The sequence below is a fragment of the Cupriavidus sp. 05N39 genome, assembly GCF_056397325.1.
The window spans coordinates 1-56,309 of sequence record NZ_JBFTNE010000049.1 but is presented as its reverse complement, the minus strand read 5'-3'; the positions used below and the strand labels follow the sequence as shown (position 1 = coordinate 56,309).

Sequence of the window (56,309 nt, the reverse complement as noted above, 5' to 3'; positions counted from 1 at the left end):
GCACTGGACCTTGGCGAAGATCACCTCGGCATCGCATGCGATTTCACGGACCGCGCGGCCTGCCAACTGGCCGCGCGCGCCGCCCTGGAAAAATACGGGCGCATCGATGGCCTGATCAATAACGCCGGCATTACGCAGCCCCTGCGGACGCTGGACATCCAGCCAGCCAACTTCGATGCCGTCGTCGATGTGAACCTGCGCGGCACGCTCTACATGTCGCAGGCAGTCATCCCTCAAATGAAGGCGCAGAGGCACGGCAGCATCGTTTGCATGTCGTCGGTTTCCGCCCAACGTGGCGGTGGCATTTTTGGCGGTCCGCACTACAGCGCGGCGAAAGCGGGCGTGCTTGGCCTCGCACGCGCCATGGCCCGGGAATTTGGCGGCGACCACATTCGCGTCAACTCCATTACGCCAGGCCTGATCCAGACGGACATCACCGGCGACAAGCTTACGCCGGAAATGCGGGCTGACATCATCAAAGGCATTCCGCTGGGGCGTCTCGGCGATGCCGCCGATGTGGCCAACGCCTGCCTCTTCCTGATCAGCGATCTGTCCGCCTACCTGACGGGCATCACACTCGACGTCAATGGCGGGATGCTGATTCACTGACCGTCCCTCGACTGCCGCCTTCACCTGGCGGAACAATCGGCGCACTCGGGCTAACCCGGGGCGCCTGGCAGGAGACAACATGAAGACCAAGTACGCTTCGCCCGTCGCGGGCGATGTGATGGCGCACACGGATGCCGCCACCTTTGAATCCAAGACCTACGCGAAAGTGGTACGGCGCCTGATACCGTTCCTGATGCTCTGCTACCTTGGCGCCTATCTGGACCGGGTCAATGTGGGATTTGCCAAGCTGCAGATGCTCAATGACCTGCGCTTCAGTGAAACGATCTATGGCCTTGGCGCCGGCATCTTCTTTCTTGGATATTTCCTCTTCGAAGTCCCGAGCAACATGATTCTGCACAAGGTGGGTGCGCGCAACTGGCTCGCGCGCATCATGCTGACGTGGGCCGTCATCTCGGCGAGCTTTGCGTTTGTCAGCACGCCCACCTCCTTCTACGTGTTGCGCTTCTTGCTAGGCGTCGCGGAGGCCGGATTTGCGCCCGGGGTCATTCTTTACATGACCTATTGGTTTCCGTCGGAAAGGCGGGCCAAGGCGCTATCGATGTTCTTCATGGCGATACCGCTGGCGGGCATCGTGGGCGGACCACTGTCCGGCTACATCATGCACGCATTCCACGGCGTGCTGGATCTGGCCGGCTGGAAGTGGCTGTTCATGCTGGAGGCRCTGCCATCGCTGGTTCTCGGCATCGCCATCCTGCTCTACCTGGACAACGGCATCCAGAATGCGAAGTGGCTCACCGAAGCGGAGAAAGCGCTGCTTGCGCGCAACGTCGCTGGCGACAATGCACAGAAGGTCTCGCACGTGTCGATCCGCGCATTCATCGCCGATCGCCGGCTCTGGCTGATGGCCTCCATCTACTTCTGCGTCGTGCTCGGACAGTACGGCTTGACGTTCTGGTTGCCGACCATCGTCAGGAAGGCCGGCGTCGCCGACCCCTTGTGGGTGGGCATCCTTACCGCTTTGCCGTACCTGTGCGCCATTATTGCGCTGCCATTGGTCGGCTTGAGCGCGGACCGGCGCCGCGAGCGGCGCCTGCACCTGGCGATCCCGATGCTGGTAGCGGCGGCTGGCTTTGCGACGCTTCCCCTGCTTGGCAGCGTCGGTGCTTCGATCGTCTGCCTGAGCATCGCGGCGGCGGGAATCCTGACGTCCTCGTCGCAGTTCTGGGCCTTGCCCACCGCTTTGCTGGGTGGCATGTCGGCAGCGGCCGGGATCGCCGCCGTCAACTGCTTCGCGAACCTTGCCGGCTTCTTTTCCCCGGCCATCGTAGGCTGGCTCAACGACCTGACCGGAAAATCGACCGCCGGCCTGATCTTTATCTCAGGCGTCATCGTGCTCGGCGCACTGCTTGTCTTCCTTGTCCCGGCGAAGACCGTCAACCGTTGAGCTTCTCCATCCCCTTGACCATCAGATCTACGCAGGAGACGAATATGAATTCATCCTCATCCGAAGCGCCCGTGGCACTGCCAGAGCGCGCCTATCGAATCCGCAGGAATGCCCTGTTGATGGGTGAAGTGCAAGGCCAGGGCTACATCGGGCAGGCACTCGACATCGCGGACGTCCTTGCCGTTGCGTACTTCGGTGCCATGCGGTACCGGCCGGAAGACCCGGAGTGGGAGGGGCGAGACCGCTTCCTCCTGTCCAACGGGCACTACGCGATCGCGCTGTATGCCGCCTTGTTCGAAGCAGGCATTCTCCCGGCAGAAGAGCTGGAGACGTATGGCAGCGACGATAGCCGCCTGCCGATGTCAGGCATGGCAAGTTACACGCCAGGCATGGAGATGTCTGGCGGGTCTCTGGGGCAGGGCCTGACGATAGCCGTTGGCCGTTGCCTTGGCCTCAAGCGCAAGGGCTCCGATGCTTTTGTCTATACGCTGTTCTCCGATGGCGAACTGGACGAAGGCGCGATCTGGGAAGGCATCATGTCGGCGAGCCACTGGAAACTGGACAACCTCATCGCAATGGTCGATGTCAACAACCAGCAGGCCGACGGGCCATCGACGCAAATCATGGCATTCGAGCCGCTGGTGGAGAAGCTGGAGGCCTTTGGCTGGTTTACGCAGCGCGTCGATGGCAACGATATCGAGGCGGTAGCGGCGGCATTCGATGCGGCGCGATCGCATCCGGGCGCGCAGCCTCGCATGATCGTTTGCGATACGCGCATGGGCTGCGGTGTTCCTTTCCTGGAGCAGCGCGAGAAGAATCACTTTATCCGCGTCGACGCCCACGAGTGGCAGCTCGCGCTGGAAGCACTGGAAGCCGGGAGACAAGCATGAGCAACGCAACCTTGAACAAGCCGCGTCTGAAGACGTCCGCAATGATCGCGTCGATTGCCGGAGAGGGCCAGGCGACCCGCCCTGCCCCGTTCGGACATGCACTGGTGGAACTGGCCCGCAACAAGCCCGACGTGATCGGCATGACGGCCGACCTCGGCAAATACACCGACCTGCATCTCTTTGCGAAGGCGTTCCCCGAACGCTACTACCAGATGGGCATGGCCGAGCAGTTGCTGATGGGCGCTGCCGCCGGCCTGGCGCACGAGGGGGCACAGCCCTTTGTCACCACGTACGCGGTCTTTGCCACGCGCCGCGCCTATGACTTCATGCACCAGGCCATCGCCGAAGACAACCTGGACGTGAAGATCGTCTGTGCGCTTCCCGGCCTCACGACAGGCTATGGACCAAGCCATCAGGCCGCCGAGGACCTGGCCTTGATGYGCGCGATGCCGAACATGACCGTCATCGATCCGTGCGACGCGCTGGACACCGAGCAAATGGTGCCCGCCATCGCGGCACATCGCGGTCCTGTCTATGCGCGGCTGCTGCGCGGCAACGTCCCCATGGTGCTCGATGAATATGACTATCGCTTTGAACTTGGCAAGGCAAAATTGCTGCGCGACGGCGCTGAGGTGCTCGTTATCTCGTCGGGCATCATGACAATGCGCGCGCTCGAAGTCGCCAAGGCGCTGGAAGCAGATCACGTGGGCGTTGGCGTGCTGCACGTGCCGACGATCAAACCCCTTGACACCGAAACCATCGTGCAAGAGGCAAAGCGCGCTGGCCGGCTCGTCGTCGTCGCCGAGAACCATACGGTAATCGGCGGTCTCGGCGAAGGGGTGGCGACTGCGCTGATGCGCGCTGGCGTTAGCGCGCCATTCCGGCAGATTGGCCTTCCGGACGCGTTCCTCGACGCTGGCGCACTGCCTACGTTGCACGATCGCTACGGCATCTCCGCCAACGTCATGGCGGCGACCATCAAGGGCTGGCTAGGCTGACAAGTGACGAAAGGCCGCAGGCAGGCAAGCGCGGCTCGGCGGCGGTGGGATAACCACCCACCGCTCCCTCCGAATCCACCGCACGATCTCCGCAAACGCCGACATATCCGGCGGTAAAGAGCGATGTGCTCGCCATGTACGTGGTGGCGACCGGCAGCGACGGCTACAAGACGCCGATCTCGCTGGGCGAGATCGAGCCCGGCTTCGGCAACCAGCCGGTCATGATCGCCTATGCGATGGATGGCGCGCCGCTCACCGCCAGCGGTTTTGCCCGGCTGGCAGTCCCGAACGACGGCAAGGCCGGGCGCTACGTCTCCAGGCTGATCAGCCTGGAAGTGTTCGCGGCGCCGGCGGCACGGTAGGCAGGGTCAGGCGCGAGTGGCCAGCAAGACGCTGGAGGCCTTGAAGATGGCGACGGCCGCGCCGCCTTGCACCAGCCCCAGGCTGCTTACGCTGTCATTGGTGATGATGGCCACGATCTCGCCCCCCTGCTTCAGGCCAATGACAACTTCGGCATTGACGGCGCCGGTCTTGACCCCCGAAACCGTGCCCACAAGCTGATTGCGGGCGGAGAGCAGCATGTCCGGTTCAGGCACGCCAACGATGACGGATGACGCCTTGATCAGCGCGATGGCTTCCTTGCCTACCGCGAGCCCGAGCCGCTTGGTGCTGTCGCTGGTGATGGTGGCGACGATCTTCGCGCCGCCGGCAACCTCGAGTTCGATCTCGTCGTTCACCGCGCCCTGGTGGACTGCTGTCACCTTGCCGGTCAGCTTGTTTCTTGCGCTGGTTTTCATCTGTCCCTCACCTCGTCATGTCGGCGGCCACCGCCTGGCCGCAAGTGCGCCGTCCCGGAGCGCCGCTGGCGTCCGGGCCGTGGATCGCCAGATCATACCGCGTTCGCAAGCGGCGGCAATGCCTCCCGTCCTGATAACCAACCTTGCCCCATCGTGATGCCAAAAGCCTCGCTAGACCTCCAGTTGCTCCGCATCCTGCATACCCTGCTGACCGCGTGCAGCGTCTCCCGTACAGCGGTCCTGCTGGGCCAGTCCCGGCCGGCGATCCGTGTTGCACTGCGGCGGATGCGCGAGATGACCGGCGACCCGCTGCTGGTGCGCAGCGGCAGCCGCATGGTGCCCACCACGCAGGCGCTGGCCATGATCGAGCCGGTAGCATCCGCAGGATGTGCGCAACAGCATCCGCGCCATCTGCTCCGATCCGGCGACAGGACGCACGTTTGGCTTTGCGCTGATTGGCTCGGCAGTGAACGACAAGGCACCGCTATTGCAGGAGATGTCAGCGCCGCTGCCTTGAACGCGCGCGGAGGGCTGGCGGCCCGAACGCGGTCGGTCCCGCATAGGTAGCCAGTTCTCCCAACTCGGCTTCGATCAGCAGTATCCGGTTGTACTTGGCCACACGATCCGAGCGGCAGAGCGATCCGGTCTTGATTTGGGTGGCCGAAGTCCCTACCGCGATATCGGCAATCGTCGTGTCTTCCGTCTCGCCGGAGCGATGGGACACGACCGCGGTGTATCCCGCCGCGGTGGCCATCGATATGGCGGCCAGAGTCTCTGTCAGGGTACCGATCTGATTCGGCTTGATCAGGATGGAATTGGCGATTCCTTCTTCGATGCCTCTCTCCAGTATGGCCGTGTTGGTGACAAACAGATCATCGCCCACAAGCTGAATGCGTTCTCCGAGCGTCTCCGTCAGCAGCTTCCATCCTGTCCAGTCGTCCTCTGCCATTCCATCCTCGATGGTGACGATGGGGTAGTTCTTCGCCAGCGCGGCGAGATAGTCGCAGAAGCCGCCGGCGTCGAAGTGCTTGCCTTCGGAGGCCAGGCTATACACCCCGTTCTCGTAGAGTTCCGAGCTGGCGACGTCCAGACCCAGCGCGATATCGGGGCCGATCCGATAGCCGGCGAGCTCGATTGCACTGATGATCGCTTCCAGCGCAGCCTCATTGGAGGGAAGATCGGGAGCAAACCCGCCCTCGTCACCCACAGCGGTGGAGAGGCCCCGCTTTCGCAGCACGCTCTTGAGCGAGTGAAATACCTCGGCACCCCAACGGATCGCCTCGGCAAATGAAGCGGCGCCTGCCGGCAGAATCATGAACTCTTGTATGTCGACGTTGTTGTCGGCGTGAGCGCCGCCGTTGATCACATTCATCATCGGTACCGGCAGCACGAAGCGGTCGGCCGTCGAGAAGCGCCTGTACAAAGGCACCCGTTGGGATGCAGCCGCCGCCCTGGCGGCGGCGAGGGACACCGCCAGAAGCGCATTCGCGCCCATGCGGGACTTCGTCTCCGTACCGTCCGCTTGCAGGAGCAGGCCATCCACGGCCGCCTGGTCCGCAGCGTCGCAACCGACCAGCGTTGCGCTCAGGTCTTCGTTGACGTGTCTGACGGCCTTCCGGACCCCTTTGCCGCCGTAGCGGGCCGGGTCATTGTCCCGGAGTTCCAGTGCTTCCCGGCTGCCGGTGGAGGCGCCCGAGGGTGCGGCCGCATATCCACAGGCGCCATCGGCCAGCGTCACCTCCGCGGCTACGGTGGGATTGCCGCGGGAGTCCAATACCTCGAAGCCTCGGATGGATCGGATGACGGTCATGATGAATGCCTCAAATAGGGATGTCGTGGGTGCCGAGGGTCTTCAGGCGGCCGGCTGGCCAACCGTTGCAATGCGAAGCAGGTTGGTCGTGCCAGGCGTGCCGAATGGCATGCCCGCGGAGATCACGATGACTTGCCCCGAAGTGGCAAAGCCCTCGTTCTCGGCTGTGTCGCAGGCATAGTTCGTCATCTCGGTGACGCTCTCCACTTCATGGATGATGACCGCATGCACACCCCAGACGAGTGCCATGGCACGCGCAGCATGCAGGTTTGGGGTCATGCCGATAATGGGGGCATCGGGACGCTCGCGAGACATGCGCATGGCGGAATAGCCGGAGCTTGTGTACGCCACGGTGGTGGCTACGTGGAGAAGCCCGGCCACGCGGCGCATTGCACTGCCGATTGCGTTGGCGATGTCCGGCTCCGGTGGTGTCTGCGACGCCTCCATGACCTCCCTGTAGTACGGGTCTGCCTCCGTCTGCACAATGATGCTGTTCATCATCTGCACGGCTTCGACGGGGAATTTCCCCGAGGCCGATTCTGCGGAGAGCATGACGGCGTCGGCGCCATCGTAGATGGCGGTGGCAACGTCGGATGCTTCGGCGCGCGTCGGTACCGGCGAGCTCACCATGGATTCCAGCATCTGCGTGGCGACGATAACGGGCTTGCCCGCTTTGCGGCAAGCCTGCACGATGCGTTTCTGGATGGACGGCACCTGCTCGGCGGGCATTTCGACGCCAAGATCGCCGCGGGCGACCATCACCGCGTCGGTTTCGGCGACGATGGCATGCAGCTCCGCGATGGCCGCAGGCTTCTCCAGCTTGGCGACGATGCTGGCCCGGTTTCCGACAATCTGCTTGATCTCGCGAATGTCCTCCGCGCGCTGGACGAAAGACAATGCGATCCAGTCGACCCCGAGCGACAAGCCGTAGTCCAGGTCTTCTCGGTCCTTCGCGGTCAAGGCCGACAGCGGCAGCACGACGCCTGGCACGTTGACGCCCTTGCGGTCGGACAGCACCCCACCGTCGATCACTTCGGTCTCGGCATAGTCCGGCCCGAATGCCTTTACCCGGAGGCGAAGCTTCCCATCGTCGAGCAACAGGTCGGTCTGCGCTTCCAGTGCCGCAAAGATCTCGGGATGGGGCAGTGCAACCCGGGTCGCGTCGCCCGGGCGGTCCTTGTCCATGTCAAGCCGGAACGTCTGGCCTTGCACGAGCGTAACGGGACCGTTCGCGAACTGGCCCACGCGCAGCTTTGGCCCTTGCAGGTCCAGCAGGACGCCGATAGGCCGTCCCAGCTCCGTCTCCAGATCCCTGATGAGGTTGAGGCGTGCCTTGTGGTCGGCATGCGTGCCGTGGCTGAAGTTCAGCCGAAAGACGTCGGCGCCGGCCATGAACAGGCGGCGAAGGGTTGCAGCATCGCTGCTGGCCGGTCCGACGGTGGCGACAATCTTGGCATTTCGAGTGCGGCGCATGATCTAGCATCCTTTCCCGGCCGGGCTGGTAATCAGCAAGGCGCGGAAGTCGTTGACGTTGGTAAGAGTCGGGCCCGTGACGATGGAGTCGCCAAGCGCCTCGAAGAAGGTGTGTCCGTCGTTGTTGGCGAGAAGGGCGTGCGGCGCCATCTCCCTTTGCCAGCCTCGCGAGAGTGTCGTGGGGTCGGCGTATGCCCCTGCGATCTCTTCGATGCCGTCCACGCCGTCCGTATCGGCGGCCAGCGCAAAGACACCCGGGTGGCCGTCCAGCGCAATGGCCAGGGAAAGCAGGAATTGCACGTTGCGCCCACCGCGGCCATTGCCTCTGACCGTGACGGTGGTCTCGCCCCCTGACAGAAGCACGCACGGAAGCTGGAATGGCGCCGTTGCCCGCGCGGCCTGGAAGGCGATGCCGGCCATCACCTTGCCGACGTCGGTGGCCTCGCCTTCGATGCGATCCCCCAGTACATAGGGCTGGATGCCCGCGGCCGCCGCTGCCTGCGCCGCGGCGGCAAGGGAGATGGCAGGCGTCGCGATCATGCGCACCTCGCTGTGCGCGAGCCGTTCGTCGCCTGGCTTGACGGACTCCCCGCTGCCGGACGCCAGCAGACGCTCCGCGCTGGCCGGGAGCGGGATCCCGTAGCGCCGGACGATATCCAGCGCGTCCTGGCACGTGGTCGCGTCGCATACCGTCGGCCCGGAAGCGATATTGACCGGGTCGTCGCCGGGTACGTCCGAGATCAGCAGCGTAACAACGCGAGCCGGATGGCACGCAGCGGCAAGCCTTCCACCTTTAATGCCGGAAAGATGCCGCCGCACACAGTTCATCTCCGAGATGGTCGCGCCGCTGGCCAGCAGCGCCTGGTTGACGGCGCGTTTTTCCTCCAGGCTTATGCCGGCCAGCGGAAGGCTGAGCAGCGAGGATCCGCCGCCGGATATCAGGCAGATGACCAGATCGTCCGGGCACAACCCCGAGACCATGTCCAGCATGCGAACCGCGGCACGCTGGCCAGCCGCGTCGGGTACCGGATGCGCGGCTTCGACGACTTCGATGCGCGAGGTCGGCGTGGCGTGGCCGTACCGCGTCACAACCAGTCCGGTGAGTGGGCCCGGCCACGCCTGTTCCAGCGCCCGGGCCATGCTGGCGGCGGCCTTGCCGGCCCCGACGACGATGGTGCGACCGGCAGGCGGCTCGGGTAATGCGGTCGCCAGGCAGTCCCGCGGGTCCGCCGCGGATACGGCAGTCCGGAAGAGCGACTCCAGGAATGCACGGGGGTTTTCAATGCTGAGGTGTTTCACGATGCGCTACCTGTTTCCGTTCCGGTTTCAAGCACTCTTGCGGGCGTCGGCGGCATAGTTCGGCTGCAACGGCACCAGCGGGATCGGTTCCGGCGCGACACCTTCGTAGAGTTGCTCCAGGTCCTCGGGGTCGACTTCGCCATTGAGGACGCGTTGGACGCGGTCCTCGTCGAGCGCGCCGACCCACTTGGCAATCGCCATGGTCGCAACCGCGTTGCCGATGGTGTTGGTGATGGCGCGCGCCTCCGACATGAAGCGGTCCACCCCAAGCAGGAGAACCATGCCAGCCACCGGAATCTTCCCCAGCGACGCGAGCGTTGCCGCCAGCGTGATGAAACCCGAGCCGGTGATGCCCGCGGAACCCTTCGAAGTCAGCAGCAGCACACCGAGCACGACGAACTGGTCGGTGAGGGTCAATGGCGTGTTGGTTGCCTGTGCGATAAAGATCGCGGCCATGGTGTAGTAGATGCACTGGCCATCGGGGTTGAAGGTAAGCCCCGCCGGCACCACCAGCCCGACGACGGGCTTCGACACGCCGACGTTCTCCAGCTTGCGCATCAACTGCGGAATGACGGATTCCGACGAGCTCGTGCCCAGCACGGTCAGGATTTCGTCCTTGATGTACTTCAGGAATTTGAACAGGCTGAATCCGCAGATGCGGCAAATGGCACCCAACACAATCAGCACGAACAGCGCGCAGGTCCCGTACATGGTGGCGACCAGCTTGCCAAGCGATGCAATGGAGCCAAAGCCATACTTGCCCACCGTGAATGACATGGCGCCGAACGCGGCAACCGGCGCGAAGCGCATGATCATGCCGACGATCGCGAACATGGCGTTGGCGAACGAGTCCAGGGCGGCGACGAACGGCTTGCCGCGCTCGCCCAGATGGGCCAGGGCCACGCCCATGAATACCGAAAACACGAGGATCTGCAGGATGTCGTTCTTGGCCAGTGCATCGACAATGCTCATCGGCACGAGGTTGAGCAGGAAGTCCATGACGCCTTCGTGCTTCACCTGTGCCGTATAAGCGGCAATGCTCTTCGTGTCGAGCGTCGCCGGGTCGACGTTCATGCCATGACCGGGCTGTACCAAGTTGACCACGATGACGCCGAGCAGCAGCGCGAACGTCGACAGCACTTCGAAGTACAGCAAGGCACGCCAGCCTACCCTGCCAAGGTCTTTCATGCTTTCCATCTTGGCGATGCCGAGCACTACCGTCGCGAAGATGATGGGTGCAAACACCATCTTGATGAGGCGGATGAAGATATCGCCAAGTGGTTTGAGCTCGCTGCCGATATGGGGCATGAAGATACCCAGCAGGATGCCCGCCRCCACGGCAATGAGCACCTGGACATACAGTGAGCTGATGAGTCGCCTTTTCATGATGTCTCCTGTGGCGACGCACTTGCAGCGCAGCCTGTCTGTCTTGCCTTCATCGAACGGATGCGGCCGACGTCTTCGCGACGGCCGTGCCTCCCGGTCAGTCCATGCTTACGCGCGCCTCTTTGACGAGCTTGCCGAAGCGGGTGACTTCTTCCTTGATCTGGGCCGTCATCTGAGCCGGGGTGTTGCCGACCGGTTCTGCGCCGATGGCCGCAAACTGCTTCTTCACATCGGGGAGTGCCAGGGCCCTGGTGATTTCCGTGCTTAGCCGGTTCACGATCTCAGGCGGCGTTCCCGTAGGGGCAAGGATGCCGAACCAGGAGGCGATATCGAAGCCTGGCAAGCCCGACTCGGCAAGGGTAGGCACATCCGGCAGCGCGGAAGAGCGCCTGGCCGTGGCGACCGCCAGCGGCTTCAGCTTGCCCGCCTTGATGTAAGGCAGCGCGGACGACGCGGTGTCAAACATCATCGAGACCTGTCCGCCCATCAGGTCGGTGATAGCCGGGGCGCTCCCCTTGTAGGGAACGTGGACGATGTTGGTGCCGGTCTGTGCCTTGAATTGCTCGCCGATCAGGTGATGGGCCGTGCCGTTGCCATTGGACGCGTAGGTCAGCTTTCCCGGGTTGGCCCTGGCGTAGGCAACCAGCTCCTGCACGTTCCTGGCCGGGAAGCTCGGGCTGACAACGAGCACGTTCGGCACGATGGCAACGACGGAGACCGGTGTCAGGTCCTTTTGGAAGTCGTAGGAGAGCTTTTTGTAGACGTTCGGCGCGATGGTGTGATGAACCGCGCCCATGAGCAGCGTGTAGCCATCTGGCGCAGACTTCGCGGCGGCGTCCGCGCCAATGGTTGCGCCAGCGCCCGGCCGGTTTTCGATAATGACGGGCTGGCCCAGCGCCTGCGTGAGCTTTTGTCCCACCGTACGGGCAAGGACATCGGTGGTGCCCCCCGGGGGAAACGGGACGATAAGGCGAATGGGCTTGGCGGGATATACCTGGGCGAAAGCGGTGCCGGCGCCGAGAGCGAGGGCGAACGCAGCCACCGCAGTCCGGATAACGGATTGCATGCCTGTCTCCTGATGGAATTCTTTGTTGGCCGGCCCATTCAGGGCCGGCACGGTGCGGGGCACCTGTGCCGGTGCTAACCCGCCAGCGGTTTGCTGCGGCGCGGCAAGCCGCGCTGCTTTTCCAGCTTCAGGCCGCCTTCTTGACCTGATCGGCCAACACCTTGCAGATGGCTTCGGTGACAGATGCGGTGGTCGCATTGCCGCCCAGATCCGGGGTGAAGACGCCGTTGGCGGTGATCTGCTCGATGGCTGCCATCAGGCGGTCCGCCGCGGGCTTCTCGCCCAGATGCTCGAGCATCATGGCCGCGGTCCAGAAGGTGGCGATGGGATTCGCCACGCCCTTGCCCGTGATATCGAAGGCAGAACCGTGGATCGGTTCGAACATCGACGGAAACACGCGTTCCGGGTTCAGGTTGGCGGTCGGCGCGATGCCGAGGCTGCCGGACAGCGCTGCCGCCAGGTCGGACAGGATGTCGGCGTGCAGGTTGGTCGCGACCACCACGTCCAGCGTATGGGGCTTCAACACCATGCGCGTGGTCACGGCATCGACCAGTTCGCGGTCAACCTTGACGTCCGGATAGTCCTTGGCGACTTCATAGAAGATCTCGTCCCACATCACCATGCCGAAGCGTTGCGCGTTCGACTTGGTCACCAGGGTGAGGTGTTTGCGGGGGCGCTTCCGCGCGATCTCGAATGCGAAGCGGTGGATCCGTTCGACCCCGGCGCGCGTGAAGACTGCTGTTTCAGTGCCGGTCTCGATGGGCAGGCCACGGTGAGTACGACCGCCATTGCCGGCATACTCGCCTTCCGAGTTTTCGCGGATGATGACCCAGTCGATGTCCTTGCCATTCGCCAGCGGGCTCTTCACCCCTGGCAGGACGCGCGCCGGACGCACATTGGCGTATTGGTCGAAGCCCTGGGCGATAGGCAGACGCAGGCCCCACAGCGACACGTGATCGGGTACGTTCAGGGCGCCCACTGCGCCAAAGAAGATGGCGTCGAACTGCTTCAGGCGCTCCAGCCCGCCTTCGGGGATGTAGTAGCCTTTCTCCAGATAGTAGTCGGAGCTCCAGGGAAAATGCTCGACGCTCAGCCTGAAGCCGCCGTCTTGTCCCGCCAGGGTCTCCAGCACTTGCAAACCGGCAGAGATGACTTCCGGGCCGATGCCATCGCCAGGGATGGCTGCAATCTTGTATTCACGCATAGCGTTGCTCCTCGCATTGTTTTCCACACACCGAAGGCCGCTTTCAACCGCCAGGCTTGCCGGCGCCTTCTGTGACCTAACTATCGTTGAAAACTGAGGGAGTAAGATAAACTTAATTTCAAACTAATATTAACTTGAGGTTGAAGATGGGACAGCCTTCCGAACTTGCCTTCTTCGCTGGCCTGGCCAAGGCGGGCAGCCTGTCAGCGGCAGCGCGTGAACAAGACGTCACCCCCGCCGCCATCAGCAAACGGCTGGCTCAAATGGAAAAGCGGCTTGGCGTGCGGTTGCTGAACCGGACGACGCGGCGCATCGGCCTGACTGCCGAGGGAGAGGTCTACCTCGAGCACGCCCGGCGCCTGCTTGCTGAGATCGAGGATCTCGACCAACTGATCTCCAGCAGCCATGTGGCGCCGCGTGGGACGTTGCGCGTCAATGCCCCGCTGGGATTCGGGCGAACCTACATCGCGCCCGCGATATCCGATTTCGCGAAACGGTATCCACAAATGGAGGTGCAGCTCCACCTGACGGACAGGCCGATGAACCTGGGCGATGAGGGATTCGACATAGGAATCCGGTTCGGCGAGATTCCTGACACACGCCTTATAGCGCGGAAGATTGCCGACAACCGGCGCCTGGTCTGCGCCGCGCCCTCCTATCTAAATGCACACGGCACGCCGATCACGCCACATGATCTGACCCAGCATCAATGCATCGTGCTGCGCCAGAACGACTCCGCCTATGGCATCTGGCGCTTCGTCAAAGGCAAGAAGACGGAAACGGTAAAGGTGCGCGGCGCCCTGAGCAGCAATGATGGCGAAGTGACGCTGACGTGGGGCCTGGCCGGGCAAGGGATCTTGCAGCGCGCGGAGTGGGACCTTGCCAAGTACCTCCGAAGCGGCCGCCTGGTCTTGCTGCTCGAAGACTATGCCTTGCCACCAGCCGACATCTTTGCCGTCTTCCCTGAGCGGTTGAACATGTCGGCCAAGGTCCGGGCGTTCCTCGACTTCCTGGTTGCGCACTTTGAAGGGAAACTGCTCAGGGCGCGCGGGGGAACCTCGTCTTGGTAGACGGACGTTGCGATGCATCGGGCGCCACGGCTTCCGTACTGATGGCGCGCAAAGGGGACCGCACGTAGAGTCGGACCGGCGGCCCCGCCCCTTCACCGGCCGTTCGGCGGGCAGAAGATGGACGGCATCGCCTCGCGCGCGTGCCAGCCGGCGCCTTATGCCGTTTGGATAATCACCTTGCCGCGCACATGCCTGGCCATGCTCTTCGCCATTGCCTCTCCGGCTCGATCCAGTGGATAAGTGGACTCAATTTCGACGCGCAGTCTGCCTGATTCGTAAAGCATGGCCAGCGCGGAGAGCTGGGCACCATCAGGGCGCGTCGCAAAGTGCTTTCCGTCGGCGCCGACTTCATGGGCGCGCCTGGCATCCGGCGGGCTGACGCTGGATACCAGCGTGCCACCGCGCTTGAGCACTGACCAGGAACGCACTTGCGTGTCGCTGCCGACCAGGTCGAGTACAAGATCGACATCCGAAACCTTGGCGGCAAAATCGTCCTCGGTGTAGTCGATCACGTCCGTCGCCCCCAGGCCTTGGAGGTAGCTCCGGTTGGCGGCCGAAGCGGTGCCGATCACTTGTGCGCCGGCCAGGTTCGCCAACTGCACGGCCACGCTACCGACACCGCCAGCTGCGGCATGGATCAGGACTTTCTGTCCCGCCTGAAGCTTGCCGTGGTCGTGCAGCGCTTGCCAGGCAGTCAAAGCCGCCGCGGGAATGCCAGCGGCCTCCAGGAACCCGAGGCCCTTCGGCTTGCGGGCAAGGCGCCCCGCATCCACCACGGCACGCGTTGCATAGCCGCCGACGATGCCGATGAAGCCCAGCACTTCGTCTCCCGGCACCAGTGTGGTGACATTGCGTCCAACCGCAATGACAGTCCCCGCGGCATCCACCCCGGGCGTGAAGGGAAAGGTTAGCGGAATGAAGGCTTGCATGGCCCCACTGACGATCTTCCAGTCAATCGGGTTGACCGAGGTGGCGGCGACATCAATCAGCACCTCGCCATCACCGGGGCGAGGATCATCGAGTTCCTGCAGCGACAGGGAATCGGGGCCGCCGTAGGCGGCTACACGAATGGCTTTCATCAAAGGCTCCTTGCGGTAATGCCGACGATCGGGGTATCAAGTGCCAGCGCGGCCTGCACCGGGTCGAAGTATTCGCGCAGATGCGCGATCCTGCCGTCGCGGGCCGTCAAGAACACGACGTACTCCTGCCGGTAGATGCGGCCGGTCGACTGGATCAGCCCTTCGGCGTGCACCCGCGCAACGGCTTGACGAGGGTCTGCCGCGGGTAGGATCTCGGCGTCGAAGAAGCGGAAATTCGATACCGCACCGATGAACCAGGAGACATGGCGGATCACCGCGTCCCGGCCGCTCAATTTCGACGGATGCCCGATGCCCGGCGCGTAGGGCAGTTCCCATACGATGTCCGCGGCAATCAGTTCCTGCCATTGCTGGTGGTCATCAACCAGCCACTGGAGGTGTTGCTGCAACAACTCTGCTGCGACGCTCATGATATTTCCTTGCGTGTCGGGCGCGGTGGTAGCGGAGATTCTTGCCGCGAACCTGCAACTACGTGCTCCCGGATTGTTGGGTACGTGGCATTCAATGCGCCGCGACGGCGCGCGTGCCGGTCGTGCTGCGGCGACCGTCGATGCTAAGCGCGCCGGCGCCATGGGCCACCACCTGCAGCAGACCGCCGGCCATCGCCAGGTTCTTCAGGAAGTGGAACATCTGGTTCTGATCGCCGAGCGCGTGATGGAAGATCAGCGCCGTGACCACGGCGTAGGCGGCAAGCAGCGCAGCAGTCAATCGCGTGCGATAGCCGGCAATCAACAGCACGCTGCCCGCCAGTTCCAGCACCAGCGCACCGAGATAGCCCAGCAGCGGCACAGGCAGGCCGAGCGAGCCGATGTAAGCGATGGTCGCGCCGGGCGCCATCAGCTTGCCAAGGCCGCTGACGAGAAAGATGGTGGCGATGAGGGTACGGCCGATCAGGGGAAGGGCCAGGTGCGAAGTTGCGGTCGTCGAGTTCATGGTTTGCATCCTTGGGTGAAGAAATGGAAAGTACGTAATGAAGAATGGAACGTGGAGATAAAGCGGTAAATGCCTTGCCTGGGAGTCACTCGCATCACCGCAGACGACCATCGGCGCGCAACTGCGTCCCGATCCTGGCGATCTCGGCTTCGCCCCTGCGGAGCGCGTCGTTCGATGTATGGACTGAGTAGTAGCCAAGTGCCAGGTCGTGCGGATGGGGGACCGCCGACGCGACGATGAAATCCGCATCTGTTTTGGCGGTGAAATCGAGCGCGTCCTCGGATTGTGAGAAGACCGCGAGTTCGTCCTGCAGCAACTCGCCACCCGTCGCGAGCGTGCCACGGTTGACGTGTGCCCAGGCCACGGTGTGGCTTGCGGGCGGCTGATAGCGCCAGCTTTGGCCCGCCGCCAGGCACACGTGCAGCAGTGCCACGCCGGACGGCGCGGCAACCGGGCTGTCTTTTCCAGCCAGTGAGCCCAGTACCAGGCGCACCGGTCCTGATTGCGGTATCGAGGATGCCGGAAGGTATTGGCTGTGCGGCGTGCCGTTCTCCAGGCTGCGCGGCAGGGCGATCCACAGTTGATAGCCCTGGAAGCGGCTCCCCTTCGCGGGACTGGCTGCGTGCCAGATGCCGTTGCCCGCCCGCATCCATTCGACGCTGCCCGCCGCCAACACGCCGGCCGCGCCGGTCGTATCTTCGTAGTGCAGTTCGCCCTCGAGCAGCACGGTGAGGGTAGCGATGCCCGAGTGCGGGTGCATGGGGAACAACGCGTCGCCTGAGGGTGCGAAATCGAAGTAGTCGAGAAAGACGAAGGGCTTGATCAGCTTGCCAACGTCGCCGGGACTGACGATCCGTGAAACGGGACCATGCCGGCGGCCACCAGTACGCAGCACGATGGCACGATGGCTCGCCGCATCCGGCTGCGCGGCGTGGTGCTGGGTCTGGCCCGCGTCTCCGGCGTGACGGGTCTGCGTTGCGTACTCCATGAAAATCTCCTTCGGCGATGACATGACCGAAGGTTAGGTGCTTGACATATATATTGGTAGCCTATATTTCTAGATGAAATCCATCTAAGGAATAGATACATGCTTGATGGCGTATCCCTGGACCAGCTACGCACCTTCATCGCGGCCGCCGACGAGGGCAGCTTCTCCGCGGCGGGGCGGAAGCTGCGGCGCGCGCAGTCGGTGGTGAGCCAGACGCTCGCCAACCTGGAGGGACAAATCGATGTCCAGTTGTTCGATCGCAGCGGCCGCTACCCGCGCCTGACCGAGCAGGGCGCCGCGCTTCTGGCGCAGGCGCGGCTGGTGGTGAGCGGCATGGACGGCTTCAAATCCAAGGCGCGCGCGATTGCCGAAGGACTTGAACCCGAGCTGTCTGTGGTGGTGGATGTCATGTACCCGATGGCGTCACTGACGGTGACAGTGGGCGAGTTCCGCGATGCTTTTCCACACACCCCGCTGCGCTTGTATGTAGAGGCGCTTGGCGCGGTCATGCGCCCGGTAATCGAGCGCGTTTGCCGGCTTGGCATCAGCGGATCGATGCCCGCGGTTCCCGAGACGCTGGATGCGGAAAAGCTGCTCGACGTGCCAATGGTCACCGTGGCCGCGCCATCGCATCCTCTGGCATCGCGCAAGGGGGCTATCCGGGTACGCGAACTGGAGGGCCACGTGCAATTGGTCCTGACCGACCGCACCACGCTGACCGAGGGGGAGACCTTCGGCGTCTTCTCGCCGCTGACCTGGCGCCTGGCCGATCTGGGCGCGAAGCATGCCTTCTTGCGCGCCGGCTTCGGCTGGGGGCACATGCCAGCGGCAATGGTGCAGGGGGATATCGATGCGGGCGACCTGGTGGCGTTGCGGCTGGAAAGCTTCCAGCCGCGTACCCCGCCGATCGCCATGTTCGCGGTCTACCGCAAGGACACGCCGCCCGGCCCCGCCGGCCGCTGGTTCCTTAACCGGCTGAAGCAGACTTCGCAGCGACCTTTCCTGCGCCGATACTGAGCGCGCTTACCGCAGGCTGGAAGCGCAAGCATGTGATGCTCGCGGCGACGTCACTCGGTCTACAAGGCGCCCGCGGAACCCGAGCAGCGCGGGCGCCTGATGCAGGCAGCGCGCAAGCGTTTGAGCGCCCGGTCCAGACCGCGCCTGCCGAAAGCTCAGCCCGCAGCGGTCTCCAGCGCCGCTTCATATTGCCCCAGGCAGGCCATGCCATTCAGCCGGGAGCGCTGCAGCAGCGCCCGTTGCGCTTGCGCCGCGTTAGCGGCCTCGCCGCGCCAGGCCAGCAGGGGCGGCTCCTGCAAGGCGCGTCCGTAGGAAAAGGCCAGCCGCCAGGGCAGCGGGCCGAGCCGGTTCATGGCATCGAGATTGGCGGTGGCCTCAGTAGGCGTTTGGCCGCCGGACAGGAAGAAGATGCCCGGCACCGCCGCCGGCACCGTGCGCTTGAGCACCTGCAGGGTCTGCATGGCAACCTCGGCCGGCGTCGCGTGGCCGGCCTCCTTGCCGGGGAGCACCATGCTGGGTTTCAGCAGCATGTGTTCGAGCACCACCGCATGCCGGTGCAAAGCGTGAAAGACTTCGTGCAGCACGGTCTCGGTGACCTCGGCGCAACGCGCCATGGAGTGCGCGCCATCCATCAGCACCTCGGGCTCGACGATGGGCACCACGCCCGTCTCCTGGCAGATCGCGGCATAGCGTGCCAGCGCCTCCGCATTGGCCTGGATGGCAAGCCGGCCGGGCAGTTTGTCGGACACGTTGTACACCGCGCGCCACTTGGCAAAGCGCGCGCCCTGCTGGCGATAGCCGGCAAGCCGCTTGGCCAGCCCGTCGAGGCCCTCGGTGATCTCGTCGCCGGGAGCGTGGGCTAGCGCGAGCTTGCCCTTGTCCACCTTGATGCCGGGCACGATGCCATGGCGCGCCGCCAGCTCCGGCAGCGGCGTGCCATCGTCGGCGCGCTGGCCCAGTGTTTCCTCGTACAGGATCACGCCGCTGATGAATTCACCAAGACCTGGTGTCGACAGAAGCAGGTCGCGCCACGCCCGGCGGCTCTCCTCGCTCGATGCCACACCGATGCGCTCGAACCGCTTGGCGATCGTTGGCCCGCTCTCGTCGGCGGCCAGCAGGCCTTTGCCCGCTTGAACCAGGGCGTCCACGGTGGCTTGCAGCTCACTTCGAGTGTCCATGATGTGGCTCCGTGAAGGTGACATGGAAACAAGCATTTACTCATTAGCGCAATCGCGCAAGCGAGCCGGGGCGCGCAGCCAGTGCTCATGGTGGCCGGCCGAACACTTCGCGCAGCTTGCCCTTGGCCTGCCCGAGCGAGGCGGCGATCTCCCCGGGGCTGCCGTAGGCGTGCGCCGTGCCGAATGGCGTCGATATGCGTAGAAGTGCGCTACCAATAACGACATCACGTCGACACGGCGGGTGACGCTGCTGGCGCGCCACCCCGTGCTAGGATAAAAGCCCCCCAGCAGCCGCCCCAGGCCCATGACCACCCTCTACGCGACCCTCGGCGTGCAATCGGACGCTACCCTGGACGAGATCAAGCGCGCCTACCGCCGCGCCGCGATGAAGTGGCACCCCGACCGCAACCTTGGCCGCGAGGCGCAGGCGCACGAGGCATTCCAGGAGATCCGGGATGCCTACACCATTCTTTCCGATGCCGGGCAGCGCCAGATCTACGACGAGGTATTCGAGCGGGAGATGCGGCGCTGCCAGGCCGAGCGCGAGGCGCAGGAAGCGCAGGAGCGCGAGGCGCAAGGCGAAGCCCAGCGCGTCGCGCAGGAACACTACGAAAAGATGGTCGCCATCGCGATGCGCTTTGCCGACGACGGCCACAACCGCGACGTCATCTTCGGCGTGCTGCTCGGCCGGGACTGCGACGCGGAACTGGCGGCACGCATCGCGGACAGCACATGGGCCTTGCAGGAGTCGCGGCGGGCAACCGTGCCGGCCGCGGACGCGCCTGACACCGAGGCCGCCCCGCCGCCCGCCGGTGCGGCGGCGTCAAACCCCGACGAGGTGACGCGGCCCGGGCGTCACCCCGGCGCCTTCGATTCGTTCTGGCACGGCTTGTTCGGCCTCCGCTCATAGGAGCGGAGCGGGCTGCGCCAACGGCATCAGGACGATGCCGCCCTACCACGCCGATCCGCGCGATCGGAGCGCCGCCGTATCGTATCGGCTCGCGGCCATCATTTCGTCTTCGCACAGCGCGTCCTGGAGCACATAGTCGAAACGCACATGCGTGAACGGGCCCGTTACGCCAAGCGACGCAAACGCCGTCGAGCTTTCCAAGGGACCTCCTGCCGCCAGCACGCGGCGATTGCGTGACATCTCGACGAAAGCGTCGAGGCGGATCCCATGATGCAGCGCACATACCGCGTGGAGACTATGGCGTTTAACGCACGTGTCAAGCCGCGAACCCGTCGGGCGGTTTCGCTTTCGTCCCGGCAAGCTTCTGCGGCGAGCGTAGTTCGCACTACACTGAAGAACGCAGAACTGCCATCCGGATGCTCCGAACAATGCGCAAGCTCGAAGGCGTGGTCGGCTTCGTCGCCGTAGTGGAGGCTGGCGCGATCAGCGAGGCCGCGCGCCGCCTCCATCTGTCCGAATCCGTCGTCAGCGAGCGCTTGGCCGATCTGGAAAAAATTCCTTGGGAGCAACCCTGCTGAGACGCACGACACGACGGCTGGCGCCTACCCGGCATGGCGCATCGCCTCCGGCTCCGGAGTCCATTGACATCGCCCACGCTGAAGTCCGATGCGTGCCTGCGCGATTACGCATGTTTGTCGAGTGCGTCCGCACCGCCATCGGCAGTCCAGCGTACCAGGACGTGGGCCGGCCTCCACGACGCCGCCGAAGTCGCCTAGATCTCCGGTGACCAGCATGGCGCCTGAAGCTCGCTACTCTGTCCGACTGTTCGGCGAGTTCCATCTCGACGGCGCCGACGCGCCGATGCCTGACGCGAATTCTCCCCGCTTGCAGGCGCTGCTTGCCTATCTGATTTTGCATCGAGACGTGCCGCAGTCGCGCCAGCAACTCGCCTTCCTGTTCTGGCCCGATTCCACGCAAGCGCAGGCACGCAACGCATTGCGTCAGCTCCTGTTTCATCTACGCAAGTCATGGCCGCACGCAGCCAGTTTCGTCCACGCCGACGCGCAAATGGTGCGATGGTTGCCCGATTCCGCGTTCGATCTCGATGTCGCGCAGTTTCAGTCGGCCCTGGCCACCGCGGCGCGGGCCGCAAGCAACAACGACGCGGCCACCGAGGAAGAGCGCCTGACGCATGCAGCGGAGCTGTATCGGGGCGACCTGCTAGCCAGTTGTTACGATGAATGGATCGCCCCGCAGCGCGATCAGTTACGCGAAGCGTGCATCGCGGCGCTCGTGCGGCTCAGCCTGTTGAGCGAGGACAGGCGCGACTACGCAAAGGCGTTGAAACACTCGCAGCAGTTGCAGCGGCTCGACCCATTACGCGAGCCCACCTATATGGCGCTGATGCGCCTGCATGCCCTGAATCACGATCATGCATCCGCGCTGCGCGCCTATCGCAACTGCGTTGAAACGTTCACGCGCGAGCTGGGCATCGTGCCCAGTGAAGCCTTGCGCGAGGCCTATGCGCGCCTTGCTGCCCAGGCTGCGCCAACACAGCGTCGACGCCCACGGGACCCCATGCTGTCAATGATCGGACGCCACGACGAATGGCGGCGGCTTCTCGAAGTGTGGCAGCGTAGTCAGCTTGGCGACAAGCAGTTCGCCCTGATCTCGGGCGAAGCAGGCATCGGCAAGTCGCGCCTGGCGGAGGAATTGCTCGTGCACCTTTCCGGGCAAGGCTTCACCACGACGCACTCGCGCGCGTACGCGGCCGAGGGGCGGGTCGCGTTTGCGCCGGTCACCGGCTGGCTGCGCAGCCCCGCCTTGCACGAAGCGATGAGCGGACTCGACAGACTGTGGCTGACCGAAGTCGCGCGCCTGTTGCCAGAGCTGCTGACGCAACAACCCGGCCTGCCTCCGCCCTCCCCACTCACCGAATACTGGCAGCGCCAGCGGTTCTTCGAAGCGCTGGCGCGCGCCGTGCTGGCGACAGACGGGCCGCTGCTGCTGTTGCTCGACGATCTGCAATGGTGCGACGCGGAGACGCTTGAATGGCTACGTTTCCTGATGCGCTTCGACGTGAGCGCGAAGCTCCTCGTGGTCGCCACGGCGCGGCATGAAGACCTCACGCCCTTGCACGCCGTGAGCCAGCTGCTTGACGCCTTGCGGCGCGACGACCAGCTCACGGAGATGTTGCTGGGCGCGCTGGATGCCGCCGAAACTGCGAAGATCGCGGCGCAGATCATCAATCGGCCGCTGGCCGATGCGGAGGCAACCCGGCTATTCGAGGAAAGCGAAGGCAATCCCCTGTTCACGGTCGAGATGATGCGCGCCCGGTCCGGCACCGCGACGGCCGGCGGCACGCCGCACGGCACGGTCCCGAAGTTGCCACCCAAGGTGTACACGGTGATCTCGAACCGTCTTGCGCAACTGTCGCCTGCCGCGCGCGATATCGTCGGCGTCGCGGCGATCATCGGGCGAGCATTCACCGCCGATGTGCTGGCCCAGGCGAGCGACGTGCGCGAGGACGCCCTCACGAATGCGCTGGATGAACTCTGGCAACGAGGCATCGTGCGCCAGCCGGACAGCGGGGGCATTGCCTTTGACTTCAGYCACGACAAGATCCGGGACGTGGCGTACGCCGAGGTCAGTCCGCTGCAACGCCGCCGCCTGCATCAACGCGTGGCACGCGCACTTGAACAGGCGCCGGACGATGATCTCGACGCTGCCAGCGCGCAGATTGCCGCGCACTACGAACAGGCGGGCCTGCCAACCGATTCAGCCGCGTTCTATCGGCGCGCGGCCGGCGTTGCGCAGAGTGTGTACGCCTATGACGATGCCATCGCCCTGCTGCGGCGCGGGCTGGCGCAAGCCGATCAGATCGTCGATCCGCAAGAGCGCGCTCAGCAGTCGCTGGCATTGCAACTCGACCTTGCGCCGCCGATTCGCATTTCCCGTGGGTGGGCGGCACCGGAGCTCGACACGCCACTGCGGCGCGCCGTGGAGCTCAGCAGACAGGCGGGCGACTTCGGTCAGCAGGCGCGCGCCCAGGTCAGCCTTGCCTTCTTTCTCGTCGTCAGTGCGGAGCTTGCCCAGGCACGGAGCCTGAGCGAGGAACTCATCGCGGGATTGGGCACTTCCGGGTCGGGTACCTACGCGTCGATGGCATGGACCAACATCATGGGGAGCCTGGTCCAGCAGGGTGACTGGGTGGCGGCGGAGCCAGCGTATCAACGCGCGATCGGCGCTTATGACGAAACCCAGCACGCCGAGCATGTGTCGTTGATGGGCGGAAACTTCGGCGTGCTGGCCTCGGCGTGGTCGGCCCATGCATTCTGGTTCACCGGGCTTGCCGATCAGGCCCTCCGGCGTGGACGCGAAGCGCTGGAGGTGGCAAACCGGCTGGCACACCCGTTCTCCCAGGCGCTGGCGCTGTCTTATCTTGCAACGCAGCATGCCCTGCGCCGGCAGCACGGTCTCACGCTTCACTACGCCCGACAGGCACGTTCGATCGCCGATCAGTACCACGTCGGCTACTACCTTGCCTGGGCTGACGTGCTGCTCGCCTGGGCCAATGCAAAGCAGTCGCCCGGCGCCGACGCCGTGGCGGCAATGCGGGCGGCGATCGAGGGCTTTCATGGCACCGGCGCGCGCCTGCGGCTGCCGCTGTATCTCGGCATGCTGGCGGAATGCCTGGGTGACGTGGGCGAGACCGAGGCCGCGCTTGCGGCGCTGGATCAGGCGCTCCATCATGCGGAGCACACTGGCGAGCACTGGCTGGACGCGGAGCTCTATCGCCTGCGCGGCGAGCTTCTGCTGCAACGCAGCGCCAACCTGGCCGAAGCCGAATCGTCGCTGATCAAGGCGATCGAGATCGCCGCCGCTCAACGGGCTCGCCCTCTCGAGCTACGCGCCGCGCTGTCGCTGGCGGCATTGCGCGAGCCACGGGAGGGTATCGGCGCGCGCCGAGTGGTCGAGCCGCCGCTCGCCCGATTCGCCGAGGGCTTCGACCAGCCCGACATCGTCCGGGCGCGCGCGTTACTGGCGCGTTAGTGATGGTTTGGCCGCTCCGGGCCAGCCGCGTCGGAGATTGGCGCATATAACGGTGCGCCTAACGCCTTTCAAACGCCGAGGTTGATAAAACTCCTGCATACCTACCGGACAGGAGGCAACCATGGAAGGTGCTCTGAGTGAAACCGTCGTCACGGCGCTGAAGCCGCATTTTCGGGGGCAATTGATTCAGCCTGGCGATGCGGCCTATGACCAGGCACGCGCGGTGTACAACGGCATGATTGACAAGCGCCCGGCACTGATCGCGCGCTGCACGGATGTCGCGGACGTCATTGCGGGGGTGAACGCCGCGCGAGACAGCGGAATGCTGCTGGCCGTACGTGGCGGTGCGCACAATGGCGCGGGGCTCGGCACATGCGATGGCGGACTGGTGGTCGACCTGTCGCCGATGAAAGGCGTGTTTGTCGATCCGAAGCGCAGCACCATTCGGGTTGGTGGCGGCTGCACCTGGGGCGATGTGGACCACGCCGCCAGCGCTTATGGACTGGCGACGCCGAGCGGCTTCATCTCGACCACGGGCGTGGGTGGGCTGACGCTTGGCGGGGGCATTGGCTACCTTAGCCGCGCCTACGGCCTGACGATCGATAACCTGCTTAGCGCCGAGGTCGTTCTGGCCGACGGGCGACTGGTCAATGCCAGCAGCGACGAGAACGCGGACCTGTTCTGGGCGCTGCGCGGCGGTGGCGGCAACTTCGGCGTGGTCACCTCATTCGAGTTCAAGGCCCATCCCGTCGGCACGGTCTACGGCGGCCCGATGCTGTGGCCGATGGACCAGGCGCGCGAGTTGATGAAGTGGTGGCGCGATTTCATCCTGACTGCGCCGCAGGACATCAATGGCTGGTTCGGCTTTGTGACGGTGCCGCCCGGGCCGCCGTTCCCCGAGTCTGTCCACCTGCAGAAGATGTGCGCCGTGGTGTGGTGCTACACGGGTCCACTCGATCAGGCCGAGGCGCGGTTCAAGCCGATTCGCGACGCCATGCCGCCAGCGGTGGACTTTGCCGGCTCCATTCCTTGGCCGGTCTTGCAGAGCCTGTTCGACGCGCTGTATCCGCCTGGCCTTCAGTGGTACTGGAAAGCCGACTTCGTGAGCGACCTGAGCGACAAGGCCATCGATCTGCACATCAAGTATGGGCATCAGTTGCCGTCCATGCACTCGACCATGCACCTGTATCCCATCAACGGCGCGGCGCATCGCGCGGGCCCGAATGACACCGCGTTCAGCTACCGCGATGCGAGCTTCGCCAGCGTGATTGTCGGCGTCGATCCCGACCCGGCCAACAACGACCGCATCGTGCAGTGGGCCAAGGACTACTGGCTGGCGCTGCATCCGCACTCGGCCGGCGGCGGCTACATCAACATGATGATGGACGAAGGCAACGACAACGTGAAGGCTGCCTATCGCGACAACTATGCGCGACTGGCGGAGATCAAGCGCAAGTACGACCCTGCAAACCTGTTCCGCGTGAACCAGAACATCAGGCCCGCCTGAGCGTGGACCGAAGGTTGCGACTGCTGAAATCATCGTGGGACTCGCCGCCCCGATTCCCGGCGACTCCCACTCCCCTTGCCTGCCGGAATCGCGAGGAGAAGTTCATGAGCAAGCTGGTTTGGGCCGGGCTCGCAGCCCTGGTGCTTTTCACTGCCTGCACTGACGCCGGGAGGAGCGTGGACTGTGCCGGCGGCATATCGATGGGTGGGTTGGGTGCAATGGAAGCGCTCGGTGAAGTGGCTGGCGCAGCTTTCCCGATGAACGGTGGGCAGTTTCCGCTCTATCTGTTGCGATAAGCCTGGCCCTGCGGGAGACCGAAAAAGAAGGCGTGCCGACCACCGGTTACGCCTCGATGAATCCCGATTGTCCCGCCATCCTCAGAACTGGATCGAGGCGCGGCCAATGCCTTCGAATTCCGCTGTCACAAGGTCGCCAGCCGACGCCGCCAGAATTCCGACCCAGGTGCCCGTGGTGACGACGGTGCCGGCTTCCACGCTTCGGCCCGCGCGCGTGGCGTGGCGCAGCCAGGCCACCAGTCCGTAGGCCGGATCGCCCAGGGCATGGGTGCCACGGCGTTCGATCGATTCCATGCCAATCTGCACCCGGCAACGCTGTGCCGCCCAGTCTCGCGCTTCATAGTCACGCCACTCGCCAAGCACAAGCGCCCCGTGGGCCTGCAGGTCAGCCAGCTTCAGTAGCGCAGGTGCGGCGACGTACTGCTGCCAGCGCGAGTCGACGACCTCAATCGAGACCGCCATCGCGTCGATCAGCGCGGCCGCGCCCGGACCATCGAGGGCGGCCGCCTGCGCGGCGTCCACCCCGCGCCCGAGCCGCAGCGCGATCTCGGCCTCAATGCCGCGCCACGTGAAGGGCCAGTCCCCGGCATGCGCGGGGCTGGTCCACACCCCGGCGGACGGAAGTTCGGCGTGTGTCAGTTGCGCCTCGCGTGAAGGCCCGCCGGATTTCCAGTACCCGGCGCCTGTCTTTTGCCAGCCAAGCGAGCGAGCCACGACCGACTGCACGGCGTAGGCCTGCTCCGGATTGTCAAGCGCCGTGGCGAAGCGCTCCGCGTCGGCGCAACGGTGCTCGCGCCGTGCGCAAAGCAGGGCCTGCGCGACCGTATCGATGTTGGTTGATGTCATGCTTAGGGCAATTCCTTGAATGAAGGATTTGAATGACTCCGCGACTCGCTCGCGGCAAGCGCGCGCAGCAGGCTGCGGCACGCTGCTGGCACCGGACCGATCACGGGAATGGAAAAACGCGCGCTCAAGGCCTGGGCCGCCTGGCCCAACGGGCCACCTCCTATCACCACCGCTTGTGCTCCGTCAGCTTCCACGCAGGCCCGGACCGCTTCTGCCAGTGCGGCTTCCAGCGCCGCCGGGTCAAGGCCAAGCATGCGAGGATCGCCGCGGGTGAAACGCACACCCGTGAAGCTGGCATCGAGTCCGTAGCGCCGTACATTGGCTTCAATCGAGGACGCCAGGAACGGCGTCGTCGTGGCGATACCGAATCGACGCCCATGCTGCGCCGCTTCTCGCATGGCGGCTTCGCCGATCCCCACCACCGGCACGGCTAGCCTGCGCCGAAGCGCGTCCGCGCCGGGATCGCCGAATGCGGCGACGATGACAGCGCGCACGCCTGCGCGATCCGGACCGGCGCCGGGCAGATCCATGGCGCCGACCGCGTCCGCGGCGGCGCGCAGATCTGCCTCGTCGACGATCATCGGCACACCGCGCGCCATCGTCAGGCCGCGGATCTCCAGGTCGCCGGCAAGTGTGGCACGCGCGATGTCAACCATCATCTGCGTGGTCGACTGCGACGTATTCGGATTGATCAGCAGGATGTGGTTCATCGCGATGCGCCGATCAGGAGCCGCTTGCGCTGGCCGCACTACCACCTACCGCGAGATCGGCTTCGTCGTCGGCGGCTGTCTCGCCCATGGCGCGGCCGAAGGTTTCCGGCGCAAACTGGACACTCAGTGCGAAAACAGCGTACATCGCTGCCAGCATGCTGAACATGCCGCCGACGCCGTAGGTTTCGAACACCCGGCCGCTGATCAGCGGTGTCAGTGCCCCGGCCAGCGTGCCGAGCGCCAGGATCAGGGAAGTGCCGAACGCGCGAACGTGCGTGGGATATTGCTCCGGCGCGAAGATCCAGATCGAGGTGTTGAGCAACACGACACAGAACGTAAAGGCCGCGCCGAACAGCAGTACCAGGGCGACGTTATACGTCAGGAAGCCGAAGCATAGTCCGGCCGTGCACGCCAGCCCGGCGCCTACCGTCAGCACGCGCTTGCGCGGGATGTGATAGCCGCAGTACGAAGCCGCGAGCGCGCCGAACAGGCTGCCGCTCTGCATCACCATGGTGAAGAGCAAGCTCTTGGAAATGGTGTAGCCCTGTGACATCAGAATCGTCGGCATCAGCGTCAGTACGGAAATCTGCGCCCCGTATGTCATGGACACCGCAATCCCGAGCGCGATCGTGCGTCGGCCCAGACGGCCTTTGAATACGTCGCTCAGCCGCACCTTGGCGCGCGGCGCCTCATCCTGCACCGATGCCTTGATGTACGGCGTCGGCTCACCTGCGAGCTTGCCCAGCCGGCCCGACGCCAGGATCGACAGCACGCGGTTAGCCTCGTCTACCCGTCCCTTGGACAACAGGAACCGCGGTGTCTCCGGAATAAAACGTCGATAGAACACGACAAAGAACGCGGGGACCACCAGGCAGGCGAACAGCCAGCGCCAGTTGTCCGGTCCCGGGAACATGGCGAACACGGCCAGGCCAAAGGCGGGCGCCAGCATATTGCCAAGACCACCGCTGCCCACGCTAACCATGCCTACCGCCGTACCCCGGAAGCGGGTCGAGCACAACTCGGCCAGCATCGTCACAGCAATGGATATCTCCCCGCCCAGGCCGATGCCGACGATAAAGCGGCCCGCAGCCAGCACCGCATAGTTCGGCGCCAGCGCGCAGATGATGGCGCCCAGCGTGAACAGCAGCAGGTTTGCACTCAGCATGGTGCGCCGGCCATAGCGATCCGCGATATAGCCCGATCCGATGCGTCCGAGCGCGGCGGCACTGAAGGTCAGTGTGTTCAGAAAGCCGATCTGCGCCACTGAGATACCCCATTGCTCCCGCAGCATGGGGCCAACCAGGCCGACCGCATTCTGCTCGAAGACGTCGAACATCACACCCAGCATGATCATGAAGATGATCTTCTTGTGCGAAGCCGTCACGCCGATGCCATCCATTGCCCGGTCGAGCTCGTGCTGCTGTGGGGAACTCGACGATTGAACTACCACTTCTGCGCCCATCTTTGTCTCCTCCTCGTTTGAGGTCGTCACGGTATATCCGCAAACTTCTCGCCGCCTGGATCGGCTGGCGTTTGTAGAGCAGCAATGAAGATTCGTTCCGATACGCCCCTATTCGAGCGCCGGTGCCGCGTACGGCGCCCGGCGCGCGCGCAGAGCCTGCTCGGCCGCATAGGCCAGCCTTATCAGCACGGGTTCCGAAAACGGACGGCCGAAGAGCTCCAATCCAACCGGCACGCCCTGCGGCGCATTGCGGTCCGCGGCGGAAAACCCCGCTGGAATCACGATCGCCGGAAAGCCGGTGGCAGATGCGAGTACGCCGTTGCGATCGGCTTGGGCCTCGCCGATTGGCGCCACCAGGCGGCGCTGATGCGGAAAGGCCAGCACGTCGATCCGCTGCGCTTCCATCAGATTCAGTAGCCGCTGGCGCAATGCCTGCTGACGTTGCAAGCGCTCGCGGTATTCCGCGTCCTTGCCCGCGAGCGCCACTGCCGTGGTCAGCGTTCCCGCGACGCTTGCGTGCACTTGCCCCGATGCGATGATGTCTTTCAGCGACCGCACCCCCACGCCCGGTGCGAGCCGGGCCAGGTAGGCATCGAGATCGTGCTCCATCTCGTAGTGATGCACGAGCGTGGACGCCAGGAGTTCATCAGGGCTGATGGCGTCATCCACCGCGACCAGTTCCGCGCCCTGTGTTTCGATGACGGCCAGTGCTTGCTGCATGACGGCGTTGACGGGCCGATGCTCGGGCCCATCGCCGAAGAAATGGCGCAGTACGCCGATGCGCGCGCCCTTGAGCCCGTCGGGATCGAGAAAGGCCGTATAACTCGCGGGGATGTGGGAGGCGCCCTGGCTCGAGACAGGATCGGCCGGGTCGTGCCCGGCTATTGCGTCGAGTAGTACAGCGGTATCCGCAACGGTCCGTGTGATCGGCCCGATGGTGTCCTGCGTCAGACCGCAGGGAACGAGCCCCGTTCGGCTGACAAGGCCCATGGTWGGGCGCAGGCCGACGAGATTGTTAGCCGAGGCCGGCGACCTGATCGAGTTGACCCCATCGGTTCCGATCCCGAGCAGGCCGAAGTTGGCTGCGATGCCGGCGCCGGTGCCCCCGCTTGAGCCGCCGGGCGTTCGCGTCAGGTCGTATGGGTTCAAGGTCTGGCCAAGCTCCGTACTGACGGTCTCCCCCCCGGAGGCAAGCTCGTGCAGGTTGGTCTTTGCCAGGACGATGGCGCCTGCCCGGCGCAGCCGCTGGACAATAAACGCATCCTGCGCGGCCATATTGCCCCTAAGGCAAGGCGAGCCTGCGGTGGTTTCGATGCCACCGCATTCGATATTGTCCTTGATCAGCACCGGGATGCCGTGGAGAGGAGCCAGGGCCTGCGCCGGCTTCCCGGCGGCCCGGGCGTCCATGCGTTCCGCCTCTGCCAGCGCCTCCGGGTTGAGCCGGAGGATGCTGTTGATGCGGGGGCCGCTTTGATCGTAGGCTGAGATCCGGTCCAGGTAGCCGCGCACCAGTTGCCGTGCCGTCAGCCGGCCGTCACGCATCGCGGCATGCACGGTGGCAACGGTGGCCTCCAACAGGTTGAACGGCGCTTGCGTATCTGGTCCGTCCGTTTTCGATTCGAATGCACTGTTCATGAGAGTCTTCCATGCGCCCGCTACGGGCGCCCGAGTCGTTGGGGGTGCGGGGAAGCGGTGCGGCGCCGGCGCACCGCTTCCCGTTGTTATCGGTTGACCAGCTTGGCAGGCAAGGTCCAGATGGCAAAGGCGCCAATGATCAGCATTGCCGCGATCATGTAATAGGCGCTGGTGCCACTCTGCGTCACGTCCCTGAGATAGCCGATCATGTAGCCGCTGGTGAAGCCCGCGAGATTGCCGATCGAGTTGCTCATGGCGATTGCCGTGGCCGCCGCGGCACCGCTCAGGAAAGCAGTCGGCAGCGACCAGAACAGCGGCGTGCAGGTCAGGATGCCGGCCGCGGCAATTGACAGGAACACCAGCGACAGCGCGGTACTGTGCATGACCCAGGGCAGCGCCAGGAAGCCGATCGCTCCCATCATGCAGGGCACGATCAGGTGCCAGCGCCGTTCGCGATGCTTGTCGGCGCTCTTTGCGAAGAAGTACATCGTGACAATCGCCGCCACATAGGGGATCGCGCTCAGCAAGCCGATATGGATGGGGTCGGTGACGCCTGTGGACTTGATGAAGGTCGGCAGCCACAGGGTAATGCCGTACTGGCCGGTGACATAGCAGAAACAAATCAGGCTGATGAGCCAGACGCGTGGGTCGGTGAAGACGTTGCCGACGCGCGCCTGCGGGTCCGCCGACCTGACGTCCTCCGCCTTGGCCAACTCCAGCACGCGCTTCTCCTCGCTGGAGAGCCATTTGGCCTTGGCAATCGAGTTGTCCAGATAGTAGAAGCAGAAGAGGCCTAGCAGGACTGCGGGAACGGCCTCGATGAAGAACATCCATTGCCATCCGGCCCAGCCTGCGATGCCGCCCATGCTGCCCATCAGGAAGCCGGACAACGGGTTACCAATGATGCCGGACAGTGGCGAGCCCATGCAGTAGATCGCCATGATCTTGGCGCGCCGGTGTGCCGGATACCAGCAGGACAAGTAGTACACGATGCCTGGCGTAAAGCCGGCTTCGGCCAGGCCGAGCAGAAAGCGCAGCGTGTAGAAGGCGGTTGGCGTCTCCACGAACACGAAACACGCGGAGAGCACACCCCATGTGACCATGATGCGCCCGATCCACACCTTGGCGCCGAACCGGTGCAAGGCCAGGTTGCTTGGCACTTCGAACAGGAAGTAGCCAATGAAGAAGATGCCGGCGCCCAGGCCGTAAACAGTTTCGCTGAAGCCCAACTGCTGCGACATCTGAAGCTTGGCGAAACCAACGTTGACACGATCGAGATAAGCGATCAGGAAGCACAGCATCAGGAACGGTATCAGCCGCCAGCTTACCTTGCGATAAACGGCGTCCTCGAAGGTCCTCACTTTTGTCCCGGCCTGCAGGGTAGTATCCACAGCGTCTCCTCAGCTTTTTTCAGGTATGTCTGTGCTGCTGCACCGATCCTCACGCGATCGGTACGGTGCGGGGAATTGGCGCCACCGCGTACCGGTGACGGACTGGCTCCCGCCGCGATGCCCTCCCCGGCATCGCAAGGCTGGAGGCCAGTCCAGGCGCTGGCCGCCGCGGCGCAGCCGCGCGGAATTCCTCGCTTCGGAACTACAGTTGCGTCGGACGGCGTCAGGCCGCGGCTTTGAGCGGCAAGGGCGTGGCATGGGCGGCCAGGTAGTCCATCGCCGCGGATGTCCCGCTTGCCGCGACCGGCACGCCCGAGATCTTCAAGCCCATTTCGCAGCCGGCGAGCGTCGCCATCAGCGTCAGGTCGTTGCAGTCGCCGAGATGGCCGATGCGGAACATGCGGCCTTTCATCTTGCCGAGCGCCGCGCCCAGCGACATATTGAAGCGGTCATAGATGTTCCTGCGCACAACGTCCGCATCGATCCCCTCGGGCATCATCACGCCGGTGAGAACCGGGCTGTACGCGGAAGGGTCGGCGCACTGGATCTCCAGCCCCCAGGCGCGCACTGCCCGGCGGCATGCCTCCGCCAGCCGCTGGTGGCGCGCGAACACATTGTCCAGCCCCTCGCCGAGGATCATGTCGAGCGCTTCGGACAGGCCATAGAGCAGATTTGTGCTGGGGGTATAGGGCCAGTAGCCGGTGCGGTTCATCTCGATGATCTCGTCCCAGCTCCAGAAGCTGCGCGGCAGTCCTGCCGTCCTGGCGGCTTCGATGGCCTTGGGAGACACCGCGTTGAAACTGATGCCCGGCGGCAGCATGAGCCCTTTCTGCGAGCCGGAAACGGTCACATCCACGCCCCATTCGTCGTGCCGGTAATCAGCAGACGCCAGGCCGGAGATCGTGTCGACCAGCAGGAGCGCGGGGTGCCGCGCGGCGTCGATCGCCTTGCGCACGGCCGCGATGTCCGAGGTAACGCCGGTCGAAGTTTCGTTATGCACCACGCACACCGCCTTGATGGCATGCTGGGAGTCCGTGCGCAAGCGTGCCTCGATCATGTCGGCCTGCACGCCGCGGCGCCAGCCTTCGATGCCGGGCAAGCCGAGAAACTCTGGCCGGATGCCAAGATTCTCGGCCATCTTCTTCCAGAGCGTGGCGAAGTGACCCGTCTCGAACATCAGAACCGTGTCGCCGGGACTCAGCGTGTTGGTCAGCGCGGCTTCCCATGCGCCTGTCCCGGAAGCGGGATAGATCACGACCGGGTGCTCAGTCTTGAATATCTGCCGGATCCCGGCCAGCACCTTGAGGCCAAGCACCCCGAATTCGGGGCCGCGATGGTCGATGGTCGGATAGCTGATGGCTCGCAGGATGCGATCGGGAACGGGGCTCGGCCCGGGGATTTGAAGGAAGTGGCGGCCGGCGGGGTGGAAGTTGAGTTTCTGCATGGTCTCCTCCAGTTGAGTTTTGAATACAAAATACTCTAGCAGAAGAGCTACATGGAGACGGGGCGGATGTTGCTAAAATTTCGCAGTGTTTACCCCATAGGAGAGGGATTCTGCGGCTTTTTGGAGCAATGTTAAGTGTCTGCTAAAATGTATGCAGCAACGTTTTCTGGAATTTGAATGCAAAATTCTATTTTGACCGACACGGATTCTTCCGTATCCGTGCTACCCAAGGTTGAGCGACGGCGCTTGCATGACACGGTGGTGGATCATCTGCGGACGTTCATCGTCGAGGGGGTCTTGAAGGCGGGTACGAAACTCAACGAACGTGAGTTGTGCGAGACGCTGGGCATCTCCCGCACGCCCCTGCGCGAGGCCATGAAGGTGCTGGCGGCGGAGGGGCTGATCGAAAGCACGCCCAACCGGGGCGCGACGGTATCGCGCCTGTCGCCGACGGAGATTCAGGACACGTTCGAATTGATGAGCGGTCTGGAAGCGCTATCCGGGGAACTGGCCTGCGAGCGCATCACGGCCATCGAGTTGGCGGAGATCAAGGCATTACACTACGCGATGCTGGCATGCCGGGCCAAGGACGATTTGTCCGGTTACTACAGCTTCAACCATCAGATTCATGACCGTATCAACGAAGCGGCCCGGAATGTCGCGCTGCGTCAGACCTATCTATCGGTGAATCGGAGGTTGCAGGCGCTGCGCTACCGGTCGAACTATCAGAAGCCGAAATGGGACAGCGCCATCCATGACCACGAGGAAATGCTGACGGCGCTCGAGGCACGCGATGGCAAGCGGCTTGCCGCGATCCTGCGCCAGCATCTGCTGGACAAGCGCGACGCCGTGCTACTCATCCAGTTGAGCGAGGCCGGCGACACGTCAGGCACATAGCGCAGCGGGCCGAAGCGCCCACATCCCACTGCGGCTTGACCAGGGCGAGGCTGTTCAGTCTGGCCAGAGCCAGCCCCCTTGGATGAGCGCTCATGGGCTTACCGGACCTTCCGCAGGCAGAGCCTGGATGCCCGCTCAGGCTGAAGCCGCCATTCGCTCCCTCCCCCGCTGGGCGGCAACCCGACGGCAAGTCGGTCAGCGAGAACGAAAGTAAGTGACCGCCTGGAAGAAGCAGAAAGACGGGACCTGGAAGGCCATCCACGACATGTGGAACTCGGATGCAAGGCGGGGATGCGGCGTCATCTCCCAGCTTGCCGGCTCAGTTACGCACACGCACGTGCGGCACGACTGGCTGCGTTTGAGGACGGCGCGCTGCGACCGGCGTTGGCCGAAGACAGTCGTGCTATCCGCTGCCTGTCAACAGCCTCCCCTCGGCCTGATCAGCCATCCAATGCGCTGGCACGCCGCCGCCCGCCGGTCATTTGCCTCGTCTGCGGCGGCACCGCTCGACCTAGGCGTCGCCATTAGTCTCGAAAAACCAGCTTCATTTACCCAGTCCTCGATCTCCGAGGGTGCGCCAGATCGAACGATCGGTGGCCTCCGCCGCCGCCGTCTTGTCATGGTGCATCTCCATCACCGAAGCCCTCGCGCCTGGCCGTCCAGCGCCTGATATCGTCGTCCATCAACATGCGCAATGCAGTTCCTTTCAAGGGTCCCCCCCAAGCACATTTTCACTGGGTCATTACACCGTTCATCACAGATTCGAGGCTATGCTTTTCACATTCCAAGGAGGAGCGTATGCGCAGCAATAAGCACCCAGAAGCCAAGAACGCGGCGGCGCAAAGCTTGATCCAACGGTTGCTTTCCGGGTTTTGTTTCGCTGTGCTTATGTTTCCCGGTGTGGCGCCAGGAATGGAATTCAGGATCTACTACCAACCACAGATTAAGATGAAAATGGTTATCGGGGAGGGGAGGATTCAGGAAGGCGATGCAAAGAAATTCCTGGCGTCCGCAAAAATGGCTGACCGTGATGAAGAAGGACTCGTTACCCTTGTTTTAAACAGTCCGGGAGGAAATGTTGAGGCCGCTTTCCGAGTCGTCGATGCCATGGATAGAGTACGCGTCTATACAACAGTTCCAAATAATGCCAGGTGCGCGTCCGCTTGCGCTTCGGTCTTGTTCGCTTCAGGGGAACGCCGAAGTGTTGTTGGTACGGGGCTGCTCGGTTTTCACAGTTGCTACAGGCGCGATGGGCGAACTTACACCGGGGACTCGCTTTGCAACGAAATAATCGCGGCAAACGCAATGCAAAGGGGCGTCAGCCACGCAGGCATCAATCGTTTCGTTAAGCAATATGGTGCGCGAGACATGGCGTGGGTCGGGCACGACGTCGCTTGCAAGTCGCTGCAAGGGCTATGCAAGCCTGGGCAACTGGAAACTAAATACGAGACGAACGATGCGTTGATGCGTAGTTTTGATTGCAGCAAGCTCATATCTGTTCAAGCGCAGCTTATTTGCGGGGATGCGGAACTTACCCGCATCGATAAAACACTGGCAGAAATCTATGATCAAAAGATAAAAACATCGGTTAACAAGGCGCGGTTACGAGCGGATCAACGAGCATGGCTTCGCAATTCTCGCAACGCGTGTGGCGATAAAGTTTGTCTACTGCGAAGTTATCATCTCCGCATCGATGAACTAAAGCGGGTGCGGTCGTAATGACGTGTTGATTGACGTTGGCCACGCTCAATCGCCAAAGCGTGAGCGTCACCCGGCGCCGCAGCAAAACCGTATTCCTCGGGCGCGCGCGACACGAAGTGATTCTGACTGCCCGCCGCGCCTTCGCACGACGGGAGTTCACACATGGAGGTCCGCTATCTGCGCGTTGTCGTCGTCTTCCAATGTTATCTTGACGGTGGCGAATGTCGGTGCTCAACGCCTCAGGAGACACGAAATGACAAGCAAGAACACGATCTGTTTGTGGTACGAAGGCGGCGCCGTTGACGCCGCGAACTTCTATGCCGAAACATTCCCCGACAGCTCTGTCGGCGCCGTCCTCCGCGCACCAGGCGACTATCCCGACGGCAGGCAGGGCGATGTCCTGACGGTTGAGTTCACCGTCGTTGGCATTCCCTGCCTCGGGCTGAACGGCGGCCCGCATTTCAAGCACAACGAGGCCTTCTCTTTTCAGATCGCGACGGACGACCAGGCCGAAACCGACCGTTTGTGGAACGCGATCGTCGGCAATGGCGGCCAGGAAAGCGCATGCGGCTGGTGCAAGGACCGATGGGGATTGTCATGGCAGATCACCCCGCGCGCCCTCATCGCGGCGATATCCGACCCCGATCGCGCGGCGGCCAAGCGCGCATTCGACGCGATGATGACCATGAAAAAGATCGACATCGCCGCGATAGAGGCGGCACGGCTGGGCCGAAACCTATCCTCAAGTTGATGGATCGGGTCCCGGACGTTCTCTCCTGATCCGATCCGAGGGGATGGCTGACTGAACGGTTCGGGTTGGGAGTGGACGTTCGTCGTTGCCCCGCGAGCGTCCGCAAATCAATGCCATTTCCGCCGTTCGTCGCTGGCGAGGCGGATGGGCTTGCGCCGTTTGCCTCGCCGCTTGCAACCAATGCTTGATGCAGGGTTCTAGTGCTTATCGCTCTCCGGAAACCAGTAGATGCGTTTGCGCTTGCCCACGCCCGCGATCTTGATCTTCTGAGCACCCAGTGCCGAGGTAGCGTCGCCTCCTCCGGCACCGGTCTGGTTGCCACCACCGAGCAAAACCGGCACAACGGTAGCGGTCGCGCCGCTGCCAATCGATACCATGCCGAATACCGGCGAAGGCGGAAAGCCGCCGCCATCCAGGATGATCGAACGTTGCGGGTTTTGGCCTGATGCCGTAAGGAAGCTGAAGGAATAGCTCCGGGCGATGCCAAGATTGGGGTAGCACATGCCCGCCTGGGGCACTGCCGGCGTATTTGTGCCGATGATGGTATTTCCGGCGACGGTGAGCGGCGCATTCACTGCTTTCTCGCCGGGATTGGTGAGCGTAATGTAGAAGCCCGAACCAGTGCCGTCGTACTTGGCCGTGGTGCTGGTGTTGTTGACGAGAAGCGCCTCTGTGATGGGTGTCCAGGTGGCCGGCATGCCGAGTATGTTGGTGTCCTTCAACATGTAGAGGCGATTGACCACGTTGTAAGCGGTCCCCTGCGTGGTCGAGGCCGAGTACAGAGGATGCTCGCGGTCACCCGTACCGGCCGTAATGGCATCGAAGGTAGCAGTGGAAATGACGTCGGGTGCATAGAAGAACTTGCGCGCGTCATTTGTATTAGCTCCGCCGCCGAGTGCGGCGAGCTTGTTTAGCGTCCAGTTGGCAGGCGCATTGCCCGCGGTGGTTTCAAAGTCGGCTCTCCAGAGATTGCCGCCGACGTCGCCAACGTACAGGCGTTCGATATAACCGTCGCCATTGCGGTCAAGCCCCGTGACATCCGACGGGATGGCCCGGGTCAGGCCGGCAACCGCCAGGCATGTGCCGCTCATACCGCTACAGTTGGGCAGAGCGCTCCACACAACGGCGCCGCTGACGGCATCGAATGCCACGATGCCGCGCCCCATGCTATCGACTCCCGGCGACGGATCGCTGTCTTCGGCCGAGTCATAGCCCGCGCCCATCACCACCAACGGGTTGGCGTAGCCGCGCACGCGCATGACGCGCGGCTGGGACCAGGTCTGGCCGAGCTCAGGGATATCAGCATTGGAGCGTTTCCACAGGAAGCGTGGATTGACGGGATCCGTCACATCGATTGCATAGATCAGCCGCCCGCCGCGGCGTGCCGTCAGGTAGATGACCACGCGAGGATTCGCCGCGTCGCGCAAGTCCTGCATCACGGTGGTACTTCCGTCGAAGAAGTAATCCCGCGGCGCCGGAGTGGGAGTGATACCGCCAGGCGTGGTCGAGAGCTTCACCTCCGGAGAGTTGGTGTAGAGGCGGCTGAGCTTGCCAAGGAACTCCGGTGCGATGAAGCCCCATAGCTCGCCGCCCGGCCTCACACTGCCGATGCCCTGCGTCTGGTTGCCGTTGATCGCGTGGTACACGCCATCGTTGGTGCCATAGAACACCACGACTCCCTTGCTGCCGCCATAGTTGACGACAGCCGGCCGGGAATGCAGTACGTCTGCGTGGATCGAACTGCGCACGGTCACCGGCGTACCGGGACCTGGCTCCGCTTCGGTGCCGGCCAGGCTGCTGGTATCCGAAGCGGCGACGTCCTGGCCGCGTACCCAGGCGATAAGCTTGGGCAATTCGGCTGCGGTGATGGTGGCCGCGCCGCTGGTCCCCGAGTTGATGACGGCAAGGCCGCCGGTCGAACTCGTGTCCTTCAGCCATGTGTTGGAACTATCGAATGACGGCATCGCCGCGCTAGTTGGGCAACTACCCGCACCGTTGCAGGTTATCAGTTGCCGGCCGGTCTGGCTGGTCAGCAACTGTGCGCGCAGCATCTCGCCCGCACCACCCTTTTCCACAACCTCCCCGTCAGGGGAATCAAGGCCCCACCCGACACTCGACGGGCTGTTCTTCCAGTATCCCGTGGCCGGCCAACTACTGACCGCGCTGGCCCCATAGCCGGTCGCGCCGAAGGAAAGCGGCGGCTCCGTCGTCCAGAAACTGACAGCGTTCGGAGAGATAAAGCCCGTCGCCGCGTTGCTGATGGCAGCGTTGCCCTTGGCATCCTGCAGCACGATGTTGCCGCTGGCGTCATAGCCGATCTGATACTGCTTGAGATTGCCTTGCCACCGCGGTGCCGCGGTGGCATCCGGGCGGAACATACCCACATAGACCTGGTTGAGGAACTGACCCTGGGCATTGACGGAGGCCGGAAGGCTGACCGAGGCAAAGACGCTGTTGATGGCCTGCACCTCGTTGAAGATTTGCAGCAAGGCCGACGTCAGCCCATTGACGTCACCGAGCTGTACCACATAGGTCTTGCCGCCGCCATTGGTCGCCATGCTGCTCGCGAACTGGACATAGTCAGGATTTTTGCTATCGGTCACCGCGATCGTGTAGGTCACGATGTTCTGACGGTTGGCCATGTTGCCCTGGACGTCGGTCTGGTACATGAAGCGAGCCCATTCGTCGCCCCAGTTGCTCTGGTATTTGTTGTCGGGTGCGGGAATGACAATCTGCTGTTGCTGAGTTGCAGTCGCGCCTGCGGCGGCCAGGGCATTGATGACATTCTGGCCTGTGTCTTGCGGCTTGCCGTTGTTCACGGCGTTGGCGATATAGATGACAAAATTGCGCTGACAGGGGTTGTCGATCGGTGAGGTGTACTTGGTGCCGGACAAGCCAGTCTGGCCGGCATAGTAGGCCCACGATTCCTGCATACCGCCACCGACCTGCGAGTTGTTCGAGTTGTCGGCCTGACGGTCGATTGTTTTCACATAGCTAAGGAAGCTGTCGACCCCGCTGTTGTCCATCAGCGGCAACTTGTAGGGCGCCGCCGACGGGAACTTGAACCGGCCGCCGACGTTGTCCCCGGCGCCGAACATCATCACGCCGAGATTGAGGTTGCCCAGCAGTGTGGGGCTGGTCTTGATCGACGACACCGCGTTGTAGAGCGCGCACTGCTCGGCGCCAACGTCCTTGCCTGCGTTATTGCTGGAGACGACCCCCGATGTGGAGCAGGTGAAGCTGGCCGACGCATCCCAGGTCGATGCATTGTCGAACAGGATCAGCACATTGGGCTTGCCGGACTGGGGCTGCAAGCCAGTGTACAGATCGATGTCCTCCGCCATTGCCGGATGCAAGGCGGAAAGCGCGAGTAACGTGGCGATGGCAATGCGCGAGGCAGCGCGTTCAGCGAATTGACGCATTGTGAGTCCTGAGGTGCGGAGGTGAAGCAATCGGAAACTGAATCGTGACCGCAAACTTACGGGCATGCCGTGCCGACCGGCACGCGTACTGAGATACCCTGGTGCAAGGTGGTGTTGGTGGCTGTGGCGGCGCTATCGCTGACGCTGGCCTTTACGTCCCATTGCGTGGCGTTGCACAGTGAATTTCCGCCGCCGCCTCCGGATGCCGTCAATATCCCGGTGTCCTGGTTACCATTGCCAACGAAACAGGAGACGTCGTCGGTATTGGACGTATCCAGGTCCGTATTCCTTACCGGCTTGCTGGTCTGGCACACCGGCGCCGCGACCTGCGCCGTATAGTCAGCGCTACCGTCGCCGTTCACATCGACCGGGACGCTGGCCGCGGCTGCCGCCGGGTTGGCGGTGAAGTCCTTGCTAATGACTTGCTCGATGCCTTGCTGCGCGGCATTCTGCGCCTCCACTCCGTGCTGCTGATTAGCGGCGACCTTCACATTGACGACACTGGAGCCAACCAGCGATATCGTCATCAGCAGGAAGATCACCAGGAAAATTAGCGTAACGATCAGGGTGGCGCCGGACTGCCGGCGCTGTGCGATTAGCATGACTTACTCCCGGCGGCCCGCCACATTGGCCAGCCTTGCCACGCGGGCGTAGACATGACGTTTGTAGCCGTCGTTGAACGGGCCACTGACAGTGGCCCGTCCGAGATCATAGGTGCGGCTGTCTGTCCAGCCAAGCGAGGTCCGCTGCGTGCGGGCAAGGACGCTAATGCTGACAGACGTGACGTTCTGCCAGTTGGTGAGGGCAGTCGTCCAGTCGTATGCGGGTACCGAGGTGCAAATGGCGCTGTTGTTCACACCGGGGTCGCTGACATAGCAGTCTGCGGAGCCGTTGTTGTCGAGATCCACACCGTAGGACAAGTGCATATCCTGAATGCCTTGCGCCACCGAGTTGACCTGGAAGGCACCGCCGGACAACTCCGCCATCTTCAGCGTCGGCACGCCGTCGCCAGCGCCGGAACACACATCGCAAGCTGCAAGATAAAAAATGCGGACTACAGCCGGGCGCAACTCCGCGGTAACGGCCGGGTCGCATGCCTTGGTGCGCATGGTGAAGGCCGGAGCGCTGGCGCCAAACACGAACGATGTGGCGTCGGTGGAACAGTACGATACCTGCATATAGGACTGCCCGACGGTCGCCGCCGCCACCGGCGTCGTCGACACACGCCTTATCACAAGTATTTCCGATGCCGGAGCCAGGTTCGGCAGGCATGGCGCCACCGTACCAGGAGCGTAGCCCTGAAGGCCGAGAGGCATCGTCGCCGGTGAGTTGACGAAACCCAGTGCGCCCGGTGATGTAGCGCACAGGGCGGGGCTTGCCACGGTTGCGCCGCTGGCTACGCTGGCGGCACCGAAAAAGCCGGCAAGCTCGATTTCACGACCTACCGTGTCCACCACATAGCGCCCGTTTTCCACCTGCTCCGCACTATTGGAAAACTCAGAGCGCGACCGCGTGGTGGAAAAATACAAACTCCCCAGGGCAGTCAAGAGCAGTAGCCCAAGCGTCATCCCGACCATCAATTCGATCAGGGACATGCCGCCCTGCCGGTGGCGCTTCGCATTGCGCTGCCGATTCACGAGAGAACTCCAATGCGTACCTGAATGCTTACCGCGCGGCGATAGCTGTCATTGCCGAATTGTCCGTTGCCGCATGGCAGCGCCGGCGCGGTCGTCTTTGCGAGGCCCTGCCAGGCTACCGTGATGCGGTAGATCTGGTTTGTAGCATCGAGGGCTTCGATACAACCGAGCGCACCAATCATGGCGCCTACCGTCTTTCCGCCATTGTTCTCCGCGCTGCCAAGCAATGCTGCCCCCCAGGCTGCCAGGTCGGCATTCGTGATGGATTGCTGCGCGGCGGTACCGACGGTGCAAGCTGGAGCGGGAACGGTAGTGCTGCCCGCCGTGGTAATGGTGGCGCCACTGGCATAGCAGGCCGCGGCCTGACGGTTAGCGTTGAGCCGGGCGGCCATGTCCTGCAGCAATGTCAGCGCCTGCACACGCTGATAGGCTTCCATTTCCGATTGGCCGGAGCGGGCAATCAGACCTGCGGTGCCCAGCAGCGCCACCAGCAGGATCACGACCGATATCAGGACCTCAATGAGCGTGGCGCCACGCTGCGAGGACCGGCGCAAGCGATTGCGCGCATGGGGGGAGCGCGAGTTCACGTACATGCTCCGGATACCAGTGCAACGCGGCCGGTTCCGCTCACCTGTACGCAGATCGTCGAGCTCGCCTGAGGTGATACCGACGGCGCCACCTGGAACGTCAGGCTGCCGGCAGTAGGCCTGCCGTCGTTACCGACCGCCAGGGAGTTACCCGCGCTGGCAGTGATCGAAATACCGTCATATGGACCAAAACTGCGCACCTTTTCGGTCCCGGCGGTTACGGCCCACCCCCCGGCCCAAGCGCCGGAGGCGGCCATGGTGACACTGCTGTTGCGCTTGACGGCCTCGCTACGCGTCAATGTCAGCGCGGCGGAAAGATCCAGCGAGGCGTTGCGTGCGCGTTGTGTCGCGATCAGGCTTGAGAACGACGGGGCCGCAGCAAACGCGATGATGGAAAGCACTGTCAGCGTTACCAGCAATTCTATTAGCGTGAATCCGCGTTCCGCTGCGGCGCCGGATATATTCGATGCATGAGTATTTCGCATGGGCTACTTCCAGCAAGTCGAACCCGTACCGGAGACGCTCTTGTCCCCGGTACTCGACAGCGTCAACGTTCCACATGCCGCGTCGTTCGTGGCCTGGGTACCCTGCGGCGTCGCCGTCAGGACATATCCAAGTGGCGGACCTGCGACCGCAGTGACGGTAATCTGGTAATTGGGGGAAACTGTGCCGGGCGGACTCGCATAGCCGAGTGCGGCCAGGGTGGTGGCATAGACCCGGTTGTCCACCAGGAAGCGCTCCTGCATGCTGGCGACTTCCAGCAGGAACGACTCCGCCGCTGCGCGATTGGAGCGCACTACGAATTGGATATAGGAGGGATAGGCAATGGCCGCGAGGATGCCGATGATTGCCACGGCGATCATTAACTCGATGAGCGTAAAGCCGCCCCCGAGCCGAGCGTGTCGACCCCAGCCACCGCACCGCGTGGCTACCCCCAACTCCCGAAATAGCCAATGTTTTCGGCTATATCGCACCGCCGGGCTTCTGTGGCCCATGCTCGCGCTCCTTTTCTTTTTTTTCCCGGATGACCCAGTTCCGGAAACACTACGCGGCGAGTGTAGTCGCGAATCCACTCACGGTCAAAGGGCCCTCGCTTGATTGGTTCAGCGAGCGTTGCACAGGATCCACTCTGCAGGGCGCCGCTTGCCCTTGCGTACCCTAAATCACCTTGCATCTTTGGCGACTTTCGAGGGACGAAAAGCATCATGCGCCTAACGAAGCACAATTTATGAGTCACGGGATTTTTACTGCACCGGATCGATTGCGATATTGTTACCCGCCGCCACCTTAAGAAGGCTGTACGACATGGAGGTTTTCTCACTCCGGCTGAATGCCCGCATCCTTGATGATCTTCGACCAGCGATTGGCCTCGCTGTCAAAGAACTTCTTGTGCCCGGACGGGGATAGCCGCGCGTCGCTGATCACTGTGATGCCTAGCCCCTCCTCCCGCTTGATGAGGGCCGGATCCTTCAGCGCAGTGCGCAGAGCTGCGTTAATTTTGTTCAGCACCGCGGGCGGCGTTCCGTGTGGAGCATAGAGGCCGTGCCACACCGTGAAATTGAAACCCGGCAAGCCACTTTCGCTGAGTGTCGGGATGCTTGCCAAGGCAGGTACCGTGGAGCGCTGCAGACTACTTACGCCGTAAGCCTTGACTTTCTTTGCCTCGATCTGCGGCGTGCTGTTGGTCGCTTGCTCGCACATCAGGTCGACCTGTCCGCCCATCAGATCGGACATAGCCGGCGCGGTGCCCTTATATGGCACAAATGTCATGTTGCTCTTCAGGGCATTCTGCAGCATAAGGCCACACAAATGCGATGCCGATCCAACGCCGGCATTGGCGAGGTTGAGCTTGCCCCCACTGTCCGCAATGGTTTTGCGAAGCTCGGCAAGTGTGTTCGGGGCCAGACCAGGTTTGCCGATGAGCGTTGAGGGCGCTTCGTTGATCAGGCCCAGGAACTCCAGATCCCCCGTCTTGTAGCCCAGTTTCTTGTACAAGGACGGCGCGGTCGCCAGCCCGATGTGGTGCACCAGAAGGGTGTAACCGTCGGGGTTGGCGCGCGCCACGCGTGCGGTGCCTATGGTTCCGCCCGCGCCCGCTGTGTTCTCCACCAACACCGGTTGGCCCAATGACTTGCGCAAGGCTTCCGCGACATCGCGCGCAATCTTGTCGCTGGGACCACCGGCTACGAATGGTACGACTAGTGTGACGGGCTTCTCCGGATACTCCGCGAGCGCGGACGTAGGGGCGGCAATAGCGCCGCAGACTAGTATCAATACTGCACTGCGGGCAACCGCGCGCTGTTTTAGCATCTTTGTCTCCTCTTGTATGGCCGTATGGCCGTATGGCCGTATGGCCGTTGCAACTACGCGTTCAAGACGACAGTTCCTGCATGACGCTATAGAGGTCGGACTTGCCTTCGAAGCCGATACCAGGCAGATCGGGCATCGTGACGTAACCCTTGTCAACCTTGACCCCATCGGGGAAACCACCGAAAGGCTGGAACAGATCCGGGTAGCTCTCGTTGCCGCCCAGGCCAAGGCCGGCGGCAATATTCAGCGACATCTGGTGACCGCCATGCGGAATGCAACGGCTCGCCGACCAGCCGTGTTCCTTGAGCATGTCGAGGGTCCGCAGGTATTCGACCAAGCCGTAGCTCAGCGCGCAGTCGAACTGCAACCAGTCGCGGTCGGGGCGCATGCCGCCATAGCGAATCAGGTTGCGGGCATCCTGCATCGAGAACAGGTCCTCGCCGGTGGCCATCGGATTGGTGTAGTAATTGCGCAGCGTCGCCTGCAACTCGAAATCCAGAGGGTCGCCCGGTTCCTCGTACCAGAACAGGTCGTACTGTGACAGCGCCTTGGCATATTGAACCGCAGTGTCCAGGTCGAAGCGGCCGTTGGCATCCACCGCGAGCTTTTGACCATCCTGAAGCACGCTCAGGATCGAGTCGATTCGCCGCAGGTCCTCGTCAAGCGTCGCGCCGCCAATCTTCTTCTTGACCACGGTATAGCCGCGGTCGATGTAGCTGCGCATTTCGTCCTTGAGCTTGTTGTGGTCCTGGCCGGGGTAGTAGTAGCCGCCCGCGGCGTAGACGAACACCTTGCGATCGGGCGTACCGTTGCCATAGCGGTCGGCCAGCAATTGAAACAAGGGCTTGCCCTCGATCTTGGCTACCGCGTCCCAGACGGCCATGTCGATGGTGCCGATGGCGACCGAGCGTTCGCCGTGCCCGCCCGGCTTCTCATTGGTGAACATGGTGTCCCAGATCTTGTGCGGATCGAAGTTGTTGCCGCTTGCGTCAAGCAGGGATTCGGTTGCCGCCTCCAGCACGCGCGGGATGAAGCGCTCGCGCATCAGCTTCCCCTGGCCATAGCGGCCATTGGAGTTGAAGCCGTAGCCCACCACCGGCTTGCCGTCGCGGATGACGTCAGTGATGAYGGCGACCAGACTGAGGGTCATCTTGCTGAAGTCGATGTAAGCGTTACGAATCGGCGAGTTGATCGGCAACGTTTTTTCGCGAATATCGACGATTTTCATGATGTGTCTCCTAAGGCACCCGGTTCGGCGGATGCATAAGCTATGTGAGCCACTAGCATAGGTGCGGGAAGGTGTCTTAAAATTCACCACAAGTCATTTGATTATTCACTTTGAGTGAAGACCAATCTCGCTTCCGAACTGGAGTTCTTCGTGCTTATCGCCCGCCATGGCAATCTTTCGGCTGCCGCGCGGGCGCTTGACCTGACGCCGCCGGCGGCCACCAAGCGGCTTGCCCAGATGGAAGACCGGCTGGGTGTACGGCTAGTCAACCGCACAACCCGCAGCATCAGCCTGACAAATGAAGGCGAGACCTACCTCCTCCATGCGACGCGGATACTTGCCCAGGTCCGAGAGATGGAAAATGAAGTGTCGAGCAGCAGTGCCGTGCCGCGCGGGATACTTCGCGTGAATGCAACCCTTGGTTTCGGCCGCACGACCATTGCACCGCTCGTCTCCGAGTTCGCCAGGCGTTATCCCCTTGTCACAGTGCAACTGGACGTCACCGACAGGCCAATCGACCTCGTCGAGAGTAGCTTCGATCTGGCCATTCGTTTCGGCTCGCTGCCTGACAAACGGCTCAACGCGCGACGCATCATGTCGAACCGACGGTTTCTGTGCGCCTCACCGGTCTATCTCGAGAGATATGGCACCCCGGCTAGCCTTGCCGATCTCGCCGACCATCGCTGCATCATCCATCGGCAGAACGATGATGCATACGGTATCTGGCGGTTTACGCACCATGAGCAAACCGAGATCGTCAAAGTTGATGGGGTGCTGTCGAGCAACGATGGCGATATCGTCCTCGGCTGGGCACTTGATGGCCACGGCATCCTTATCCGTTCGGAGTGGGATCTGGCGAAGTATCTCGAGAGTGGCAGGCTGAGGGTTGTGCTGCCGGACTTTGTCCTCCCGTCGGCGGACCTGTTTGTCTACTACTCGAATCGGCGCAATCAAACGGCGCGTGCCAGAGCGTTCATTGATTTTTTGGTCGATCAATTCCACGAGTCAAAAACTCCAGCTGCGGCATAGCCCAGATGTTTTCTGACTTCGGCGCCAGGATCCCGCAGCGTTTTGCGTAGCATGGGAAATGCACAGCGAATGCCTGCGGCCGGACTACGGCCAGCTCGCACCGGCACTCTAGCGGGAGGCGCCCGCCTTCCGTCAGAGTGCCGAGCTGATCATCGTTCGTGCCTGGCGATGAAGGCCTCAACAGTGTCGTGCAGTAGTTCGGGCTTCTCCAGGAAGATGAAATGACCACCGTCCAGGATGGCAAACTCGGCTCCCGGAATCCGCTCTGCAAGCTCCGCGGAGAAGTACGGCGGGGCGCAGAAGTCGCGCTCGCCCACCAGCACCAGCGTCGGCGTCGCGATCGACGGAAGATCATCGAAGGCGTCGTGCCCCACGATCATGTCGATCCGGGCAAAGCTGATCTCCCGCTCGAATGTGCCGGCCGCTGTAGCGTTCACCCACGCCTGCACCTGCTCCGGGTGCTCGCGCATGAATTTCGGATCGAAGAGGAATAGTGCGTTGGCCTCGGTGGACGCGCGCAGGCCGGAATCGGTCAACATGCGTCGCCGCATGTCGAACTGGCGACGGTAGAACGCGTCCGCGCGTGCAATCGAAGAGACAATTGTCGCGCTGCGTAATAGTTCGCGGTGATGGATCGACAGCAATTGCGCGATGGCGCCGCCGGTCGAGGAGCCGAGCGCGTGGACCGGCCCGCACCCGACCGCCTCGATGACCCGCGCCATGTCCAGCGCGTGTTGTGTCATCGTCATGGCGCGTGCGGTGTGCTCGGACGCGCCGGTGCCGCGGTGATCGGGTACGATCACTTGGTGGTGCTCGGCGAACAGATCGATCTGTGGGCCCCAAGATGCGCCCACTCCCGCAAGCCCCGCCAGAAGAAGCACGGGCGAACCTTGGCCCTTGACCGCGTAGTGGATCGAAACACCGTCGGACGTTACGTTTGGCACTTTGCTTCTCCGGTTCAGAGGGACGCGAACGAGAAGTCGAACGCGTCGAAGATCGCGCCGTTGAGATTAATGTTGGCGCCGCCATGCGTACCGGACGGTAGATCGACAAGACGGTTCCACTGCCGGAGAGCCGGCGCGCAATGGACATCGACTCACAAATCCCCGTTTTCCGGGAAATCGCCAAGCGAGAGTTCAACAGGCTTGCCGTGAGGCGTGCGACGCGCCGCGTAGTGCCACGCTTTGCGATAGCGCGCCTGCGTCTCCAGGCTCGCGACGCCTTTGCTTGCCACCAGGCGCTCGAGCGTGGCGAGCCAGTGCAGGTAGTAGGTCTCGCCCGTATCCGGATCGCCGGCAAGCTGTGCGCGCCTGATCTCTTCTGCCAGCGCTGCAGCCCATTCACGCCAGGTGTAGAGGCCCCGCTGGTGCAAGACCAATGCCAGAGAAAAAACCTGCGCCTCCCACGGTTCGCGGAACACCGGGCCTTCGTTGTCACGGGGAACGCCCGGTAGGGCCTCGGCGGCATCACGCACTGCGACTGGATCGACCTTCATTTCATGCTGGTTCGAGGTAGGGCTCGAATGCCTCGATCGAGACGGTGAGCGTGGCGTCGGTCTCCGCTCCCCAGAGCTCGCGGCCTTCGAAGACGACGGTGTAGAGCCACTGCGGGTCTTCTCCCGCACCGGCCACGACGGAGTCCGGAAAAACGTGGCAACCCCGGATTGCCTCGATCGTTCCTTCACGGCCGCGCGCGTACCGCGGCAAGCGCGTGTGCGTGGGCGGGTTGATGTTCTTCGTGCGCACTCGCTCGCCCGGTTTGAACCTGGCCGGCCGCTTGGGCGGGCGACAGAAGGTGCCTCGGGTGARTGCGTGCCCGATGTCGTTCGTCGTCATGACCCGTTCGAGGGGCTTGCCCGGATGCATGGCATGCCCTGCGGCGATTTCATCGGCGCCGATCAGTCCTCGCTCGACCGCATTGCGCTCGATTCCCAATGCCCATCTTTCGTAGTAGGACACAGACAGGTAGACCGCGGCAGGCAGCCGCTCCTGCGCGTCGCGAGACATGTCGATGTTCCAGGCGCGCGTGAAACGCATGGCCCGCTGCATGGCCAGCACCCGCTCCTCCCACTGTGCGTGGAACGGAGGTTCGTCAGCCTCGGGATGCACTTTGCCGAAGCCGTGCATGCCGCCCATGTCGTGAACGCCGTTCATGGCGATATCTCCTCGGGGCGCAGGGGCAGGCCGGTGCCTATCATGCAGTCACGAGTGATGAGCCGCATCAGGCGTTCCTCGGGCCAGCCTTCGGTGCCGGCGGGGCGCGGTGGTACCACGAGGAAGCGGGTCTCCGCGGTCGAGTCCCAGACACGGATCTGCGTGGCTTCCGGCAGTATGACACCGAAGTCGGCCAGCACGCCGCGCGGATCTGACACAGCACGCGAGCGATAGGCGGCCGACTTGTACCAGACCGGAGGCAGCCCGAGCACGTCCCATGGGTAGCACGAGCACAGCGTGCAGACGACCATGTTGTGATGCCCGGGCGTGTTCTCCACCGCGATCAGATGGTCGCCCACTTGGCTGACGACGCCGAGCGCGGTGATCGCTCTTGTCGCATCCGCCAGCAGCACGGCCTTGAACTCTGGATCGAGCCAGGCCCGGGCGACCCCTCGAGCTCCGATGTGAGGGCCAATCTTGGTCTGGTATCGCTCGACAATAAGGTCGAGGACAGCAGGGTCGACGTAGCCCTTCTCGGTCAGAATCGTCTCGAGCGCGCGCACCCGCAGTTGGATCGGCGACAGCTCGGAGTGGTCATGCGCGTCGGCGCTCATGGATGTACCCGCATCAGGCTAACTGATTTTTGTAGTGTAGACCCGCTGGTTCGGGATCGTGAACCTTGAACTTCCATCTCCGGCTACAGGAAGCTGGAAATATCACGAGCGCGCGCAAGCGTGCGGCGGATGGGGTGGCCGACCTGCAAACGAAAAGACTTAAATCGCCCGAAAAATTTCTTGGTTCTCCCCACCTCCGTCCTCGGCCATAGTGGGAGGCCCGCGTCTTCGCTGCGGATACGCCACAAAACAACCCAAAAGAACCGGAACGAAAGAACAAACACCATGCGCGCTCCCAATTGGATTTTTACCTCAATCGCAGCAGGCTTCATAAGCCTGGGCATGACGGCCTGCAGTTCGCCTGGCAAGAGCGCTACCGCGAACAGCGCGACGGCGAGCGTATCGGCCCCCTCCGATGACCAGATCGTTGCGGCATGGACCTACTTGTACGGGCGCTATCTGGTGCTGCAGCAGGAGAACTACGATATCAACGTCGAGAAGGTTGGCTACAACAAGATCAAGTACAACCCCCTCGGCTCCGCCGAATTTGTGAATCCAAACATGGATGTAGCCTATCTGGAGGCCTGGCTCGCCGCGGACAAGGATCATGCCGTCATCCTGAACGTGCCACAGGTCAAGGGGCGCTATTACACGGCCCAATTACTCGACGGATGGGGCGAAGTCATTGCCAATATCAACGAGCGGACGTATCCGAATCACCCGTATGGCAAGTTCGCACTGGTGATCAAGGGGACCAATCCCCCGGTGCCGGCAGGGGCGGTCAGGATCGAATTGCCGTCGGCCAAGGCAAAGATGCTGGCGCGCGTGGAGCTCAAGGGTACGCCTGCGACCGCCAGGCGGCTGCAGAATCAGTTCACGCTGGACGTTCCCGCTGGCATCAGTATCGATCCGCCGCACCCGGTGCCGGCCTTTACACCGGCCGCCCCGATTGGCGCGGCGATCTTCGACAACGTAGCTGAAGTACTGGCCACCTATCCCGATGTCATGCCGAAGGCGCCCGAGTACCAGGCCCTGGCCCTCAATGTGGCCAGCTATATGACGGGAAATGACACCGCGCGCAAACGGGTGGACGAAGTCGTCAAGACTAGGGCGATCCCGGCATTCCTGGCGGGCGCCAAGGGATTCGGCACCCAGAAAGGCGGATGGTCGGTGACGTACGTGGCCGGGACGTTCGGCAATGACATCATGGCGCGCGACATCATCAACTATGGTGGACTGTGGGCCAATGCAATCAGCGAGGCCATCTATTTTATCGGTCAGACCGACAGCGACAAGCAACCGCTCGACGGCAGCAAGACCTACGAAATCCGGTTCCCGAAAGGCGAAAAGCCGGATACGCACGTCAATGGCTTCTGGTCCGTGACGCTGTACAGCGTGCCGGATTATCGCGTAGCGCCCAATCCGATCAATCGCTATAACCTGAACAACGTGTCTCATCTGAAAGCCAATGCGGATGGAAGTACCAGCATCTGGCTGGCACCGGCGCGGCCCGCCAACGTGCCGCAAAGCAACTGGCTGCCCACGCCGCAGGGCAAGGGCTTCTCGCTGAACTTCCGCACCTATGTCCCAAAGGAGGACGTTCAGCGAGGCGAGTGGTTCCCTGCCCCAATCCGGCTGGTGCGATAACTGTCGACGGTTGCGGGAGGGGCGTGCGTGCTGCTGGCCTGCACGGGCTCGGCACCGCGCTGTCCTCCGGCCTGGCAACCTGATTCCCTTGAGGTCACATCAAATGAATAGCCTGTTGCGCACAAAATTGTCCTCTTCACTCCTCTCGATGGTGCTGGCGTTGGTGGCCGCGGACGCGGTCCACGCCGAGGCGCAGCCGACGCAAGGCGCTTCGGCCGAGGTGGCCGGGCCGGTACCGGGCACGAAGATGACCGATGCCTATCTGCAGATGGCCGCCAGGAATATTTATTTCTGGGCGTGGCCGATGACCAATATCTACAACCGCCGCCTGGCATTCAAGGACCTCCCCGAACCCGGGTTGATGGGCGGTACCGTGCCGATCGCGCCATCCAACCGCTTGTCGATGCTGACGGACTACATCGCGCCCGACGAGCGCCTGGTGGCCTGCCCCAACCAGGACGTGGTCTATGGCTTCAGCGTGCTGGCACTCGACCAGAGCCCCGTTGTCGTGCAGGTGCCGGACTTCGGCAAGCGGTTCTGGGTCTACCAGGTAGTGGACCTGCGCACCGACAGCTTCGCCGAGTTCGGCAAGATGTACGGTACCAAGCCGGGCTTCTACCTGCTGGTCGGGCCCGACTGGAAAGGCACGGTGCCGAAGGGGATTACCAAGGTGTTCCGCGCCAGGAGCAATACCGGGGTGTTTATCCCACGCGTGTTTCAGGACGATGCCGCCGCCGACAAGCAGGCGGTGCAGGCCTCCCTTGCCGGCGTGAATCTCTATCCGCTTGCCGAGTACACCGGCAAGATGCAGGTCCGGGACTGGGCGACGCTGCCGAAATTCCCCAGCCAGAGCACGGGCGACGCGGAAACCAAATGGGTGGTGCCGGAAAAGTTCTGGGACACGCTGCCGGTGGTGTTGAAGGACGCGCGGCCGCTCCCGGGCGAACAAGCCCGATACGCCGAAGCCCTCGCGCTCGCGGAAGCCGCGGCCAAGGATCCCCATATCAAGGACGTGCTGATCAAGGCATCCGCACAGGCGGACAGCGAGATCGTGGACCCGCTCTTCCAGTTCCGCAACTACGGCCTGCAATTGCCCGATCACTGGAGCACCATCAGCAATGGCGCGAGCTTCGGCACCGACTATTTCAGCCGCACCGCGGCGGCCAAGTCCAATATCTTCGTCAATAAGCAGAACGAGACCAAGTACTTCTATCAGGATCTCGATGCCGCCGGTGGTCGCCTGAACGGTGCCAACAAGTACACCGTTACCTTCGCCAAAGGCGCCGAGCCGCCGGTAAAGGGCTTCTGGTCGCTCACCCTCTACAATCAGCATCATTTCTTCTCCGAAAATGCACTGAAGCGCTACTCGATCGGTACGAAGAACAAGAACCTGAAGTACAACGCCGACGGCTCTCTGACGCTCTATGTCCAGGCTGATTCGCCAGGCGCCGACAAGGAGAGCAACTGGTTGCCAGCACCGAAAAGCGAGGATTTTTCGTTGTATGTGCGAGCCTATTGGCCGGAGGCGGCCGCGCTGACCGGCAAATGGACGCCACCGCCGGCTGTGAAGTCGAATTAAGGGGACCCTCCCGCCAGCGTACAGAGCCGGGTTTGGCTATCGATGCAAGCCCGGACGTTACCTGAGCTACATATGCAATGAATGCAATGAATGCAATGAATGGTCCGGCGGCGGTGAGAGGGATGCTCACCGCCTCCCCCCGATCCACCGCACAATCTCCGCGAACACCGGCATATCCGGCGGCACCGACAAGTCCAGCGCCAGGCAGCGCCGGTAGTAAGGACTCAGGTCCAGCCCCACCCCAAGCCCCAGTACCTCCACATCCCGCAGCGTCTCATGCCGCGCCACCACTTCCTTCAGGTGGTTGTCCAGGTAAAAGGCATCGTTGGCCTGCCCCGTTGCCGTGTCCATCGGGCTGCCGTCGGATATCACGATCAGTATCCGCCGGGACTCCGCCCGGGCGAGCAGCCGCGCGCAGGCCCAGTCGACGGCCTCGCCGTCCACGCCTTCGCGGAACAGATCGGCCTTGAGCAGCGCGGCGATATCGGTGCGTGCGCGCCGCCAGTTTGTGGCGGCATCCTTGAACACCATATGGCAGGTTTCGTTCAGCCGGCCCGGATGCGCTGGCCGGCCTCGGGCCAGCCAGTCGAGCCGGGCGCGGCCGCCGTTCCACGCCCCGGTGGTGAAGCCCAGCACCTCGCTGGCGACGCCGGCCTGGTCGAGCGCGCGCGCGAGGATGTCGACCATCGTCGCGACCCGTTCGATGTGCGCTTTCATCGAGCCCGAGCAATCGATCAGGAAGCTCACCGCGCAGTCCGCCTGCAGCTTGTGCCGCTCCTGCCGGAACAGCCGGCGCTCGGCCGGCGAACTGACCAGTTGCGCGAGCCGGCGGCCGTCGATGCGGCCTTCCTCTTCGCCGAAGGACCAGCCGTCGCGCTGCGGCACGGCAAGCGATGCCGCCAGCGCGCGCGCCAGCCGCGCCACGTTGATGCCCTGTTCGGCGATGCGCCGGTCGAGGCGTTCGCGGTACTCGGCCAGCAGCGCCTTGCGGACCAGCGATCCCGGCGATATCTCGCGGTCATAACGCGTGGTGTAGGCGCGGTAGCCCTGCTCCGAACCATGCAGCACACGGCTGTTGCCGGTGGCCGCGACCGCCATTGCCTCGTACTCGTCGTCCTCGAAACCGAGCGCCAGCGAGAACGCCACGCGGGCGGCTTCCTCGTCCTCCTGATCGCCGGCATCGTCCTGTGCCCGGCCAGCGCGCTCCGCCTGCAGCATCTCGCCAACCAGCCTCGCCATCTCCAGCGCGTGCACGGCGAACGCGCCCTGCTCCGCGCGATGCCGGCGCAAGCCGGCAAGCGACACGCCCAGCACCGGCACGATAGCCGCGCGCGTGGCTTCGATCAGGTCCTCGGTGTCTTCCAGCACGGGCCAGCCGGACAGGCGCGACCACGCGATCTGCGCCACCGTGTACAGCAGGATGCCCAGATGGCTTTCGGCCAGGCCCGCGCGGTAGAAAGCGCGGGACCAGTCCTCGAAACGGTGGCGCAGGTTCTGCGCCAGGCCGGGCATGCCGGCGGGCAGCAGCGATTCGCAGCGCAACTGTTCCAGCAGCTCGAACACCAGCCGCTCGATGGGATCGGCGGGACATGAATGCCGGTGCAGATCGGCATCGGAGTGCGCGATGCGCAAGGCCGCGCCGTCCGCCGCGCCGCGCTGGGAGATGAAATCGTCCTCCGCCCGRGTGCGCAGATGCGGCGCATGCAGCGGCAGCGGCCGCAGGTGGCGGCACAGGCGGCCGTCGCGATAGTGCAGCGCGGCATCGCCGGTGAGGGCGCGCACGGCCGCCGCGCATAGCGCCTCGCGCTGCTGGCTGCGGCGGGCAGCCTGCCGGTCCGTGATCATCAGCGCGGCTCCGGCGCGCCGTCGGGCGCCGCCTCCAGCTCCCGGCCAAAGCAGCGCTGGAAGTACTCGGCCACGATGGGGCGCTCGGCGTCATCGCATTTGTTCAGGAAACTCAGCCGGAAGGCCAGCGCCGGGTCGCGGAAGATCTGGCAGTTCTCCGCCCAGCTGATCACCGTGCGCGGCGACATCAGCGTGGACAGGTCGCCGGTGGCAAAGCCCTTGCGCGTGAGTTCGGCCACGCTGACCATCGATTCGATCAGCGCGCGCCCGGCATCGCCGGCCAGTTCCGGCACGCGGGCGAGCACGATGCCGGCCTCCTCCGCGCGCGGCAGGTAGTTGAGCGTTGCCACCACGTTCCAGCGGTCCATCTGCGCGTGGTTCAGCATCTGGGTGCCGTGATACAGGCCGTTCAGGTTGCCCAGTCCCACGGTGTTGGTGGTGGCGAACAGGCGGAAGGCGGGATGGGGGTGGATCACGCGGTTCTGGTCCAGCAGTGTGAACTTGCCGTCGCGCTCCAGCATGCGCTGGATCACAAACATCACATCCGGGCGCCCCGCATCGTATTCGTCAAAGATCAGCGCCACCGGACGCTGCAGCGCCCAAGGCACGATACCTTCCTGGAATTCCGTGATCTGGCGGCCGTCGCGCACCACGATGGCGTCCTTGCCGACCAGGTCGAGCCGGCTGATATGGCCGTCGAGATTCACCCGCACGCACGGCCAGTTGAGCCGGGCCGCCACCTGTTCGATATGGGTCGACTTGCCGGTGCCGTGCATGCCCTGCACCATCACGCGGCGGTCGCGGGTGAATCCCGCCAGGATCGCCAGCGTCACTTCCGGGTTGAAGCGGTAGGCCTGGTCGATTTCCGGGACGTGATCGTCGCGCTCGCTGAAGGCCGGCACCATCAGGCCGGAATCGATGCCAAACAGGCTGCGCACCGAGACCATCCTGTCCGGCTTGCCCACTGCTAAATCCGTCGCGCTATCCATCAGTCCATCCGTCATCGGGTCTGTCGCGAAATCCGTCACATCTGTCTCCTCTGCGCCATGTCACGGCAGTGGCGCGCATGCGCACGCGCGGTGCTGCCTTTGAGTCATCATAGAGCAGTTTCAATTTTAGGTACAAATCATCCCGTTTATTGTAACTACCTATTGACCTTCGACGAACCGCACCCTACATTTCAGCCAACAAGAACTTTTCGGGACAAATAGTCCCGTTTTGATACATAGACTGGAGACACACCATGAGCGAACACCTCCCTGAAGTCCTCAACGCGAGCGCTGCGCCCGCCACCGCCGGCCCGCAGGCCATGACCCCCTCGGAAGCCTTCGTCGAGACCCTTGCCGCCAACGGCGTGACCGACATGTTCGGCATCATGGGGTCGGCCTTCATGGACGCCATGGACATCTTCGCCCCCGCCGGCATCCGCCTGATC

General features: G+C 63.4%; 51 protein-coding genes and 2 pseudogenes. 20 read left to right on the top strand and 33 right to left on the bottom strand.

The window, feature by feature from the left end:
• The 5 genes from AC1DN0_RS23060 to AC1DN0_RS23040 form a co-directional block, all read left to right on the top strand.
• Nucleotides 1-609 (top strand): SDR family NAD(P)-dependent oxidoreductase (locus AC1DN0_RS23060; RefSeq protein WP_477146033.1); only part of this gene is annotated, 609 nt, incomplete at its 5' end.
• Between the two features lie 79 nt (nt 610-688).
• Nucleotides 689-2,014 (top strand): MFS transporter, encoded by a 1,326-nt coding sequence (locus tag AC1DN0_RS23055; protein WP_045240274.1) that lies wholly within the window; start codon nt 689-691, stop codon nt 2,012-2,014.
• A 44-nt stretch (nt 2,015-2,058) separates the two neighbouring features.
• Nucleotides 2,059-2,904, top strand: coding sequence for a transketolase (locus AC1DN0_RS23050; RefSeq protein WP_441630555.1), 846 nt, complete (start codon nt 2,059-2,061; stop codon nt 2,902-2,904).
• Nucleotides 2,901-3,902 carry a transketolase family protein gene (locus tag AC1DN0_RS23045; protein ID WP_477146032.1) on the top strand — a complete coding sequence of 334 codons (1,002 nt, stop codon included), beginning with the start codon at nt 2,901-2,903 and terminating at the stop codon, nt 3,900-3,902. The genes AC1DN0_RS23050 and AC1DN0_RS23045 overlap by 4 nt, the downstream gene beginning before the upstream one ends.
• A 125-nt stretch (nt 3,903-4,027) precedes the next feature.
• Nucleotides 4,028-4,264, top strand: coding sequence for a molybdopterin-binding protein (locus AC1DN0_RS23040; RefSeq protein ID WP_441630552.1), 237 nt, complete (start codon nt 4,028-4,030; stop codon nt 4,262-4,264).
• Nucleotides 4,265-4,270: 6 nt separating this feature from the next.
• Here AC1DN0_RS23040 and AC1DN0_RS23035 read toward each other — a convergent pair whose 3' ends face one another.
• Nucleotides 4,271-4,699, bottom strand: a complete 429-nt coding sequence (locus AC1DN0_RS23035; protein WP_045240277.1) for a TOBE domain-containing protein — start codon at nt 4,697-4,699, stop codon at nt 4,271-4,273.
• Between the two features lie 156 nt (nt 4,700-4,855).
• Here AC1DN0_RS23035 and AC1DN0_RS23030 point away from each other — a divergent pair.
• Nucleotides 4,856-5,083: pseudogene (locus AC1DN0_RS23030) on the top strand (LysR family transcriptional regulator); the annotation flags it as partial.
• Between the two features lie 115 nt (nt 5,084-5,198).
• Here the strand turns inward: AC1DN0_RS23030 and eno are convergent.
• The 6 genes from eno to AC1DN0_RS23000 form a co-directional block, all read right to left on the bottom strand.
• Entirely contained in the window at nt 5,199-6,509 is a 1,311-nt protein-coding gene (gene eno / locus AC1DN0_RS23025) for a phosphopyruvate hydratase (protein ID WP_477111859.1), read from the bottom strand.
• Nucleotides 6,510-6,551: 42 nt separating this feature from the next.
• Nucleotides 6,552-7,982 (bottom strand): pyruvate kinase, encoded by a 1,431-nt coding sequence (gene pyk, locus AC1DN0_RS23020; protein ID WP_441630548.1) that lies wholly within the window; start codon nt 7,980-7,982, stop codon nt 6,552-6,554.
• Between the two features lie 3 nt (nt 7,983-7,985).
• Nucleotides 7,986-9,281 (bottom strand): glycerate kinase type-2 family protein, encoded by a 1,296-nt coding sequence (locus tag AC1DN0_RS23015; RefSeq protein WP_441630546.1) that lies wholly within the window; start codon nt 9,279-9,281, stop codon nt 7,986-7,988.
• Between the two features lie 27 nt (nt 9,282-9,308).
• On the bottom strand, nt 9,309-10,667 hold the full coding sequence (locus tag AC1DN0_RS23010; protein ID WP_477146031.1) for a dicarboxylate/amino acid:cation symporter: 1,359 nt from the start codon (nt 10,665-10,667) through the stop codon (nt 9,309-9,311).
• Nucleotides 10,668-10,764: 97 nt separating this feature from the next.
• Complete coding sequence (locus AC1DN0_RS23005) at nt 10,765-11,733, bottom strand: tripartite tricarboxylate transporter substrate binding protein (protein WP_441630543.1); 969 nt, start codon at nt 11,731-11,733, stop codon at nt 10,765-10,767.
• 127 nt (nt 11,734-11,860) lie between these two features.
• Nucleotides 11,861-12,937: a tartrate dehydrogenase gene (locus AC1DN0_RS23000; protein WP_441630541.1), complete on the bottom strand. Its 1,077-nt coding sequence runs from the start codon at nt 12,935-12,937 to the stop codon at nt 11,861-11,863.
• Nucleotides 12,938-13,083: 146 nt separating this feature from the next.
• On the opposite strand from AC1DN0_RS23000, the gene AC1DN0_RS22995 reads away from it, so the two are divergent.
• Nucleotides 13,084-14,007, top strand: a complete 924-nt coding sequence (locus AC1DN0_RS22995; RefSeq protein ID WP_441630539.1) for a LysR substrate-binding domain-containing protein — start codon at nt 13,084-13,086, stop codon at nt 14,005-14,007.
• 155 nt (nt 14,008-14,162) lie between these two features.
• Here AC1DN0_RS22995 and AC1DN0_RS22990 read toward each other — a convergent pair whose 3' ends face one another.
• The 4 genes from AC1DN0_RS22990 to AC1DN0_RS22975 form a co-directional block, all read right to left on the bottom strand.
• Nucleotides 14,163-15,086: an NADP-dependent oxidoreductase gene (locus AC1DN0_RS22990; RefSeq protein ID WP_441630570.1), complete on the bottom strand. Its 924-nt coding sequence runs from the start codon at nt 15,084-15,086 to the stop codon at nt 14,163-14,165.
• A complete protein-coding gene (locus tag AC1DN0_RS22985; RefSeq protein ID WP_441630537.1) occupies nt 15,086-15,514 on the bottom strand; it encodes a nuclear transport factor 2 family protein in 429 nt (142 codons plus the stop codon). The genes AC1DN0_RS22990 and AC1DN0_RS22985 overlap by 1 nt, the downstream gene beginning before the upstream one ends.
• Before the next feature lie 91 nt (nt 15,515-15,605).
• The gene (locus AC1DN0_RS22980; protein ID WP_441630535.1) at nt 15,606-16,046 is read right to left on the bottom strand and encodes a DoxX family protein; all 441 of its coding nucleotides are present in this window, start codon (nt 16,044-16,046) and stop codon (nt 15,606-15,608) included.
• An 85-nt stretch (nt 16,047-16,131) separates the two neighbouring features.
• Entirely contained in the window at nt 16,132-17,025 is an 894-nt protein-coding gene (locus AC1DN0_RS22975) for a pirin family protein (RefSeq protein ID WP_441630533.1), read from the bottom strand.
• 99 nt (nt 17,026-17,124) lie between these two features.
• On the opposite strand from AC1DN0_RS22975, the gene AC1DN0_RS22970 reads away from it, so the two are divergent.
• On the top strand, nt 17,125-18,042 hold the full coding sequence (locus AC1DN0_RS22970) for a LysR family transcriptional regulator (protein WP_441630531.1): 918 nt from the start codon (nt 17,125-17,127) through the stop codon (nt 18,040-18,042).
• 155 nt (nt 18,043-18,197) lie between these two features.
• Here the strand turns inward: AC1DN0_RS22970 and AC1DN0_RS22965 are convergent, their stop codons facing one another.
• The gene (locus AC1DN0_RS22965) at nt 18,198-19,220 is read right to left on the bottom strand and encodes a class I fructose-bisphosphate aldolase (RefSeq protein ID WP_441630529.1); all 1,023 of its coding nucleotides are present in this window, start codon (nt 19,218-19,220) and stop codon (nt 18,198-18,200) included.
• 304 nt (nt 19,221-19,524) lie between these two features.
• On the opposite strand from AC1DN0_RS22965, the gene AC1DN0_RS22960 reads away from it, so the two are divergent.
• The gene (locus AC1DN0_RS22960; RefSeq protein ID WP_441630527.1) at nt 19,525-20,130 is read left to right on the top strand and encodes a J domain-containing protein; all 606 of its coding nucleotides are present in this window, start codon (nt 19,525-19,527) and stop codon (nt 20,128-20,130) included.
• Nucleotides 20,131-20,172: 42 nt separating this feature from the next.
• On the opposite strand, the gene AC1DN0_RS22955 is transcribed toward AC1DN0_RS22960, so the two are convergent.
• Nucleotides 20,173-20,331 carry a hypothetical protein gene (locus AC1DN0_RS22955; RefSeq protein ID WP_441630525.1) on the bottom strand — a complete coding sequence of 53 codons (159 nt, stop codon included), beginning with the start codon at nt 20,329-20,331 and terminating at the stop codon, nt 20,173-20,175.
• A 227-nt stretch (nt 20,332-20,558) separates the two neighbouring features.
• Between AC1DN0_RS22955 and AC1DN0_RS22950 the strand changes: the two genes are divergently transcribed.
• The 4 genes from AC1DN0_RS22950 (at nt 20,559) to AC1DN0_RS22935 (ending at nt 25,986) form a co-directional block, all read left to right on the top strand.
• Complete coding sequence (locus tag AC1DN0_RS22950; protein ID WP_441630523.1) at nt 20,559-20,708, top strand: helix-turn-helix domain-containing protein; 150 nt, start codon at nt 20,559-20,561, stop codon at nt 20,706-20,708.
• A 214-nt stretch (nt 20,709-20,922) separates the two neighbouring features.
• Nucleotides 20,923-24,183, top strand: coding sequence for an ATP-binding protein (locus tag AC1DN0_RS22945; protein WP_477111858.1), 3,261 nt, complete (start codon nt 20,923-20,925; stop codon nt 24,181-24,183).
• Between the two features lie 121 nt (nt 24,184-24,304).
• Complete coding sequence (locus AC1DN0_RS22940; protein ID WP_441630519.1) at nt 24,305-25,690, top strand: FAD-binding oxidoreductase; 1,386 nt, start codon at nt 24,305-24,307, stop codon at nt 25,688-25,690.
• A 104-nt stretch (nt 25,691-25,794) separates the two neighbouring features.
• The gene (locus tag AC1DN0_RS22935) at nt 25,795-25,986 is read left to right on the top strand and encodes a hypothetical protein (RefSeq protein ID WP_441630518.1); all 192 of its coding nucleotides are present in this window, start codon (nt 25,795-25,797) and stop codon (nt 25,984-25,986) included.
• 81 nt (nt 25,987-26,067) lie between these two features.
• On the opposite strand, the gene AC1DN0_RS22930 is transcribed toward AC1DN0_RS22935, so the two are convergent.
• The 6 genes from AC1DN0_RS22930 to AC1DN0_RS22905 form a co-directional block, all read right to left on the bottom strand.
• A complete protein-coding gene (locus tag AC1DN0_RS22930) occupies nt 26,068-26,832 on the bottom strand; it encodes a fumarylacetoacetate hydrolase family protein (RefSeq protein ID WP_441630516.1) in 765 nt (254 codons plus the stop codon).
• Between the two features lie 2 nt (nt 26,833-26,834).
• On the bottom strand, nt 26,835-27,542 hold the full coding sequence (locus tag AC1DN0_RS22925; protein WP_441630514.1) for an aspartate/glutamate racemase family protein: 708 nt from the start codon (nt 27,540-27,542) through the stop codon (nt 26,835-26,837).
• Nucleotides 27,543-27,555: 13 nt separating this feature from the next.
• On the bottom strand, nt 27,556-29,004 hold the full coding sequence (locus AC1DN0_RS22920) for an MFS transporter (protein ID WP_441630512.1): 1,449 nt from the start codon (nt 29,002-29,004) through the stop codon (nt 27,556-27,558).
• Nucleotides 29,005-29,112: 108 nt separating this feature from the next.
• On the bottom strand, nt 29,113-30,639 hold the full coding sequence (locus AC1DN0_RS22915; RefSeq protein WP_441630510.1) for an amidase family protein: 1,527 nt from the start codon (nt 30,637-30,639) through the stop codon (nt 29,113-29,115).
• 86 nt (nt 30,640-30,725) lie between these two features.
• Nucleotides 30,726-32,030 (bottom strand): MFS transporter, encoded by a 1,305-nt coding sequence (locus AC1DN0_RS22910; protein WP_045240300.1) that lies wholly within the window; start codon nt 32,028-32,030, stop codon nt 30,726-30,728.
• Nucleotides 32,031-32,253: 223 nt separating this feature from the next.
• Nucleotides 32,254-33,474 carry a pyridoxal-phosphate-dependent aminotransferase family protein gene (locus AC1DN0_RS22905; protein WP_441630507.1) on the bottom strand — a complete coding sequence of 407 codons (1,221 nt, stop codon included), beginning with the start codon at nt 33,472-33,474 and terminating at the stop codon, nt 32,254-32,256.
• A 177-nt stretch (nt 33,475-33,651) separates the two neighbouring features.
• On the opposite strand from AC1DN0_RS22905, the gene AC1DN0_RS22900 reads away from it, so the two are divergent.
• The 3 genes from AC1DN0_RS22900 to AC1DN0_RS22890 all read left to right on the top strand — a co-directional run bounded on the left by AC1DN0_RS22900 (nt 33,652) and on the right by AC1DN0_RS22890 (nt 36,823).
• Nucleotides 33,652-34,371: a GntR family transcriptional regulator gene (locus AC1DN0_RS22900; protein ID WP_441630505.1), complete on the top strand. Its 720-nt coding sequence runs from the start codon at nt 33,652-33,654 to the stop codon at nt 34,369-34,371.
• A 798-nt stretch (nt 34,372-35,169) separates the two neighbouring features.
• On the top strand, nt 35,170-36,090 hold the full coding sequence (locus AC1DN0_RS22895; RefSeq protein ID WP_441630503.1) for an ATP-dependent Clp protease proteolytic subunit: 921 nt from the start codon (nt 35,170-35,172) through the stop codon (nt 36,088-36,090).
• A 235-nt stretch (nt 36,091-36,325) separates the two neighbouring features.
• Nucleotides 36,326-36,823, top strand: a complete 498-nt coding sequence (locus AC1DN0_RS22890) for a VOC family protein (RefSeq protein ID WP_045240303.1) — start codon at nt 36,326-36,328, stop codon at nt 36,821-36,823.
• A 197-nt stretch (nt 36,824-37,020) separates the two neighbouring features.
• Here AC1DN0_RS22890 and AC1DN0_RS22885 read toward each other — a convergent pair whose 3' ends face one another.
• The 8 genes from AC1DN0_RS22885 to AC1DN0_RS22850 all read right to left on the bottom strand — a co-directional run bounded on the left by AC1DN0_RS22885 (nt 37,021) and on the right by AC1DN0_RS22850 (nt 46,007).
• The gene (locus AC1DN0_RS22885; protein WP_441630500.1) at nt 37,021-40,245 is read right to left on the bottom strand and encodes a pilus assembly protein; all 3,225 of its coding nucleotides are present in this window, start codon (nt 40,243-40,245) and stop codon (nt 37,021-37,023) included.
• 56 nt (nt 40,246-40,301) lie between these two features.
• On the bottom strand, nt 40,302-40,847 hold the full coding sequence (locus AC1DN0_RS22880; protein ID WP_441630498.1) for a pilus assembly PilX family protein: 546 nt from the start codon (nt 40,845-40,847) through the stop codon (nt 40,302-40,304).
• Nucleotides 40,848-40,850: 3 nt separating this feature from the next.
• Nucleotides 40,851-41,882, bottom strand: coding sequence for a PilW family protein (locus AC1DN0_RS22875; RefSeq protein WP_441630496.1), 1,032 nt, complete (start codon nt 41,880-41,882; stop codon nt 40,851-40,853).
• Nucleotides 41,879-42,475, bottom strand: coding sequence for a type IV pilus modification protein PilV (gene pilV / locus AC1DN0_RS22870; protein ID WP_441630494.1), 597 nt, complete (start codon nt 42,473-42,475; stop codon nt 41,879-41,881). Before pilV ends, AC1DN0_RS22875 begins: the two co-directional genes overlap by 4 nt.
• Nucleotides 42,466-42,954: a GspH/FimT family pseudopilin gene (locus AC1DN0_RS22865; protein WP_441630492.1), complete on the bottom strand. Its 489-nt coding sequence runs from the start codon at nt 42,952-42,954 to the stop codon at nt 42,466-42,468. Before AC1DN0_RS22865 ends, pilV begins: the two co-directional genes overlap by 10 nt.
• A gap of 3 nt (nt 42,955-42,957) precedes the next feature.
• Nucleotides 42,958-43,407, bottom strand: a complete 450-nt coding sequence (locus AC1DN0_RS22860; protein WP_441630568.1) for a type IV pilin protein — start codon at nt 43,405-43,407, stop codon at nt 42,958-42,960.
• 379 nt (nt 43,408-43,786) lie between these two features.
• Entirely contained in the window at nt 43,787-44,779 is a 993-nt protein-coding gene (locus AC1DN0_RS22855) for a tripartite tricarboxylate transporter substrate-binding protein (RefSeq protein ID WP_441630490.1), read from the bottom strand.
• Nucleotides 44,780-44,840: 61 nt separating this feature from the next.
• Nucleotides 44,841-46,007 (bottom strand): mandelate racemase/muconate lactonizing enzyme family protein, encoded by a 1,167-nt coding sequence (locus AC1DN0_RS22850; protein ID WP_477146030.1) that lies wholly within the window; start codon nt 46,005-46,007, stop codon nt 44,841-44,843.
• A gap of 114 nt (nt 46,008-46,121) precedes the next feature.
• Between AC1DN0_RS22850 and AC1DN0_RS22845 the strand changes: the two genes are divergently transcribed.
• A complete protein-coding gene (locus AC1DN0_RS22845) occupies nt 46,122-47,036 on the top strand; it encodes a LysR family transcriptional regulator (protein WP_441630486.1) in 915 nt (304 codons plus the stop codon).
• A 149-nt stretch (nt 47,037-47,185) separates the two neighbouring features.
• Here the strand turns inward: AC1DN0_RS22845 and AC1DN0_RS22840 are convergent, their stop codons facing one another.
• The 4 genes from AC1DN0_RS22840 to nthA all read right to left on the bottom strand — a co-directional run bounded on the left by AC1DN0_RS22840 (nt 47,186) and on the right by nthA (nt 49,803).
• A complete protein-coding gene (locus tag AC1DN0_RS22840) occupies nt 47,186-47,980 on the bottom strand; it encodes an alpha/beta fold hydrolase (protein WP_441630484.1) in 795 nt (264 codons plus the stop codon).
• Nucleotides 47,981-48,132: 152 nt separating this feature from the next.
• Nucleotides 48,133-48,531: a nitrile hydratase accessory protein gene (locus AC1DN0_RS22835; protein ID WP_441630482.1), complete on the bottom strand. Its 399-nt coding sequence runs from the start codon at nt 48,529-48,531 to the stop codon at nt 48,133-48,135.
• A 1-nt stretch (nt 48,532) separates the two neighbouring features.
• Nucleotides 48,533-49,189: a nitrile hydratase subunit beta gene (nthB, locus tag AC1DN0_RS22830; protein ID WP_477146029.1), complete on the bottom strand. Its 657-nt coding sequence runs from the start codon at nt 49,187-49,189 to the stop codon at nt 48,533-48,535.
• Nucleotides 49,186-49,803: a nitrile hydratase subunit alpha gene (nthA, locus tag AC1DN0_RS22825; RefSeq protein ID WP_441630478.1), complete on the bottom strand. Its 618-nt coding sequence runs from the start codon at nt 49,801-49,803 to the stop codon at nt 49,186-49,188. The genes nthB and nthA overlap by 4 nt, the downstream gene beginning before the upstream one ends.
• 129 nt (nt 49,804-49,932) lie before the next feature.
• Here nthA and AC1DN0_RS22820 point away from each other — a divergent pair, with 129 nt between their 5' ends.
• Both AC1DN0_RS22820 and AC1DN0_RS22815 read left to right on the top strand, forming a co-directional pair.
• Nucleotides 49,933-51,450 (top strand): DUF1214 domain-containing protein, encoded by a 1,518-nt coding sequence (locus AC1DN0_RS22820; RefSeq protein WP_441630476.1) that lies wholly within the window; start codon nt 49,933-49,935, stop codon nt 51,448-51,450.
• A gap of 127 nt (nt 51,451-51,577) precedes the next feature.
• A complete protein-coding gene (locus AC1DN0_RS22815) occupies nt 51,578-53,029 on the top strand; it encodes a DUF1254 domain-containing protein (protein ID WP_441630474.1) in 1,452 nt (483 codons plus the stop codon).
• A 126-nt stretch (nt 53,030-53,155) separates the two neighbouring features.
• Here the strand turns inward: AC1DN0_RS22815 and AC1DN0_RS22810 are convergent, their stop codons facing one another.
• Entirely contained in the window at nt 53,156-54,874 is a 1,719-nt protein-coding gene (locus AC1DN0_RS22810) for a cobaltochelatase CobT-related protein (protein WP_441630472.1), read from the bottom strand.
• A complete protein-coding gene (locus AC1DN0_RS22805; RefSeq protein WP_441630566.1) occupies nt 54,874-55,863 on the bottom strand; it encodes an AAA family ATPase in 990 nt (329 codons plus the stop codon). Before AC1DN0_RS22805 ends, AC1DN0_RS22810 begins: the two co-directional genes overlap by 1 nt.
• 254 nt (nt 55,864-56,117) lie before the next feature.
• On the opposite strand from AC1DN0_RS22805, the pseudogene AC1DN0_RS22800 reads away from it, so the two are divergent.
• A pseudogene (locus AC1DN0_RS22800) lies at nt 56,118-56,309 on the top strand (sulfoacetaldehyde acetyltransferase); the annotation flags it as partial.

Coding starts and splice junctions, on each gene's coding strand:
- AC1DN0_RS22895 (WP_441630503.1), top strand. CDS start 35,170: ATGCGCAGCAATAAGCACCCAGAAGCCAAGAACGCGGCGGCGCAAAGC.
- AC1DN0_RS22905 (WP_441630507.1), bottom strand. CDS start 33,474: ATGCAGAAACTCAACTTCCACCCCGCCGGCCGCCACTTCCTTCAAATC.
- AC1DN0_RS22940 (WP_441630519.1), top strand. CDS start 24,305: ATGGAAGGTGCTCTGAGTGAAACCGTCGTCACGGCGCTGAAGCCGCAT.
- AC1DN0_RS22880 (WP_441630498.1), bottom strand. CDS start 40,847: ATGCTAATCGCACAGCGCCGGCAGTCCGGCGCCACCCTGATCGTTACG.
- AC1DN0_RS22960 (WP_441630527.1), top strand. CDS start 19,525: ATGACCACCCTCTACGCGACCCTCGGCGTGCAATCGGACGCTACCCTG.
- AC1DN0_RS22805 (WP_441630566.1), bottom strand. CDS start 55,863: ATGGATAGCGCGACGGATTTAGCAGTGGGCAAGCCGGACAGGATGGTC.
- AC1DN0_RS22975 (WP_441630533.1), bottom strand. CDS start 17,025: ATGGAGTACGCAACGCAGACCCGTCACGCCGGAGACGCGGGCCAGACC.
- AC1DN0_RS22900 (WP_441630505.1), top strand. CDS start 33,652: ATGCAAAATTCTATTTTGACCGACACGGATTCTTCCGTATCCGTGCTA.
- AC1DN0_RS22855 (WP_441630490.1), bottom strand. CDS start 44,779: ATGCTAAAACAGCGCGCGGTTGCCCGCAGTGCAGTATTGATACTAGTC.
- eno (WP_477111859.1), bottom strand. CDS start 6,509: ATGACCGTCATCCGATCCATCCGAGGCTTCGAGGTATTGGACTCCCGC.
- AC1DN0_RS22990 (WP_441630570.1), bottom strand. CDS start 15,086: ATGAAAGCCATTCGTGTAGCCGCCTACGGCGGCCCCGATTCCCTGTCG.
- AC1DN0_RS22885 (WP_441630500.1), bottom strand. CDS start 40,245: ATGCGTCAATTCGCTGAACGCGCTGCCTCGCGCATTGCCATCGCCACG.
- AC1DN0_RS22965 (WP_441630529.1), bottom strand. CDS start 19,220: ATGGACACTCGAAGTGAGCTGCAAGCCACCGTGGACGCCCTGGTTCAA.
- AC1DN0_RS22935 (WP_441630518.1), top strand. CDS start 25,795: ATGAGCAAGCTGGTTTGGGCCGGGCTCGCAGCCCTGGTGCTTTTCACT.
- AC1DN0_RS22835 (WP_441630482.1), bottom strand. CDS start 48,531: ATGAAGGTCGATCCAGTCGCAGTGCGTGATGCCGCCGAGGCCCTACCG.
- AC1DN0_RS22995 (WP_441630539.1), top strand. CDS start 13,084: ATGGGACAGCCTTCCGAACTTGCCTTCTTCGCTGGCCTGGCCAAGGCG.
- AC1DN0_RS22970 (WP_441630531.1), top strand. CDS start 17,125: ATGCTTGATGGCGTATCCCTGGACCAGCTACGCACCTTCATCGCGGCC.
- AC1DN0_RS22820 (WP_441630476.1), top strand. CDS start 49,933: ATGGGGTGGCCGACCTGCAAACGAAAAGACTTAAATCGCCCGAAAAAT.
- AC1DN0_RS22930 (WP_441630516.1), bottom strand. CDS start 26,832: ATGACATCAACCAACATCGATACGGTCGCGCAGGCCCTGCTTTGCGCA.
- nthA (WP_441630478.1), bottom strand. CDS start 49,803: ATGAGCGCCGACGCGCATGACCACTCCGAGCTGTCGCCGATCCAACTG.
- AC1DN0_RS22925 (WP_441630514.1), bottom strand. CDS start 27,542: ATGAACCACATCCTGCTGATCAATCCGAATACGTCGCAGTCGACCACG.
- AC1DN0_RS22985 (WP_441630537.1), bottom strand. CDS start 15,514: ATGAGCGTCGCAGCAGAGTTGTTGCAGCAACACCTCCAGTGGCTGGTT.
- AC1DN0_RS23000 (WP_441630541.1), bottom strand. CDS start 12,937: ATGCGTGAATACAAGATTGCAGCCATCCCTGGCGATGGCATCGGCCCG.
- AC1DN0_RS23035 (WP_045240277.1), bottom strand. CDS start 4,699: ATGAAAACCAGCGCAAGAAACAAGCTGACCGGCAAGGTGACAGCAGTC.
- AC1DN0_RS22890 (WP_045240303.1), top strand. CDS start 36,326: ATGACAAGCAAGAACACGATCTGTTTGTGGTACGAAGGCGGCGCCGTT.
- pilV (WP_441630494.1), bottom strand. CDS start 42,475: ATGTACGTGAACTCGCGCTCCCCCCATGCGCGCAATCGCTTGCGCCGG.
- AC1DN0_RS23050 (WP_441630555.1), top strand. CDS start 2,059: ATGAATTCATCCTCATCCGAAGCGCCCGTGGCACTGCCAGAGCGCGCC.
- AC1DN0_RS22950 (WP_441630523.1), top strand. CDS start 20,559: ATGCGCAAGCTCGAAGGCGTGGTCGGCTTCGTCGCCGTAGTGGAGGCT.
- AC1DN0_RS22865 (WP_441630492.1), bottom strand. CDS start 42,954: ATGCGAAATACTCATGCATCGAATATATCCGGCGCCGCAGCGGAACGC.
- pyk (WP_441630548.1), bottom strand. CDS start 7,982: ATGCGCCGCACTCGAAATGCCAAGATTGTCGCCACCGTCGGACCGGCC.
- AC1DN0_RS23005 (WP_441630543.1), bottom strand. CDS start 11,733: ATGCAATCCGTTATCCGGACTGCGGTGGCTGCGTTCGCCCTCGCTCTC.
- AC1DN0_RS22980 (WP_441630535.1), bottom strand. CDS start 16,046: ATGCAAACCATGAACTCGACGACCGCAACTTCGCACCTGGCCCTTCCC.
- AC1DN0_RS22920 (WP_441630512.1), bottom strand. CDS start 29,004: ATGGGCGCAGAAGTGGTAGTTCAATCGTCGAGTTCCCCACAGCAGCAC.